Genomic DNA, 57,169 nt, shown 5'->3' with positions numbered 1-57,169 from the left:
CGCCATCAGGCGGGTGAGGTCGGAGTGGGCCAGCGTTACGCCGTACCCGCTCAGGACGGTCGCGGCCTCCGCGTCGGTGAAGGCGAGGTCGTTGACTTTCACCTCTCGCAGCTCGCCGGCGATCCGCAGTCGACGCAGCGCCGCGGGCTCACCGAACCGGGTGCTGATGATGACGTGCAGCCGCACCGGAAGGTTGGTCAGCAGTACCTCCATTCCGTGCAGGACGTCGCGTTCCCGCAGCCGTTGGACGTCGTCCAGAACCAGCCAGACGTCGCGTTCCCGGCGGTCGGTGGCCTCGCGGAGCGCGGTGACGAAACGTTCCTCCTGGCCCTGCTCCGGTGGATGGAGCGCGCGTGTGTCGTCGGCGGTGAGCGCGTCCTTCTCGAGTGCCGTGAGGACCGCCGACCACAGCACGAACGGATCGTTGTCGTGCTCGTCGATGCTGACCCACGCGGTCGCATCGCCGAGGCGCCGACGCAGTCGAACCCAGGCGGCGAGCAGCGTGGTCTTGCCGAATCCCGGCGGCGCACGGACCAACACCACTTTCGGTGGGCGTGTTTCCTCCACGTCGACGGGTCTTCTCCCCAGCGCGTCATGCAACCGGGCGCGCTCCACCCAGCCGGCCGGCAGCGGTGGTACGGCTGTTTTCGGCTCGGGCGTTGGAGCGCGGAGTCTGTCGTTTGGGTCCCCCGCCACGACTGCTGAGAGTAGACATTGTTGGTGCGGAAGTGGGCGGATCAACAACATGTTCCCCCGAATGAGTGAATGGGTTTATCATGAGCATTCACCCGGGGTGGGTGAGGTCTCTTCGTGGCCGAACTGACAATGTTCCGGCTGTGCTTCGCGACCTCGGAGACGAGGGGATCGGTCGCGAGGCCACCGCAAGCCGCAGTGCCCCCAGTCGTGCGTCCGCCGGTCCCCCCGCCGATCCGTGAGCTGTCCAGCGATGACGCCTTCCGAGCACGCCATCACGGAGCGAGAACCAGATGACCCGTCCACCGCCGTCGACTGCCGTCGACGGCCTCCCGGACGCATTGTTGCTCGACGCCGTTCGGGCGGGAGACCGCGACGCATATGGCGTGCTGTTCAGCCGCTATGTCGCATCCGCACGTGTAGTCGCCCGAAAGTGGACTTGGCAGCCCGCGGACGAGCAGGACCTGGTCGTGGAGGCGTTCACGCTGATACTGGTCGCGATTCGCAATGGCGCCGGTCCGCGCCGGAATCTCGGTCCCTATCTGATGACGACGGTGCGCCATCTGGGCATCGGGCTCCTGCGTCGTCGGAGTCGGGTCGACTTGTACGGCGCGCACCCGCAGATGATGGTGTCATTTCGAGACGGTGAGGCCGCGATCGACGAGAAGGCGCTCCGTCAGTGGGAGATCCGGCAGATCCGGTCGGCGTTCCGCACGCTTCCGTCCCGGTGGCGCATGGTGCTCTGGCACACGGAGGTGGAGAGCAGGTCACCGGCGGAGCTGGCGCCGCGGCTCGGTATCTCCCGAACGGGGTGGCTGCTCTGGCCATGCGGGCACGGGAGGGACTTCGGCAGGCGTACCTGCAGGCTCAGGTCCCGTACGCCTGCGCCATCGGATGTCTGGTGATCCGCCGACAGCTCGGGATGTGGGCCCGCGGCAGCTCGTCGGTGCGGCGAACACGGCTGATCGTGAGCCACCTCGCGTCCTGTCCGGACTGCGACACCATCGCCACCATGCTGGCCGAAGCCAACGACGAGCTGCACGCCACCGCTCGTTCGGCCGGTACCGTCACAGGGCTGGGCGCGCGGAGCTGACCTGCCCGGCGGCGGGGCCCCTGGCCTCGCCCTCGGGATGAAGCGAAACGCTTGTGTACCAAGAATGAAAGGACGGTTATGCGTTCCCCAGAACTGGCGAAGGCGTGGGAGAGCCTACCGCGCCTGGGGCGAAGCACAGGGCCAGGACATCGTGGCCTCCTCCCAGGAGGTGGCGAAGGCCTGGCGTTCGCTCGCGGAGAGCACCCGGCTGCCGTGGTGGTTGCGGGCCGCGGTGTTCTCGGCCGCGGAGGCGTTCGAGCACCAGGTGGAGGACTGGGCGGAGTTCCGGTCGGCCGCCCGCCCCGGTGGCGAGCGGCTCGACCTGGAACACGGGCGGGTCTGCGGCCGCCTCTTGGAGGATCAGGTTTTCCGTGTCCGTCGGCGGTTGAGCATCACGAGCAGCGTGCCGACGAGCAGCAGCAGAGCGCCGATGCCGGTGAGGGCGGTTGCGTCAAAGCCGGTCGTCGGCAGAGTCGGGTCGGAGCCGCCGCCGGAACCTTCGGCACATGACGGGTCGGTCGTGGGGCACACCGTCGAGGTCGGTTCCGACGGGCTCGTGCCGTCCGACGTGGTGGTGGTCGTCGACTCGGTCGTGGTCGTCGGCTCGGTCGTGGTCGTCGTGGTGGGCGGGGGTTCTTCGCCTTCACAGTCGGGGAGGTCGCCGTTGAACGGGTACGCGTGGAACTCCTGGCCTCCGCCGCCCGACGCGGGTGAGGTGTGGATCAGGGAGCCGGTGGTGTAAAACCGCCCGGCGATGCCGGGCATGGTGACCGTGGCGGTGCTGTCCTGGTCGCCGACCAGGGTGGTGCCCTGGAATTGGGCGCCCCCGGTGAGGGTCACGGTCGACGCGTCCGGGAAGTTCCACAGGAGACGGTCGCGGAGCTGGTTGAACGGGTTGGTGTCGTCGAAGCTGCCGGCATAGGTGTTGATGGTGCGCTCGGGGCCGGTCAGGTTGACCAGCACGGTGGCGCCCTCGGGGATGTTCTCGAAGACGATGCCCTGCGTGCCCCCGGCTGGCGTGGCGAGGTCGAAGTCGACGTTGAACACCTGGAGTTCCGAGGCGCCGTCACCCGTGAAGACCGTCTCGGCGCCCAGGTTGGTCGCGGTGCCGGTCGGTTCCCGCGGTTCGCCGTCAACCCGGGCGTAGCAGTCGCTCGCGCTCGTCAGTTCGTCACGCAACGACAGGTAGGGCGTGGCCGCGCCGGTGTCCTGGATCGCGGTCCCGACGATCTCCCCGGTAGCGGTGCCCGCGTGCCGGACGACGCCGCCCCCGGAGTCGCCCACCGCGTCCAGCCGTTGTCCGGGAGCGACGGTGATGTCGCCGCCGGCGGTGAGGAAGTCCGCCCCGTCCGGCGGTGGCACTCGCGAGCCGACCCCCGCGACACCGACGTTGTAGAGCGCCGATCCGCCGGCGTCCTTCGCCAGGTCGAACGACCCCAGCACGACGACGCGCCCTTCCGCCTCGGCCGCCCCTCCGCGCACGAGCATGTCGCTCCCGACGAACACGTTGATCCCGTTGTCCCGCCCGGCGAAGGGGCCGTTGTTCACCGGTGGGAACGGGTCCGGGCAGTCGCCGGGCACGCACGGCCCGAGCCCGCCGGGCAACGGGTCGGCCACCGCGGTCGACCCGAAGGCCACCGCGACCAGTAGGACGGCCGCGGCCGGGACCAGAGCGCGTCTGACCAAACTCCTACAACCAATTCGCACAACTTCCTCCCGCTGTGGATATACACCCTCCTTGGAGTAACAGAATAGGCCGAATGGCCTATTGGTCGAACGGTGACACGACCTCTCGCCGGTCCGGGCAACGAAAGACGTCGGCCCTCCGGCCGAAGTGCCATGGGTTCCGCTCCTCGTCCTCGTGCTCGGCGGTGAGTCGATCAGCCCGGGAACTGTCCGCCGTAGCGGCTGCGGCAGGGCCAGGCCGAGCACGATCTTGCCGACGCGGCAGGAGTCAGAACGCCTCGGCGAACTTCGCCCCGGGAAGCACGCGTTCCGAACGTGCCGTGGAAGCTGGCTGTCTGTCCCGGCATAGGAGTTCGAACGCGCGGTCTCGGTCGTAGCGGAAGTCGAAGAGGCCACCTCGCCCCCGCCTCCAGGGAGGAACGTGAATGCGATCCACCCGGCGTCGGGCTCGATCTCGGCTGGGCGTATGCCCGACACATGCTCGACATTCGCTGCGGTCACCGGTTCGCCCGAGGCGACCGCGTACGCACCTGGACCGTGGTGCGCCGTGTGGATGTTACCGATGCTCGACCTCACGCTGGTCCCGCGGGATATGCCCTACCCACCCGGGAGTTCGTCGCGTGTGACGACCCGGTCGCCGACGCGGCCGCGTTGCGGGACATCGCGGAGGAGTGGCCGCAGGCCGCGATCGTGCTGGCGCACGTTCTCCGCGCGGGTGTCGGGCTGGACGTGCCGGCGGCGCTCGAACTCGAGTCGTTCGCCTACTCCACGCTCCTCGGTGGCTCCGAGTTCCGTCGATGGCAGAGCCGTCGCGGGCGACGTCCGCTCTCGGCGGCCCACCCACCCGTCCTCCTGCACCGGGAAGGAAACCTGCTGCGATTGACGTAGAACCGGTCGGAACGGCGCAACGCCTACGGCCGTGAGGTTCGAGCTGGCGGCTTTCGCCGGTCGGGTCGCGGCCCGGCCCGGCGTTCCGGTTGCCCGGGTACAGATGGACTCATTCCGGTGGCACAGTCGGCATCCCGCGCCGCATCGGTCCGTGGCGGTCACTGTGGCTGGCGTTGTCCGGCCGACCACTATCCGCGCGGCACCGACGTCGCCCAACGCATCTGCCGAATCTCCGGGGACCTCATCATCCGCCAGTTCTCCCGCGACTGACCCGGCCGCTCCGCCTCGACACCAAGCACGTGTCGCCGACCACGGAGACCGGCCACCCGTTCACCGAGCGGACCAAGGCGCTGCCGCATTCACGGACAGAAGGAGGGCACGGGACGAAGGAATCCGGGCTCCTGGCTGTCGCACCAGCCTGCGTTCGCGGCCGCCGTCATCTCGCCTACGAGGTCGCGGTGGACGCCGAGTCGTTGTTTGCCCTCGTACTAGATCCAGCCGTTCGGCTTGACGTCGGTTCGAGTCCGGCGAAGGGGTTCTTCTCGTGACTGACCCCGACGATGTCGAAGTGCTTGCCTCCTCGGAAGGGACGCCGTGAGCTCACCCGCAACGGAGGACGACACGGTTCGACCCCGTCGGAAAGATGCTGACTTGATGTCCGCGCTTTCAGGAACGTGCACGGCATGCCTTACGGAAAGGACGGGGACGGCGTGACTATCTCGGATCTGGTGACCGCCTGGGAGGACGCCTACCAGAAGTACGGCGAACCGAACGAGGACTTCGTCGCCGTTACCCGTGACGTGGCGAACGCGTGGCGGGCCCTCGGGAAGGACAACGAACTGCCGTGGTGGCTGGCGGCCGCCGTCTGCACGGCCGTCGAGGCCTTCGAACACCAGGCCGAGGACTGGGAGTCACACGCGCAAGCCGCCACACGCCGGTTCACGCCACACGAGTTGCTCGTCGGCAAGCTCCGGACGGACGAGGCCGACCAGGCCCGCCCCACCCCGTGCGACACCTGCGCGGCCGTGGTCGACAACGCGTCCTGACAGGCGGATGCCACACCCCGGGTGGGTGGCCTCCGCGCGCTCAGAGCAGACCTTGCTGCCGCGCAACGAATACGGCCTCCCGCCGGTTCGAGACCCCGAGCTTGCGGTAGATGCTGCGCAGGTGCGTCTTCACCGTGTTCACCGAGACGTACATGGTGCTGGCGATCTCCTCGGTCGTGCTCAGCGACGGTAGTTCGAGCAGCAGCCGCGCCTCGCGGGGGCTGAGCTCCGCACCAGTCCCCTGGGGTGTGGCGGGCATCGCCTCCAGGACCTCGGCGGCGAACGTGTCGAGCTGGCCGAGTCGGCCCACCTGGCGAGCCAGGAGCGCCCGCAGGTCACGTCCGGTGTCGACGAACGGGCGCAGGACGTGGCCAGGCTCGGCCTTCTCCAGGCCGGCGAGCAGCTGGGTGCGCGCGGTCTGCTCGTCGCCGGCCCGTTCGGCCAGCGACGCGACCAGCACGTGGGCCTCGATCTCGGTGTTGCTCGCCACGCAGCGGGCCAGTCCGCACGTGATCTTGTCCAGCTGGGCTCGCGCGGTCGTGGTGTGGCCGTGGTAGGCGTGCACGCGGGCGCGCATGAACAGGAGCTCGCCGCTGCCGGCAATCCACATCGACGCCCGGTGGGGGACCTCGGCGGCCCAGTCCGACCTGCTGAGCCGCAATGCCAGCTTCTGCTCGGTGACGCCGACGATGGCCACCATGGACGTCTGGAGCCGCTCGCTGCGGCCCAGCGCGCCCCAGATCTCGCGCAGCCGCAGCAGGGCGTCGTACGCGTGCTCGGTCGAAGCGGCGATAGCCGCCACGGACCGCGCGCACAGCTCGACGGTCCGGTCACCGCTCGCCGGGGCGAGTGCGGCGGCCGTCCGTGCCTCCGCGCGGGCGGTCTCGTCGTCGAGCGACTGGTAGGCCGCCCACGCGGCCGCGGCGTGGGCGATGCTCGTGCTGGGGTTGGCGCCCACGCCGTGCTCGTGGGCGAACCCGATGGCCTCGTTCGCCACCCGCGCCATGGTGTCGATGTCGTTCGCGGCGCCGGCGACCGCCGACAGGTGGCTCAGGCAGTGCGCGCCCGCGTGGCTGTAGCCCCGTTCCCTCGCCAGGTCCAACGCGCGTTCCAGGTCGCCCTGGGCACGCTGGAGGTGGCCGAGCCAGAACAGCACCGTGCCGCGGTTGATGAGTGCGAGCATGCGCAGGTCCGTGTCCTCGATGTGGTCGAGGCGGGCGTCCAGTTCTTCCACCCGCGGAGACAGCCGGCCGGTCAACCGCGCGTGCTGCGTCAGCGCCACCAGCGAGAGGTCGCGGACCACCGGGTCGTCGGTGTCCCGAAAGCCCGCGGACAGCTTGGCGAGCCGTTCCTCGGCCAGGTAGCGGTCGCCGGTCGACAGCTCGGCGATCGCGAGCATGGCGCGCACGACTGGTCGTTCCACCACCGCCCGCGGCAGCTTCCTGCTCAGCCGACGCAGGGTCCGCGTCTGGCCACCGAGGACGACCGCGGGCCCGTACTGGACGACGAGGTCCGCCATCAGGTCGTGGTCGCCGACGCCGATCGCGTGCGGCAGCGCGGCGAGCGCGTCGCCCTGCCTCACGAACCAGTCCGCGGCGACGCGGTGCAGCTGGGTCACGGTCGCCAGTGAACGGGACCGCAGGGCCATGCGCAGGTAGCCCAGCAGCAGCGAGTGGTACCGAAACCATTCGCTGTGCGGCGAGCACCTGGACACCAGCGTGTTGCCGCGCTCGAGCCGTTCCAGCAGTGCGCCCGCGTCGTCCCGTCCGGTCAGCTCGACGGCGAGCTCGACGGTGACGCACTCGCAGACGCTCGTGCGGAACAGAAACTCCTGAACGTCGGCGGGGAGCTTCGAGAGCACCTCGCCCACGAGGTAGTCCGCCACCGCGCGGTCGGTTTCGACGAACGAGTCGATGGTCGCGATGTAGTCGTCCGACGCGGCCAGAGCCATCGCGGCCAACCGAACGATGGCGGGCCAGCCGTCAGTGCGCACCATCAGGCGGGCGAGGTCGGGCTGCGTCAGCGTCACACCGTGGCCGCGTAGCAGGGCAGCCGTCTCGGCCTCGGTGAAGCAGAGCTCGATTGCCCGCACCTCCCGGAGAATGCCGGCGAGGCGCAGCCGGCGCAGTGGTACGGGCTCGGCGACACGGGTGCTGATGACGACGTGGAGGCGCTTGGGCAGGTTGGCCAGCAACAGCTCCAGCCCGTTCAGGACGTCGTCCTCGTGCAGCCGTTGGACGTCGTCGAGAACCAACCACACCTCGCGTCGCTGACGGTCGATCGCCTCGCGCAACGCGGTGACGAAGCGCTCCTCCTCACCGGGTTCCGGCGGGCAGGGCTCCGGTTGTGCGCCGTCGAGGACGCCCGCGCTCTCCAGAGCGGTGAGAACGGCCGACCACAACACGAACGGGTCGTTGTCGTGCTCGTCGACGTTCACCCACGCCGTCGCGAAGCCCTCGCGGCGGCACCGGCGCACGGCCGCGGCCAACAGCGTCGTCTTACCGAACCCCGGCGGCGCGCACACCAACACCACCCTCGGCCAACGGGTTTCCTCCTCGCCGGACATGTTTGCTTGAGCACGTCAGTGAGACGGGATCTTTCCACCCGGCCGGCCGGCAACGGCGGCACGGAGGTTTTCCAACCCGGTACTGGCGCTTGATGTCTATCCCCAGCATTCCCGACCACGCTCTCCGAGGTTAGGACACGGTCGGCCCGGATAAGTGGTGGGAACCCAAATGAGTGAAGGCACACCGGTGCGCATTCACCCGCCCCGGATGAGGCGCGCGGGTTTGCGGCCTGACAATGTTCCTGCTGTGCTTCACGATCCGGGAAACCGGCGGGCGGATTCGTGAAGCCGGCCGGTGGCCGCGAGTGCCCCATCATTTTCGCGGCCGCCGGCCGCTGCCTCCGTTTCGTGCGCTGGACGTCCTCACCCGTGCGTACCCGCCGTCCACCGTGCCGCGGCCGGGTGCCAGGTCGCGACGTCGCCGGAGCCAGGTCGTCCCGTACGGGATGGAACCGCCGCCCGAGCCGGTCCGGGGAGGGCGGGACCGCGGCCATGCGGGCCCGCGAAGGTCTTCGCCCAGCGCGCCTGCGGGCACAACGCCCACCGGCCCGCGCGACGACCCGCGTGGCGGTGCGGCAAACGTCACCGCCACCTGGCGCCCTGTTCGGAATGCCCGCCAGGGTGTCTGGGCCGTCGCGAGACACGGTGAACGTCCTTGGCCACCGCACTGGGCGGGCAAGCGGAGGCCCTTTCGTCATGGACGTTTGGCATGCCGGCGGGCGAGCACGGCGAGCAGGGTGCCACTGGCGAGTAGCAGGGCGCCGAGCCCGACCAGCGGGCCGGCCCCGACGCCGGTGCTCGGCAGCCAGGTCTCGCTGTCGCCGGTGCCGACCGCGCACTCCTCCTCGTCGTCGTCGGCTGTGGTCACGCAGGAGGGAGGGCTCGGCTCCGTGCCCGTGGGCTCGGTTGGCGTCTCGCCGCCCGTGGACGGTTCGCTGGTCGTGGTCGTGGTCGTGGTGGTGGTCGTCGGTGGCTCGGTCCCGCAGGCAGGGAGGTCGCCCTCGAAGGGGTGGGCGTGGAACTCCTGGCCCCACCCCCGGGCGGCGAGGTCTGGGTGAGCGAGCCGGCGGTGAGGAACCGACCGGCGATGCCGGGCATGGTCACGGTCGTCATGCTGTCGGGGTTGCCGGTCAGGATGCTGCCCTGGAACTGGGCGCCGCCGGTGAGGGTCACGGTCTCGGCGTCGGGGAAGTTCCACAGCAGACGGGCCGCAGGGGGACCCAGCGGTCCACGTTTGGCGCGGTGTGTCCTCGCCGGGACGGCGGTTTTCGACCTGGTACCGGCGAGTGTGTCAACCGGATTCTGGCGTGCGCATCGACCGGCCGCGTACGAGGCTAGCCCATATCTGGTTCGACAACTTTCCTGTTTGTTTCGCTACTTGGAAGGGGTGGCCATCACGAAGTCCGCAGATGGCCGCGAGCGGCCCCTTTTTCGTATTCACCGGATCGACTTCTGGGGGTCGCGGTCACGGCCCATCCGTTCGGCCGAGGACTGTCAACTCACCTTCGCGCGTGCCGCGGTCCGCGCTCCAGGGCCCGATCCGAGGGGCCGACGCCGGGGATGGTGATGGCGAGCCCCGGCGTGGTGGCATCCATGTCAAGGTCGCCGGAGATGGAGCACGGCGGTGGCTGCGGGTGCCACCGCCGTGTGTTGTCGTCGAGGGCGAGCAGCAGCTCGTGAGCCAGGTCGTTCACCACGTGGACGAGCCGGGGTGACCGCCGGGCCATCACCAGGTCCCGCAGGGCCTCCAGCTTGGCGACGAGCCACCGGGAGGTCACGTCGAGCCGGTCCGATGACTTCGGGGGGTGTCGCTGGAGCAGCACGCTCAGGTGAGTGAGCTGGCGGGCGATCAGGTCGTCGTCCACCGCGGTCGAGAGCGTCTCCAACGCGGTGCGCATGGCGACCACGTCCGGGCAGTAGTGGTGGTCGAACATGGGACCGCCTTTCGTGGGGTGGGCACCGGTGTCAGTTCCTCGGCTCCTCGATGAGCCGGGCGAGGCTGTCCCGCAACCGGCCGACTGCCTTCGCGCACAGCTGGGAGACCCGTGACCTCGTCACGGCGAGGTCACGGGCGATGGAGGTCATCGACCTGTCGCGGATGAAGTGCTCGACCACGACCAGGCGCAGCCGTGGCGGCAACGCGGTGATCGCGGCGCGCAGATGGGCCACCTGCTCCTCGAGCACTACGAACTCCTCGGGTCCCGGCATCTCGTCCCACAGCAGGTTCTCGAGGGTGCCCGGCACCAGCTCCTGGAGGTGTACGACGGTGGTGCGGTACACCTCCCACGTCACGGTGGCCATCGTGGGCACCGATATGCCGACGAAGACAGACAGCTCGACCGAGGTGGGTTTGCGGCCGAGCATGGTGGTCAGCCGTGCCCTGGCCGACCTCATCCGGCGGACCTGGCGCCGCGCGGCCGGGTTCGGCCCGTCCAGTGACCGAAGCTCGTCGACCAGCGCGCCGTAGAGCCTGGCCCCGGCGTACCGGGGGAACGGAACACCACGCCACGGCTCGAAGGACCTGGCCGTGCTCACCAGCGCGAGCAGACCCGCGGAGGTGAGCTCCTCGCGGTCGACGTCGCGGGACACATGCTCGATGAAGACCTGAACCTGCTGGTGCACAAGGGGAATGTGCTCGTGAATGAGCCTCGCCCTGTCGACGGAGGTCATCTGCGACCTCCCCGCGCGGTCGGCTCGGCGGAGTGGTTGACGATCCGGGCCACGGTCGGGGAGTTGCAGATGACCTCGCGGGCGACGTCGTCGAGCCGACGACGCTGGTAGCGGGCGTACGCACGCATCGCCTCGAAGGCGCCCTCCATGTCGAGTTCGAGTCGCTCGGCCAGGATCCCCTTCGCCTGCTCGATAACGATTCGGGTCTGCAACGCGGTCTTGAGCTGACCGTTCAGCGACGTCGAGCGTGCGAGGGCCCGTCCTGCCTGCAGGTGCAGGGTCGCCAGCCCGGTGAGCGCCGCGCCCAGGAGGGCGTCGCCCGCTTCGATCGGCCCGGTCCGGCGGCGGTAGAGCGTGAGCGTGCCGAGGGTGTCGTCGCGCAGCGACAGCGGGATCGCGTGGACCGCGGAGAACCCCGCCTTGCGGGACGCGTTACCGAAGGCCTTCCAACGGTCGCCGGCGTGCAGGTCGGGCAGGCTCCTCGGCTCCCGGCGCCGATAGGACTCGATGCTCGGCCCATCCTCGCCGCGCAACTGCATCAACATCGGCACCAGCGCGTTCTCCGACGTCGCCGCCACCGCGGACAACCGCCCGTCCTCGTCGGCTATGAGGACGCCGGCATCGTCGGCTCGGAGCAGGATGACCGAATGCCGCACCAGCGCGTTCAGGTACAGCTCCTCATCCAGTGATTCCGTGTCCACATTGGACAACTCGAGGATGGCCGCCACGAGCTCCTTGCAACGCACGATGTTACCCTCCACATTGGTTCGCCCTCTGTCCTCGTGCCGTGAAGCATGTCTAGCGCCTGGTGGGTTGTGCTGGAACAGCGGCACCACACGTTCACCTGGTGAGGGTGAACCGCGCCGCGGTGGTGCGGCATGGGAGGCTCGTGAATGTTCTGCCATCGCTGGATGTACTCCCGTTCGTCAGCAGGCTCCTCGACAGCTTCGGGGTCCGGGATGCATCGCGGAGAGATGTTCGGCTTCTGCGTCAGGTTCGTCGTCCGTGGTGGTCAGTCGACGGGCTCGTGCCGCATCCGCTGCGGCTCCACCCCGACCGTCGCGGTCAGGAACACCACCAACCGGTGGACGAAGGTGGTGATCTGCTCGGCGACGTACCGCTGCGTGGCGACCGTTTGGTCCACCGGATCCGGTAGCTCGTCCGGTCCTGGCGGGATCTCCGAACCGGCTCCGCGTCGCCGACCAGCCATCCGCACGGCGGTGCGTGCACGCCGCACCGGGTCGATCGGCAGCGGACCCCGGACCGGCCGGGCGAGCAGCCGACCGAACCCCAGCAGGTAGAACGTTTTCGCCCGCATCCGGGGTGCCAGCTCGACCACCGCGTGATGGCTCTCCCGTCCCATGGTGAGGACGAGGTCCGCCTCGGCGATCGGACCCACCCCGAGCGGGCGCGCCCTGAACGCACGGGCGGCGGCACCGATGTCGTTCTCGGCGAGCGCTGTGTGGAGGTTGGGGTTCAGGGGGGCGCCGGGGACCGCACGGACGCCGGCACTCGACACCCCGAAGCTGGCGGCGGCGAGCCCGAGCCGGTCGTCGAGCAGCCTTCTGGTGAGGATCTCCGCGAGCGCGGATCGGAAGGTGTTGTGAGTGCTGACGAAGAGAATCCCGAAAGGGATGTGGAACCGCGGTGTGGCGGTCGCACACAGGTACATGCTGAGCCTCCGGCCGTGTCATCCACCTCAGACGAATGGCTGGGACCAGGCCGGACAGCGGCCACCATACACACCCGAGGCGCCGACGATCGCCAACACCACGACGATCACCGGAACGAGGGTGGCAACTGGTAGGCCGATCACTTTTCGTAGCCGCGTCGCGAGCGAGTGCCGCACCGTGGGCGGACGACCGGCAACCGTCATGATTGGGGGCACGGACGGTCGCCGGTCATCCTCCTCCCCGGGGTCCCGGAGGAGGGCCTCCCCCGCGGCGCGGCTGCCGTCGACCTGCGCCGCCCGATCATCGTGGCGCGGGCAACGGGTTCGGGGCTTCATCCAGTTCGGGTGAACAAGTGCGTCATCCGCGGGTTCGGGTGGATACCGAGAACACGCGGTGCCGGACGCGGTCGTCCCCGCACGGGCGGGCCTGATCCCCCGACGACCGCCAGCCAGTTGGCGACCAGGCTGCGGTGTAGGGCGCCAGGGGAGCGCCGCCCAGGTGATGCAGTGTGTCGCAATCGCGGCGGCACATCAGCGCGGCGCGGAACGCCAGGAACACTCCTTTTGCGCCGCCGTCGAACACCACCGTTCATCCGGTTCGGGTGACGGTCTCAATGGATGTGGTGGTTGTGGTGAGGATTGCGTTGTCGCCGGTGGAGGTGGATGAGGTGTGGCGGCGGTGCCGGTCGGGGCAGGCGGTGAAGGTGCTGGCCCGAGAGATGCGTCGTCATCCTTCGACGGTGCGTGGTCTGCTGAAACGGTGTGGTGGTGTTCGACCGGCCGGTGGGTGTGCTCTCCATCGGCGACGCCGCGATCGAACGCGATCCGCACTCCGCTCTGGCCGACATCAGCGCCGACGAGCTTCTGAAAGGGCGGGGGCCTGGTCCTCAGCCCGCCCGCGCTCGCCGGGCGCCCAGTTCCTCGAGGACGGCCAGCACGGCGCGGGGTAGTGGTGCGTGCTGGTCGCGCAGGACGGCGGCCTGGACCCGTCGCGTCGGCACGTGGTCGGCGACGGCGACGGCGACGATCTGTCGCGGGTGGATAAGCACGTTCAGGTCGTGGGCGATGGTGACGCCGCGACCCGCGGCGATGAACGCCTGTGTCTCGACGGGCTCGTCCCCGTGTCCGGCCAGCATGATCGGTGGCCGCAGGTCCGCGGTGTGGAGGACGTGGTCGACGAGCCGCGCTGCGGAGCCGTGGTGCGCGCGGACCCAGGTGTCGTGGGCGAGGTCGCGCAGCGCGATCGTCGGGGTGTCGGCCAGTGCATGGGCGGCGGGAAGCAGTAGCCGCGGCGGATCGGTGAACAGGTCGACGACCTCGATGTCCTCCGGTGGCGGGGCCGGTTCGAACTCGTGCTCGAACACGATGGCGACGTCCAGCTCACCCGCGGCTAGCCGCGAGAACGCGGCGCCGCGGTCCACCAGCTCGTCGCGGATCACCGCGTGCTCGGTGCGGAACAGCTCGGGGTGCCGCGCTTCCAGCAGCGTCGCCACCTCCGCGGACAGATGCACGAGCGCGGTGAGGAACGACCCGAGCCGGACGTGGCCCCTGCGCAGCCCGGCGAGTTCTGCCAGCTGCGCCTCGGCGAGCGCGAGCCGTCCGAGCACGGCGTCGGTGTGCTCGGCCAGCAGTCGTCCCGCCTCGGTGGGACGGACCCCCGCGCGGGAGCGGTGCACGAGTTGGGTGCCGGCCTGCCGTTCGAGCAGCGCGACCTGGCGGGACACCGCCGGCTGGGTGAGGAGCAATGCCTGCGCCGCCGCCGTGAACGAGCCGTGCGTGATGACGGCGCGGAGCGTGGCGAGCTTGTCGACGTCAAGCATGACAAAACCTTCGGCCGTCGATGCGCTATCCCAATGATTTGGCATAGATGGTAGGCGGTAGCCGGACGGCGTGTCCCTGCCCCGTCGCGCCCGTGCGGCCACCACCGTCGTCTTCCTGCTCACCGGCGCTGTCATGGCCGGCTGGGCGACCCGGCTGCCGGCCGTCCAGGAGCGGCTAGGGTTGTCAACTGCGGAGGTCGGCCTCGCGGTCACGGGGCTCGAGCTGGGTGCGGTGAGCGGGCTGCCGCTGGGCGGGCTGATGGTCTCCCGCCTCGGCAGCGCCGGTGCCACTCGGATCGGCCTCGCCGTGTACCCGGGTGCGCTGCTTGCCGCCGCCGTCGCGCAGAACCTGCCGCTGCTCGCCGGCGCACTCGCCGTGACCGCGGCCGCCAACAGCGTCGTGGACGTGGCCGTGAACGTGCAGGGACTGGAGCTGGAGCGGCGCTACGGCAGACCGGTGTTGTCGAGCCTCCACGCCGGGCACAGCGCCGGCCTGCTCACAGGTGGTCTGACGGGCACGGTCGCCGCCGCAGGCGGGGTGTCCGTCGGCACCCACTTCGCCGTCGTCGCGGTGGTCGGCACGGTGCTCGGGGTGGTCGTGCCGACGTGGTTCGTCGCGGAGCGGACAGGTGGTCGCGGTACCGCGTTCGCCCGGCCCGACCGGCGACTGCTGCTCCTCGGCCTGCTCGCGTTCTGCGCGTTCCTGCTCGACGGCGCGGCGAGCAGCTGGAGCGCCCTGCACGTGCGCACCGCCTACGACGCCACACCGGCCACCGCGGCGGCGGCGTTCACCGTCTTCGCGGTGGCGCTGACAATCGGGCGCCTGGGCGGCGACCGCGTGATCGCCCGGCTGGGGCGGGAACACACCGTGCTCGTGGCGGGGCTCACCACTGCCGCGGGCTGCGCGCTGGCGATCAGCGCACCGAACCCCGCGGGGAGCCTCGCCGGGTGGGGTGTGTTCGGCCTCGGGCTGGCCACCATCGCCCCCGCCGTCCTCGGCGCGTCCGCCGCGGCGACCCAACGCCCACCCGCCGCCGCGATCGCGGCGGTCAGCACCGTCGGCTACCTCGGCTCGTTCACCGGTCCACCCGTCGTAGGCGCCGTCGCCACGACGACAAGCCTGTCCACCGCACTGACCGTACTGGTCGCCGTGGCACTCACCAGCGCCTGCCTGGCCCGGCCGGCGCTGCGTACCACCGAGAAACCAGACGGCGGTCCGCGATGAGGCCTCAGCGGATCGTCTCCGCGCGGCAGGGCCGCGCTGGGTGGCGCGTCCGCTGACGTCGTCGACGATCGGTCGGCGTCGATGCCCTGTGTTCGCAAGAGCGAGGGGACGACGTGCTGGTGCTCGCCGCTGGGGGCGCGGCAGTTCGCAATCGTCTCGGCGAAGCGGAAAGAGCGGACTGAGTCATCGACGCCGTCGTCGTGGACGCGCAGCCCCTTCGAGTGCCCCGGAGCAGGTCGGCGACCAGGCGGATCGGTTCGATCAGGCGAGGGCGGGGCCTTGGCGGCGTCGCAGGCATCGCTGCCAGCGAGCGGTAGGCGGGACAGCCTGCCGAGCCTGGCCACCCGATCTCGCTGGCGACGACGATGTCCAGCTCTCCGCCGGTGGCGGCGGCGATCTCCGCAGCGACCGCACCCGCCACGGGGGCAGTGCCAGCACCGATGAACCTGGACATCACGGCTGTGGTCCTCTCAGCGGCCGGTCGGGTAGGTCTCGGGTTCGAGCGCGTCGACCTGGCGGGTGGGTAGCGGTCGCAGGGCGGTGGTCTCGTCCAGCCAGAGGAAGGCGTCGTAGCGTGCGCCGAGGACGGTGGGCACGTAGTTGCCCCAGTGTTCGCGTTGGGGATGGTAGACGACGCCGATGGCGCGGTGGGCCAGTTGGTCGGTGAGCAGGTCGATGCGTTCGCCGCTGGGGAAGGTGAGCACGGCCGCGGGTGGTGCGCCGCGGTGCAGGGCGTCCTCGACCGAGCCGGACCGTGCGGGCGGGACGGGTATCTCGCGCATCGGCGCGCCCCAGGCGTCGCCGGCGATGACGGTGCCGCGGTGGGTGCCGAAGCCGACCAGCACCACCTGGTCGGTCCCGAGGCGTTCCCGGGCGAGCTGGCCGAGGTTGATCTCGCCCGCGGCGGCCATGTCGGTGGCGCGGGCGTCGCCCACATGGGTGTTGTGTGCCCACACCACGACCTTGGCGGCCGGGCCGTAGTGGGTGAGGAGCCGGTCGAGGGTGTCGTCCATGTGCTGGTCGCGGACGTTCCACGACTGGCGCCCGCCGCCGATCATCGCGCGGTAGTAGTGTTCGGCACCGGCGACGATCTCGGCGTTCTGCCAGGCCTCAAAGCGGCCGGAACCGTCGGCCGCGGCCCGTTCCCGCAGCCGCACGAGCAGGTCCACGACCTCGTTCTCGCAGCTCTCTGACGCGAAGCGGGTCGCGGCCGCGTAGCGCTGGGCGTCCTCGCCGTATGGTTCGAAGCAGCGGTAGGCGGCCAGCGCGACCGGTATCTGTTTGGGGTCGTGCTCGCGCAGGTAGGTGAGGATCTCCCGCAGCGACTCCCACAGTGAGTACACGTCCAGGCCGTGGAACCCCACTCTCTCGGCCGGGTCGTGCCGCAGGTTGTGGGCGCGCAGCCAGCGGCAGAAGTCGAGGACTTCCTCGTTGGCCCACATCCACGTCGGCCACCGCTCGAACGCGGCCAAAGCCGCGCTGGGGTCGTCGGGCGCGTCCGGCAGGCAGCGCACCGCGCGGTCGATCCGGTCGCAGTCGGGCCAGTCACCCTCGACCGCGACGAACGAGAACCCCTTCTCGGCGATCAGCCGTTGGGTGAGCCGAGCCCGCCAGTGGTAGAACTCGTGCGTGCCGTGGCTGGCCTCACCCAGCATCACCACCCGTGCCTCACCCACCCGGTCCAGCAGCGCGTCGAGATCACCGGCGTCCGCCAGCGGTCGCGACAACGCGAGGACATCGTCCCGGTAGCTCACACCCCACCACCTCTCACGGCGCCCCTCAGGTCGAGCCCACCGGGTAGCCGGACTCGCCGTCGCCAACCGGCCCGTTGGCATCCGTGTGAGAAGAAGTCGCGGATGTCGCCCGCGAGGAGCGCGGGTTCGGTGAGGGCGGGGAAGTGCCCGCCGCGCGGCATGCGGGCACAGGTGCGGAGGTCGGCGTAGGCGCGCCGTGCCCAGGCCGGAGGCGCCGGGTGGTCGAACAGCGCCACGGCGGCGGGTGTGGTGATGCGTTGTCCGGGTGGGAGCGGTTTGCTGTCCACGCCGGGCGATATGTCGTCGCGGTTCGCCCATGCCTCGGGTCGTCCGCTGCTGCCCAGTGCCCAGTCGCGGTAGACGGCGAACGAGGTGCCGATGGTGCCGGTCACCCAGTAGAGCGTGATCGTGGTAAGCAGGTCGTCCATGCTGAACCGGGTGGCGAGGTCGCCGTCGCGGGCGCTCCAGTCGCGCCACTTGTCGATGATCCACGCGGCGAGGCCGGCGGGGGAGTCGTTGAGCGCGGCGGCCAGCGTGTCCGGGCGGGTGCGTTGGGCGTGGGCGTAGGCGCTGTCCGTTTCGTGGCTCATCCGGCGCTGTGCGAGGAACTCGTGTTCTTCGCAGGTCAGGGTCGCGGGATCGATGGTCGGCTCGGCGGGCATGGTGACGTGGATGCCGGCGACGTTGTCGGGGTGGTCGAGGGCGAGCCGGTTGGTGACCATGGCGCCGATGTCCCCGCCGTGTGCGCCGTAGCGTGGGTAGCCGAGCACGTCGGTCATCAGGCGGTGCCAGATTCCCGGGATCGCGGCGGCGTGCGGGACGGGAGGGGAGAACGCGAAACCGGGCAAGGACGGGATCACCAGGTCGAAGGTCATCGCCGACAGGTGCTCGACGAGTGGGAGGAACTCCCAGCACGTGCTGGGCCAGCCGTGGGTGAGTAGCAGCGGGAACGGCTTCTGCCCGCGACCCCGGACGTGCAGGAAGTGCACGACGTGCCCGTCGATCTCGGCCAGGTACTGGGGATGGCGGTTGAGGACGTTCACCTGGGATGTCCAGTCGAACCCGTTCCGCCATCGCTCGACCAGAGCGCGCAGGTAACCCTGGTCCACCCCGGCGTCCCAGCGGGGTTGCGCCCCCGGCGGCCACCTCGTCGCGTGGAGGCGCCGGTCGAGGTCCGCGAGGACGTCCGGTGACACCGCCACGGTGAACGGGATCGGATCGGCCATGGTTTGCGGTTGGCCCGGCAGCTGATCGCTCAAACTCCTCCCGCGACCGAACGAGGTAGCCGTTTCGAACGTTTCGGGCGCGACTGGTGGGGCATTCGAGACCATGGTCGACTCGCCGGGGAAGCCGAGCATGCCACCGTCCCTGCCTGACGAGTACGTCGTCCGGTTCGCCGACACGCGCCACGGCCGCGTCCGTGGCCGGGTGTTCGGGTCGTCGAGTGCCGCGCCGCCGGTGGTGACGGTGATGGGCATGGCCGTGTCGAACTATCTGACGCCTGCCCAGGCCGCGCTCGACTGGACCCAGGCCTACTTGGTGGACCTGCCCGGGTTGGCCGGCAGCGGTGATCCGCCGCACCGCCTGGACGTGCCGCGGTTCGCCGAGGCGGTGTGCGACTGGCTGGACGCTGTGGATCTGCCGCCGGTGATCATGGCGGGGCACTCCAGCGGCACGCAGGTCGCCGCGCATGTGGCGGCCGCCCGGCCGGACCTCGTCGCCGCGACGGTGCTGGCCAGCCCGACCGTTGATCCGAAGGCGAGGTCGGTGCCGCGCGCGCTGTACTACTGGCGGCGGGACTCGGCCTATCCGATGCCGGGGCTTGGCGAGAGTCACCGGCCGGAGTGGCGGCGCGCAGGTGTGCGGCAGCTCGTGCACCTGCTCCGCGCGCACCTGCGGGACCACCTCGAGGACACGGTGCCCCGCATTCGCGTGCCGCTGCTCGTGCTGCGCGGCCGCGAGGACGCTATGTGCACCGAACGGTGGGCGCGGCAGCTCACTGACCTGGTTGAGGACGGCAGGTTGGTCACCGTGCCAGGCCCGCACACGTTCCTGTGGCGGGACCCCGCGGTGTGGTCGGAGCCGCTGCGCGAACTGGCGGCCGCAGCGAGGAAGGCCGCGTCGTGAGGCCCAAGCGTGCCGTCGCGTCGTTCGACTCCGCGTCCACCTTCCACCGAGTCCTCGCCCAGCACCTCCACGGGAAGAACAGCCCGGCGCTCGGGCTCGGACCAGCCGCCCGCGCCGTGAGCCACCTGCTGCCGGTCGTGAACCGCATGCCCCGTTCCGTCCGCGAGTCGCTGTACGTCTGGTCGGGCTGGTCGGAGGCGATCCAGCCGCGACGGGCGGGGACGGTGGACACCGACGCGATCGCGGAGTGGGCCTGCTCGCAGTACCCACGCGGGCGGTACCCCGCCGTGCTCATCGGCTCCTCGTCGGGCGCGGTCGCGCACCTCGCCGCGTTGGCCGGGATTCCCTGGCTGCCGCAGACCTTCCTCGTGCCCGTACGCCACCACCGCCTCGATCCCGACGACCCGCGCGCCGCGGTGGCCGAACTCGCCGACGCCCGCGGCGCCTTCACCGACGCCAACCCCGGAGCGGCGCTACACCACATGCACGACGCCAACCAGGACCGGCTGATGATCCGCCGCATGGGCTACTTCCGGTACAAGTACCGGCAACTGCCTGACGCCTACCGGGTGTTCCTCCGCGAGCACCTGGCCCCCGGCGGTACGGTCGTGGTGGTCGACTGCACCGAGCGGTGGCCAACCACGACATTGGGACCGCGGCAGGTCTTCCAGCACGGCGCCGTCGGGGACGCCACCCCGGAGGAGTACGCGAAAGGCGGCCAACGGGTCGCCGCCTTCCTCGACGAACAGGGCGCGCGACGCCGCGCCTGGGACGCCCCGCTCGCGGACGGGGACAGCCCGGAGGCGGAGTGGGGCTTCGACCCGGCGCTGCTGCCGGATCTGGAGGACCTGTGCGGGGCCGAGGGCTGGCGGCTCGACCGGCTGGCCTTTCCCCGCGCCGACGCGCTCAGCGGGCCGGTGGCCGAACTGTACCGGTCCTGGTTCGCTGAGCAGGGCGTGCCCGCGAACCGGCTCCTCGGCAGTAGCTTCGCCGTCATCGACGTCCACATCCCGCTCGTCAACGGGCTGGTGCCGTACTGGACCCTGTTCGGGACCTGCGCCGCCCGCGACACCCTCGACCGGTATCTGCGGGACGCCGAACCGTACGACGAGATCCACCTCGGCCTGTTCTCGCACGGCACCTGCTCCATCGGCAGAGCGGGGATCGAGGACTGGGACGGTGTGCTCGCGCGCGCTCGCCGTCGCGGCGCCTACTGCGGAGTGGACACACGCGCCTACCCGCAGGACTTCGCCAGCAACGGCCGCTTCCATCGTGCCGCGGCCGCTCTGCCTCCGGCACCGGCGCGAGCGGGCGCGGCGCCGTGGGACTGGGTGCACGACCGGCTGCACTCCCAGGACCACGCCGCCGTCCACTACACAAGCGTGCGGTGACCATCGAGCCAGGGAGCCGGACCTCGCCGGAGTCGACCCGGTCGATCTGGTCGGCGCTCGCGTACAGGTTCCGCCCGAAGAAACCATGCAGCAGTTGCTCGGCGAACTGCTTTTCTACGTCAACCTGGAGTACCGGCTTGCCAGAGCCGGGTCGGGTAAGACCACAGCGATCTCGTGGTGGCCGTGAACCAACACGCGATGTGGACGCCGGTACTGTCCGGGACGCGATCTCGATGTGACCGGGAAGTCACGCGCCACCTGCTCAACGAGTTCCGCGAGCGGCGCGCGACGGTGCTCCCCGACACCGCGCGGTATGCCGCACCTCGCTCGGGCGAGGTGGAGTCCTCGGACGGCGACGACACCGCGGCGTGGCAGCGAGTTGACACGATCCGTGGCGCGCATCCCGACCGGTCCGCTCGGTCCTGGCAGCCGGGACCCGTCGACCTGCCGCCCGATCTCCGCGAGGCCCTGCTGACTTGAGAATGCCGCTCCCCACGTTGGCCGGGCGCCGCAACGGCTGATCTCGGCGGACGACGGCCGCCGCGTGGGTAAAGAACCGGGCGAGGGGTACACGTCCCGCCATGATGAAACGAGCGTTGTGGGAGGGCCTGATCGCCGGTGGGGCCGGGGTGCTGGTGATGACGGCGGGGGAGAAGGTGGAGCAGCGCCTGACCGGGCGTCCGGACTCGCATGTTCCCGCGCGGGTGTTGGAGCGGTTGGCCGGGATGCGGGAACGGCCGGGGCGGCAGCCGGTGCCGGTGAACTGGGTGATGCATTTCGGGCAGGGCATCGCGCTCGGTGTGCTGCGGTCGGTGATGGCGCATGCTGGGTTGCGCGGGCTGTGGTCGTCGGCCAAGTTCGCCGTGGTGCGGTTGACGAATGACCAGATCCTCGAGAACGCGACCGGGGTGGGTGCTCCGCCGCCCACGTGGCCTCGGCAGGAGTTGATCGTGGATCTGGCGCACAAGGCGGTATACGCCGTCGTCACCGGTGTGGTCGCCGACGTGCTGGCGGCGCGTGGCGGGCGTGGGCCGGGACAGCGGCACGCGGCCGTGCGTCCCGGTGGTCACGTGGACGTGGGGCCGCTGCCGCGCGCCATGGCGTCGATGTCCGGTGGGTTTTCGAAGTGATTACCCGCAACCCGGAATAGCGAACACAGGGTCGGGGTATTCGAGTTCTATTCCCCGCCGAAGGAGATTGTGATGACCTCTTCACGTGCATCGACGAACACTCACCCGGCACGGACGGCCGCCGTGGTGGTGGCCGCGGTCTTCCTGCTGGTCGGCATCCTAGGTTTCGTGCCCGGTGTCACGACGGACTACGACGGTATGACGTTCGCGGGACATGAGTCGACAGCGATGCTGCTCGGTGTGTTCCACGTGTCGATCCTGCACAACATCGTGCACCTGTTGTTCGGCATCGTCGGCCTCGCCCTGGCGAGGACGGCGTCCGGTGCGACCGCGTTTCTGATCGGTGGCGGTGCGGTGTACCTGGTGCTGTGGCTGTACGGCCTGGTGATCGACCACGACAGCGCGGCGAACTTCGTTCCGCTCAACACCGCCGACAACTGGTTGCACCTGTTCCTCGGCGTCGGCATGGTCGGTCTCGGTCTCGCACTGCGCCGTGGCAGCACCGCACGGGGATAGGTGGCCGGGCCCCGCAGGCGCATCGTTCACGACCAGGTGAAGCGGCGACTACGGTTGTAGTCCGGCTGGCTGGTCCTCCTGGGCCACCGCGCGAGGGCGTCCGTTTCGTCCTCGGCGTGTCCGGCGGCCTGGGCGACGCGTTCCCGCTCGGCGCCGGTACCAGGTGGCGAAGAGGGCGGCTGCGAGTGCGAGTTCCGCGAGGTCGCCGCCGTAGTACATCAGTTGGGCGGCCGCGCGGGTCGCGTCGCCGTCGGGCCCTGCGGGAGCGCGTGCGTAGAGGATCTTGGCGAGAACGGAATGGGCGGCCACGGCCAGGACGAGTACGAGGACGCGGGTGGTCATGCCGGGGCGGCGCGGCGCGGGGTCGGGGCCGGCGATCGACCAGGTGAACAGGGCACCGGCGGCCAGGTAGTGCAGGAGTAGCGCGTTGTGCGGCACCTGGCCGCTGGTGGCGTCGGCGAGCGGGGTCAGCAGGACCGCGTACAGGCCACCGACCGCGAGCAGCGCGGCGGTCGCCGGGTGGACGAGGACGTGCACCGGGCGCGCGCGCAACACGCGGCCGATCCGCCGCCCTGTCGCAGGCTCGGTGACGCGGAGCAGGAGGGTGACCGGGGCGGCCAGGACCAGCCCGAGCGGTGCGACCATGCCCAGCAGCAGGTGCCGCGCCATGTGCGCCCGCGGATCGTGACCAGCCAGCGCCGGTGACAGGGCCACCGCGGCCACGGCGCAACCGAGTAGCCACGCCGCGGTGCGCCGGCGGGGCCAGCCCCGCGGACCGGTACCGGCGCGCACGGCAGCGGCGAGGTAGGCCAGCGCCAGCACGGCGACCACCACCACGACCGGCGACCACGGTCCCGGCCCCGCCGGAAGGTGCGAGTGACCGGGCATTGGATCAGCGGACGGCACGGCGAGCCGCCCGCCACGTCACCAAGGCTCCCGCGAGCAGGAGAAGTACCGCCGCGCCGTTCCAGGCCAGGTCGTAGGGTAGGAGGTCGACGCCGTAGCGGATCTGGTGCACCCGGAGGACCTTGTGGTCGACCAGACCGTCGAACAGCTGGAAGGCCCCTGCCCCCAGCAGGAAACCGCCCCACGCCGCGAGCGGCACCAGCGCGCCGCGGCGGCGTATGTCGGCGAACCAGAAGAAGCCCCCGGCGAGCGCCACCAACTCGGCGGCGTGGAGCAGGCCGTCCGACAGCAGACCGACAGCTGGGGTGGCGCGATCATAGAAGTGGTGCCAGCCGAGGATCTGGTGGAAGACGACCTCGTCGACGGCCGCCATGGCGGCCACCCCGATGAGCCCCGCGGCCAGCACCGAGGGCCGCAGCCCGGTCCGCGTCGACGGAACACCCATCCGCTACCTCCGTCACTCGTTCGACGAGGGCAACCGACTACCCCAGGACGTCCGGGTCCATGCTCCGCCGAACCGACGAACGGGTTGAGCGGTGTCGCGTTCCTCAACGAGGAGGACAGGCCACCGGCCGGCCCCCGTACGCTTTCGACCTCCGCGAACGCCGCGGTGATTCCACCGGAGACGGGTAACCGACCGCAGCCTCGGTCGAACATCCGGACCTTGTTCACCCCGCCCAACCGCCGCATCATTCGCATCAGGGCTCGATCAAGTGCGTGAGGTCCTCGGCCTTCGCCAGTACTACCGGCTGCCGTGCGCCAGCGCCCCGACCATCAGACACGCCTTCCGCCCGACACCCCAAGCCAGCCGGCAACTCCAGTGCAATCCCACCCGGCAGCAGGAGGAACACCGGTTCGCGGAAGACCCTAGTGTTTTGTAAGCGGCGGAGCCGGTTGCCGTGGAGCCGGCAACCGCCACGCGAACACTTTCAAACACTCGCCAGCCCGGAGCGGCCCGCGGACCTGGCGGTCGGCGGGCCGCCGCGGGGTCTACGAGCAGACGAGGTCCTCCGCCGGGCGCTCGCCCGTCGTCAGATAGGTCGTGACCGCGTCGTTCAGGCACTGGTTCGCGCCGAACAGGTATGAACGGCTCGGTGACCATCGTCGACTACCCCGAGCCCGACAGCACCCCCGGTGTCTACCTCGAGTACCCCGGCGACGGTGTTGGGCGGAGAATGCAGACGACGTGCAACGCTTCACCACCATGTTCGACGACGTCACCACCAACCTCATCCACCAGCGCTGCACGTCGGTGGCACCTCGCGGTTGAAACCGCAGTCAGCCGGACAAGGTGGCTTCCTGGCTGCGGGACGCTGGATTCGAGATCGACGTCCAGTGGCTGTGCGGCCCGGACGAGCGAGTTCCGCGGGTCGAGATGAATGTCGGCCCGACTTCCCCGGCGACACCGTAGCTCGTCCGTACGTACCCGACCCGTGCCGTCGTCTTGCCTGTTCAGCACGGCTTCTCCGGGTCGGCTGACGGTCAGGTTCCGACCGGTGCTGCCTTGTTGACTGACGGCCATGCGACTTCGAAACGTAGCGGCTCTCGCTGTCACCACGGTCGCCACGGCGGCCCTGCTCACGGCCACGCCCGGTGCCACCGATGCGGCGACGACAGCGGCCTGTGGCACGTGGCAGTACCGGATCACCAAGGACGACAACGTCTACGAGTACCCAGGAGGACCGTTCAAGGCCGTGGTCTACAAGGGTGAATGGCTCAACGCCGATATCACCGGGGACAGTTGGTACCGCGGTCGCTTCTACTCGGTGGACAAGAGCGAGCTGGTCACGCGCGGCTGGATAGCACACCACAACCTGGACTACATCACCTGCTGGTGAACGCGAGCCGAGACCCGAGGTGGCCAGCGTCCTGGTCACCGGCGACCGTAGAGGGCGTTTCGAAATGATGCGAGGATCAACCATCGGACGTAGACAGGCTCTCGCCATCGGCGGTGCCGCGGCGACGGCCGGCGTGCTGTCGAACATACCCGTCGCGCGGGCGGGGGTGACGGGTGCGAGCGTCGGGCGACCGGACGGCGTATCGCGTCGCCGGGTCGAGTTCCGGGCCCCGGACGGCGTCCAGCTCGTCGGCCACCTGCGGGTGCCGCCCGGCAACGCCGGGCCCCGGCCGGCGGTGGTGGTGTCCAACGCGATGACGTCGGTGAAGGAGCAGTCGGTCAACGCCGGCTACGCCCAGCGGCTCGCCGCGGCCGGCTTCGTCACCCTGGCCTTCGACCAGTGCGGATTCGGTGAGAGCGGCGGCTTGCCCCGCCTGCACGAGGACAACCAGAGACGGCTGGACGACCTGCACATCGCGGTCAGCTACCTGACCGGTCTTCCGTCCGTCGTGGACCCTGAGCGGATCGGCGTGATCGGGGTGTCGATCGGCGGCGGCCTGGCGCTGAACCTCACCGCCTACGACCCGAGGGTGCGAGCCTTCGTCGCCATCGCGGCGGGGTTGCTCAACCCCGCGCGTGCCCGCGAGCTGATGCCGACCTACCAGGACATGCTCGCCGACCAGACCTCGTTGCTGCGGCGGTACCACCGCACCGGGGCGTTGGACTACATTCCGGTCGTCCGCACCCCGGACGTCCCGGACGACCAGCCCGTGCTGTTCGACAACCCGATCGCCACCGAGTACTACGGGACCCCGCGGGGCGCCGCGCCGAACTGGCGCAACCGCGTCAGCGCCCTGTCACTGCGCACCATCCTGGTCGACGACACCCGCACCGCCGCCGACACCATCGGCCCCGGCGCCGGGCTGCTCATTGTCGGTGACCAGGACGTCGCCACGCTGCCCGAGGACCACCAGGCCGTCCATGACCGGCTCACCGGACCCAAACGACTGGAGATCCTGCCCGGCGTGCACCACAACGACCTCTACGACCAGGCCGCCGTCGGCACCGCCGCGGACCTGGCCGCCGACTGGTTCACCACCCACCTCCGCTGACCCGCGCGGATACCCCCGGCTCACGAGCAGTCAGGGACGGCGGTCGGATGGGGCACGGCCCTCGGCACGCGACCCGCGACGGGTGCGCTCGGCCGGCCGGGCGACACCCCCCCGCGGTGTGCCGGGAGCCACGGCGGTGACCGCAAGGATCTGACACCGCGACCACGGTTCTGGAAGACCCGTGCGCTGCTTCCCCGCGACGATCACGACGATGATCGCGACCGAGGGAGAGCGAACCATGTCAGACCGGGGACCGGCCCGTCGCACCGTGGCCAAGGCCGCCGGTGGGCTCGTCGGCGAGTTCCGGCGGCGCGCCGGGTTGACGCAACAGGAGCTGGCGGACGTCGCCGGGCTGAGCGTCGCCGGGGTGCGCGATCTCGAGCAGGGCCGCGTGCTCCGGCCGAGGGCCGGCACGGTGCGACGGCTCGTCGGCGTGCTGGGGCTGTCCCGCGTGGAGGCCGAGGAACTCCTCCGGCACGGCGCGACGGGCCGGGCCGCCGGAGCCGGCGTTCGGGTGGAGGTGCTCGGCCCCCTGCGGGTCCTCGTGGACGGTGCCGAGGTGTCCGTGGGTTCGGAGACCCAGCGCCTGCTGCTAGGCCTGCTCGCCCTGTCACCGAACGTACCGGTCGGCCGGGACGTCCTGATCGAGCTCGGCTGGTCCGGGCAGCCGCCGTCGACGGTGGGCGAGCTGCTCCAGTCGCGGATGTCACGGCTCCGGCGGCGGCTGCGGCATCCGGAGGGAACCGGCGCCGCCGTCCAGCTGGCCGCCACGGCCGGCCGCGGCTACCAGCTGACCGTGCACGACGAGCACCTCGACCTGCTGGCGTTCCGGCGCGAGGTGGGTCTGGCCCGTCAGGCGCGAACGGCAGGGGACGTGGCCGGTGCGTGCGAGTACTTCGCGCGGGCCGTCTCCTTGTGGCGCGGGCGGCCACTCGCCGGGATCGGGGGCCTGGAATCGCATCCGGCGGTCGCCGCCCTCGTCCGGGACTGGCAGGTCGTGGTGGTGGAGTACGCCGAGGTGGCCGCCGAACTCGGCCGACACGAGGACGTGCTGCCCGCGCTGCGTCAGGTCGTCGAGTCGGACCCGCTCAACGAGCTGGCCCACGCGCGGCTGATCGTCGCGCTCGCGGGCAGCGGCCAGCAGGCAGCGGCGCTGACGACGTTCGAGGACATGCGCCGCCGGCTCGCGGGCGATCTGGGCACCGACCCCGGCCCGGAACTCGCCGAGGCGTTCCGGCGGGTGCTGCACCAGGACGTGCCGCGGTCCGAGGCGGCTCCGGTGTGCGCACACCAGCAGTTGCCGCTGGACGTCGCCGACTTCAGCGGGCGGGCCGACGAACTGCGGCGGATCTCCGACTACCTGGCCTCGGTGACCGACGAACGGACGGCGGTGCCGATCCTGTCGATCGAGGGCATGCCCGGCGCAGGCAAGACGCGGCTCGCCGTGCGCGTGGCCCACCGGCTGCTGGCCGAGGGACGGTACGACGAGGTGCGGCTGCACGTCGACCTGTGCGGGCGCTCCGAGCAGCCGCCGGCGGACCCGTCCGCCGTGCTCGCCTCGTTCCTGCGGCTGCTCGGCGTGCCCGGAAGCCAGATCCCGCGCGACCTGCCGAGCCGTGCCGCGCTCTACCGGGACCGCCTGCACGGGAAGCGCGCGCTCGTGCTGCTGGACAACGCCGCGAGCGAGGCGCAGATCCGCCCGCTGCTGCCGGCGAGTCCGACCAACCTCGTGTTGGTCACCAGCCGGCGCACGATCGCCGTCGACGGCGGTCACACGCTCCCCCTCGACGTGTTCACGCCGGCGGACGGGCGAGAACTGCTCAGCAGGATCATCGGCCCGGACCGGGTGGCCGGCGACCCGGAGGGCGCCCGGCGAATCGTGGACCTGTGCGGCCGGCTGCCGCTGGCGATCGCGCTCGCCGCTCACCGCCTGCGGGCGCGGCCGGCCTGGCGACTGGCCGACCTCGTGCGCCGCCTGGCGGGCACGCGTGATCGGCTCGACGAGCTGGCGGGCGGCGGGCGGCGGCTGCGTGCGGTCTTCGACGTGTCCTACCGCGCGCTCGACCCCGACGCGCGACGGGTGTTCAGGTTGACCGGCCTGCACCCGGGGCCGGACTTCACCGCGGACTCGGTCGCGGTGCTCGCGGGCACGGAGCCCGCCGAGACCGGGCGCATCCTCGATCGCCTCGTGGACGAGCGCCTCGTCACCGTGGTGACCGCTGACCGGTACCGGCTGCACGACCTGCTCGCCCACTACGCGCGGCACGTGGGCGAACTCGACGAGCCGGAGCCGAACCGGCGGGCCGCGCTCACCCGGCTGCTGTAGTACCACCTGCACGTCACCTTCCGCGCGACCGAGGTGCTTCGGCCGTCGCGCTGGAGCGTCGACCTCGTCGGTCCCCCGCCCGCGCACCTCCCGCCGCTCGCCACCCGGCAGGAGGCCGAGGTGTGGATGCACGCCGAACCGTCTGCCCGTCGGGGTTGTCGGCATCACCGGGGAGCAGCCGCCTCTGCGGGCGGTGGCGTCCAACGCAACACTGTTGGGGGGACGAGGCACAAGGACGAACGCCAGCGGGTGGCTACTTCGGTGACGGGGCTAACGAGTACTTCTTGGGCTTGTCGCTGGTGCAACGTTTTTGCCGATCGTGTTCGGGCTGGACTCGCCCCCGTTGTCGCGTAGGTAGTCCTCGACCACGCCGCGCAACGCCCCTGGTGCCAACCGTGGAGACTTCTCCCGCTGCGCCGACGCTGCGCTCGATTCCGACCGTCGGTGATCTCACTGTCGGCGGCCTCAGCGCTGCTGGCCTCGTCGATGGTGGGCTGGTCGTCCGTAGCTGCGAGGGACCAGCGGTCGGGGGGCCGGGATCCGCCGTCGGCGATCCCGGAGGTGCGGAGCGTGTCCTGGAGTGCCTGCCACGGTTTCTCTGATCGCAGCGTGCGGTTGGTGGACATGATCACCTCGCCATGGCGGTGTTGGGTGGGTGGGCGCGCCCCCACCCGAACCGGGCGCGGCCCCGGGGCACAGCCGGTCAGGTCTCGGGCCGTACGACTACGGACGCTTCCTCGGGTGCGCGACGTCAAGTGATACATCGAACAAGACAAGTGTCTCGTGTAGACACTCACCGTTCGTGTTCCGCTGTTGGCCCAAACCGGTCTAGTTCAGGCCCACCTCGCGCCCGGTCGTTGACGTGCCCGACCTAGGGCGCGCGCCACCGCGAACCGCCGCCGAGACGAGGACCACGTGCTGACCCCCGAACGCTGTGACGTCACAACGCTGTGCACGGCCGCGAGAACCGTCCAAACTCGATTCACATCGCACACCTGCCAACGTCGCTGCTGCGGAAAGCCAGCCGTGAATCCATCCCACCTCCCACTGGGAACGGCACCGCTACGACCACTCGGTCCGACGAGGTGGCGTCCGGTCCCACACCCGTGCGCATCCCCGAGGACGCCTGGGCGATGACGCTTCTCAGCGTGGACGTCCTCGGCGATGTCGGCCCGGCCACGGCCGGACAGGTGGCCATGTTCGCCGGAACCTGGCTGCCCGACCACCCGCCCGCCGACCTGCACGACGGCGACCTCGTCGTCCGCCCGTACCACCCGACCCGCAACCCGGCGGTCCCGTGAACGAGAACATCGCCGACGTGGAGATGCTGCTGGATGCCCGTGGGCCGTTGGTCCGCGCTCGACACGCCGTGACGTGCGTCCACGGCGACGCCACCGGCCCTGGCTGTCGCCGTCCTGCTCCTGTTGGCGGAACCAACTTGGTCGACTACGACCCGACAGTGCGGCTCGCTGGCGTGGAGTTGCCTTGCATCCAACTGGTTTTCGGCCCGTACCGGGCCGCAGCCAGCGCCTACGCGGTCGTGGTGACGACCGAGCGTTTGGAGTTCTGCGTGCTCGAGTGGTTCCCGGATGACCGTGCGGGCTTACCGCTCGATCGTTGTCGACATCCGCGGCTTGCTCCAGCGAGCTCCCGCGCTCTGATCCGTTAGCACGACAACGATGCTCCAGCCGGCATGCGTTCTGGTCAAGTCGCCTCTGCTGGTAACGGCGCGCTGGCCCGCGCCGACTCTCTTCCTGGCACTGCCGCCTGATTTCCGTGCGACGATGGAGGACGAGGGCATGAAGATTCAGGACCTCTTGAAGTGGAAGAGAGAGCGCGCGCAGGAGATCGAGGTGGACAAGGAGCTGACCGTCCAGGCCCAGGTGAAGTTGAGGAAGAGCCTGGAGTCGATCGAGCACGCGACGCCCGACACCGCAGAAACAATGAACCAGCGGTTCGCCGTCCTGCGCCGACAGGCGATCGTCGAAGCCGACCTCGAGGCCGACAGCCGAATGCCGGACGCTCCTCGGCCGGTGGACACCAAGCTGGCCGCAGACGCCGTGGTGCGGCAGTTCGGTGGTGATGGCGCCCGCATCGGCGGGTTGTTCGTGCGCGGCGTCGAGAGCGCGGCCGCGCTGCGCATGTACCTGGAAAGCATCCCGGAGCCGGGCCAGACCCTGGAGGCACTGAAGTCGCGCAGGTACAACCTCGAGAAGTACTCCTACATCCGTTCCGACACAACCATGCGAATCTTCGGCGGCCGCAGTTACGGGTTGCTGGTCGACCCAAACCAGGTAGCCAGGCACGTGCGGTTCGACGACGGCCGCGCCGCGATCTGGTCCGAGGACGGGGTGACCACCGGCACAAGCAAACCGACCGTCGCGGCCGATCTGGGTCGCGTCGACGATATCGGCGACCTGCTGAACGCAATGATTGGTGACATCAACGAAAAGAAGCGGGCCGACGCCACCAAGATCTCGAACTGGAACGAGGTGGAGATCCTTTCCGCGCCGCCGGAGGCCTACGTCGGCCTGTTCTATGCCTGGCCGACCAAGAAAGAAGCCTACGACCGCGTGTTCACCGCGGAGGCGAAGTCCAGCCTGGCGAAGCTGTGGCACGCCCGCACCGGGCAGGACGTCATGCGGATCTACCTCTACATCCACCGCGGCAAGCCGTCCGGCGAGGACGCGAGGGTGGCGCAGGACGCACTCGGTGCGCCCGGTGCGAGCACGCTCGCCCTGCATGAGGAAGTCCCGGTGACCTGAGCGGCCCGACCGGAGCGGGCCACCGCGACGAGTCGACACCCCTCGCACGAATCGGCACGAGCGTGAGACGATCGGGTGGGCTCGGAAACGCATGAAATCCAGTTTTCGTTCAACGTCACCCTGATCATCTGCACGCGGAAATGCTCAAGTGTGCGCGGAACCTACAGCCGCGACAGCGGCCGCCGGGCGGGTGGCTTCGACGTAGCCGTCGTCGATCTGTACCGGTTGGCCGAAGGTCAGGGCGTTGATCATCTTGTCGCCGCCGATGTAGAGGCCGACGCGGTGGAGGGTGCCGGGGGTGTCGTAGAAGAGGAGGTCACCCGGCAACAGCGGCTGCCCGGTCGGGACGCGCGGCCCGGCGTTGAGCTGGGTCTGGGCGGTGCGGGGCAGGTCACCCCGGCGGCGGCGTAGGCGGCTGTGCCAGCCCAGAGCAGTCGAACCCCGCATGGCCGCCGTCGGACCGTTGCCGCCCCACACGTAGGGCGGTCCGCGTTGCCCGCGGGCGTAGTTGATCGCGGCGAGGGTGATGGCGTTGGGGGCTTGGATGGCGTACCCGTTGACGCCGACGGTGTGGGCTAGACGCAGGCTGTGGGCGACGCCGAAGACCGGTCGTGCCGGTAGCCGAGTTCCTTGACGTCGAGGCCGTCCTCGGCGGCGAGCACAGCCGCACCGGCGCGGTGGGCTGCTACGAGGCTCCGTCCCGGGGAAGGACACGGCGACCCTGCCGGACGTCTCCGCGCACGCCGTGGCGCTGACCCGGTCGTCACGATGCCGGACAGCGGGGTGACCAGGCCGAAGAAGACCGCGCCGAAGATCGCTTCATCCCACCCGGTGCGGTCGGAGAGCGCGTCGCCCAACCCGGCCAGTCGAACGGCACCGATCACCGTGATGACGCCCGCGACGAGGAAGACCGCGACGGCCCAGCCCGGCGGCCACACAGACGCCACCACCACGGGCGCTCAAGCCGGCCCGGGCCGCGGCGGGCCGTGCTCATCACACCCGTGTGGTGGTCCATATGGAGTGGCATAGTCCGGATCGCCTGGCCCTACACCTGCGTCGTGCGATACAGCCGCACGCCGGTCCGGCTTCGAACCAGGGCCAGGCGGCAGTGTGCTCTTCCACCGCATAGGCCCCGCCGCCTGGCATGTCATGTCCTGTTCGGACGGTTGACCCACGTGGCGCCAGGTGCTGGTCCGGTGCTCCTCGGCGATCCGCTCGATCTGGTCGACCAGGTCGAGCGGCGTCGGCATGCCGAGCATCTCGGCGCGCAGCGGCGTGCGGCACGAGTACCGCGAACACGTCGGTGCCTCAGCGCTCGCCGACGTCGCCGAGCTGGCGGTGCGGGCAGCGGGCTCGCGGCACGCGGTGGTCGCGCTCGTCCTGCGCCGCGACACCACGGTGGCTTTGCGCCGGCGCCGGACGGCCATGCCCACCGACGTGGCCGTGTGACCGCCGCCAGCGCCGTGTGGCAGCGGTGGCGGTGACCGTGTCGGGCGGTACCCCTTGACATGTCGTTTGGGTCCGAACATTATTTCGGGCACCGACATCGGAGTCGGTGCACACCTCCGAGTTCGTGATCGTGAGGAGCGGGCAGATGGATGACTTGCACATCGGGCGCCGGGGGGTGTTGCGGGGTGTGGCGGCCGTTGCCGCCGGGTCGGTGGTGGCGGGAGCGTTGCCGGGGCGGGCGGGTGCGGCCAACGGCGCGGCCGAGCTGGTGCTGCACGGCGGGCAGGTGCTGGTCATGGACCGGCGGTTCACCGTCGCGGAGGCCGTGGCCATGCGGAACGGCCGGGTGGTCCACGTCGGCGACGACCGCTCGGTGCGCCGGTTCATCGGTCGGCGGACGGAAGTGATCAACCTGCGGGGCCGCACCGTCCTACCGGGAATCAACGACTCACACCTGCACGGATTGCGTACCGGGCTGTCGCTTCCGCCGTACAACGTGAACGTGGATCTCGCGTCCATCGTGGATGTCGCGGCGGTCGTCGGCGAGGCCGTGGCGCAGGCCGAACCGGGAGCGTGGGTTCGCGGGAAAGGTTGGGACGACGCGAAGTTCGCGGAGGGCAGGCCACCGACGCGAGCGGACCTGGATGCTGTCGCGCCCAACCATCCGGTGGCGTTGTTGGACTGGTCGAACCACCAGTTGTGGGTCAACAGCAAGGCCCTGGAGATCGCCGGGGTGACAGCCACGACGCCCGCGCCCCCGGGCGGGGTCATCGTGAAGGACCCCGCCGGCGAGCCGACCGGGCTTCTCCTGGAGACGGCCATGGGCTTGGTGAACGCTCACATTCCGCCGTTCACTGAGGAGGAACAGGCGGACGCGATCGAGAAGACCATCGACGTGCTGCTGAGCCTGGGAATCACCAGCTACACCGAGCCCGGCCTCGGTGAGACCGCGCGACGGCTCTACGCGGACAAGGCCGGGAACGGGTCGCTGCGGGTCCGGGTCACCGCGCTGGCGAACCGGGCGGACGACACGTACCCGGTATCGGTCGACCAGGTGCGGGAGATCCTGGCGGCGCCGCCAGTGAGGACCGATCCGCGCTGGTTCGCCATGACCGGGGTGAAGCTCCGGGCCGACGGGGTGCCCATAGCCAGTCGGACGGCGTGGATGCGCGAACCGTACATCGGTGGCGGCAGGGGGAGCCTGGTGACGGCCGGGGACACCGACGAGGAGAGGGCCGCCGAGCTGACCGCCATGATCCGGTTGGTTCACCAGGCAGGGCTGCAGGTGGGCACGCACGCCACGGGCGACGCCGCGATCGACGCCGTGGCCGCCGCGTACGCGCGATGCCGAACCCGGCACGACAGGCACCGTAGCAGGCACTACGTCATCCACGGTGACTTCGCGTGGCCGGAGACCCTGCGCCTGCTGGCCTGGAACGGGTGCGGGGTGAGCCTCAACCCGAACATCAAGCACCTGATCGCCGACTCCCAACCCGCGGTGGTCGGTGCCGAGCGGGCCGCCTACCAGACGCCGTACCGGTCGGCGCTGCGTGCGGGTGTGACGGTGACGAGCGCGTCGGACGCGCCGAACGTGTCCCCGGACTGGCGGCAGGGCTTGGAAACCGCGCTGCTGCGGGAAGGCGGTTCCGGCGCGGTGTCCGGTCCGGACGAACGGATCGGACTACGCGACGCGCTGCGGACCTACACGACCGCCGCGGCCTGGCAGGACAACGCGGAGAACTGGAAGGGCACGCTGCGGCCCGGGATGGCGGCGGACGTCTGCGTTCTGGACCACCGTCTCCTCGACGACCGGGGCCGGCTCGCGATGGATCCGCACGACATCTCGGCCGTCCCGGTCGCCTGGACCGTGGTCGGCGGCACGGTCGCCTACGACGCTTCGGACGCCGCACCGGCGGCGACCGTGGCGGCGGGCGCCCGGCCGGAGCACATGTGCGCGCACTGCTGAAGGAGAGTCGACATGAGTCATGAAGTGGGCCGTCGGACGCTGCTGCGGGGAACGGCCGCCGTCGCGGGTGCCGCGGCCGCGAGTTCACTGACCGGAACGTCCGCGCAGGCGAGCCGAGGCGGCTTCGGTGCGGACCTGGTCGTCCGCGGCGGCCGGGTCCTGGTCCTCGACCGTCGGTTCCGCGTGGCGGAGGCGCTCGCGGTGCGAGGCGGCCGGGTGGTCGCCGTCGGCCGGGACCGCGAGGTGTGCCGGCTCATCGGCAAACGCACGCGGGTGCTCGACGCCGGTGGCGGGACGGTGCTGCCCGGTATCAACGACTCCCACGTCCACCTCAACGCCCTCGGACTGAACCTGCCGCCGTTCTCCTACGACGTGGACACGGCGACGATCGAGGACCTGGTGGCCGTGGTGCGCACGGCGGTCGGGGAGGCGCCCTCGCCGGACAGCTGGATCCGCGGCACGGGCTGGAACGACAACCGGCTGCCGCGCCCGCCGCGGCGCACCGACCTCGACCCGGTCACCGGCGACCACCCGGTCATCCTCACCGACTTCTCGGGCCACGCGGTGGCCGTCAACTCCGTCGCGCTGCGGCTGGCCGGCATCACCAGGGACACCGTGCCGCCCACCGGCGGTGTGATCGAGAAGGACGCCGCGGGGGAGCCCACCGGTGTGCTGCGCGAGACCGCCGCCGGCCTGGTCCGCGCGCTGGTGCCGCCGTTCACCCGGGAGGAGGTGGCGCAGAGCATCGACACCGGCATCGGGATGCTGCTCGAGCAGGGCATCACGAGCATCACCGAGCCCGGTATCGACCTGGACACGCTGGCGATCTACGCGGAGAAGGCACGCGCCGGCGCGCTCGGCGTGCGCGTCAACGCCCTGTTGCGCGGCGGCACCGCACCACAGCAACTGCGCGACGTCCTGGCCGCGTACCGCCCGCCGCGGGGTGTCGACCCGCGGGTGCTGCGGGTCGCCGGGGTCAAGTTGTTCGCCGACGGCATCCCGACCGCGGCGAAGACGGCGTGGCTTTCCGAGCCGTACCTGGACGGCACCAACGGCAGCCTGGTCATCGACGGCGCGACCGTCGCCGAGCAGGTCGCCAACCTGCACGAGCTGATCCGCATCGCCGCGCGCGCCGGCATGCAGGTCGGCACGCACGCCACCGGCGACGCGACGATCGACGCGGTCGTCGCGGGGTACCTCAAGGCCGGGCGTCGTGGGGATCCGCGCCACTACGTGATCCACGGCGACCTCACTCCGCGGACGACGCTGCGGACGATGGCGCGGCACGACATCGGCGTGAACATGAACGCGACCATCAAGTACCTGCTCGGCCGCACGCTCGACCCGGTGCTCGGACCGGAGCGCACGGACTACCAGTGGCCGTACCGCAGCGCGCTCGACCTGGGTGTGCGGGTGTCCAGTTCCTCGGACGCGCCGGTGACCTCGCCGAGTTGGTTGCAGGGGGTGATGTCCGCCGTGCTGCGCGAGGGCATGTTCGGCGGCGTCGCCGGCGAGGCCGAGCGCATCACGCTGCCCGAGGCGCTCGCGACCTACACCCGGACGCCCGCGTGGCAGGACCACGCGACCGCCTGGAAGGGCACGCTCGCCGAGGGCATGGTCGCGGACGTCTGCGTCGTCGGCGGCGACGTGCTGGCCGTCGACCCGCACGAACTGGTCGACCTGCCCGTCACGGCGACCGTGGTGGGCGGGCGGGTGGTTCACGAAGGTGCCCCGACCGCCCGGCCCGTCGCCGTCAGTCCCGAGCGCGGGCTGGCCCACCTCCAGAACGGCACGTGCTGCTGCCGGCTGGCCGAGATGACTCATCGACACTGAAGGACTTTCCATGGTCACTGATCAGCCCGCTGGTGGGCTCAAGCGGGATGCGATCTCCGCGGCCGGCATCGTGTTCCTCGTCCTCGCGGCGGCCAGTCCGCTGGTCGGCCTTACCGGTGCGGTCCCGAGCGCGATGGTCGTCGGCAACGGGCTCGGCGTGTCACTGGGTTATGTCGCCGTCGGACTGGTGTTGCTGGTGTTCTGCGTCGGCTTCGTCGCGATGTCGCGGCGGGTCACCAACGCAGGCGCGCTCTACGCCTACGTCGGTCGCGGGCTCGGCCTGCGCACCGGCCTGGGCGCGGCTGGCGTGGCGGTCTGGTCGTACACCGCGATCCAGGCGGCCGTCTACGGCTTCTTCGGCGTCGTCGGCGGTGCCGCGCTCGAGTCGTGGACCGGGCTGCGGCTGCCCTGGTGGGCGGTGACGCTCGGGCTGGTCGTGCTGGTGCAGGTGTTCGGCTACCTGCGGATCGAGCTCGGCGCGCGGGTGCTGGGGGTCCTGATGGCGCTGGAGTGGGGCATCATGCTGGTGCTCGGCCTGGTGATCCTGGTGCGGGGCGGCGCCGGCGAGGGCCTCGGGGTCTCCCAGGTGTTCTCGCTCGAGGGTGCGCTGAGCGGTGCGCCGGGGGTGGCGCTGGTGTTCGGCTTCGCGTCGATGTTCGGCTTCGAGTCCAGTGCGATCTACGGGGAGGAGGCCCGCAGTCCGAAGCGGACGGTGGCGCGGGCGACCTACCTGTCGGTCCTGCTCATCACCGGGTTCTTCCTGTTCATGTCCTGGACCCTGATCGTCGGGTACGGCCCGTCGGGTGCGGTGGCCTCGGCCGGCGCCGCGGTGGAGTCCGGTGACCCGGCGGCCTTCGTCTTCGGCGCGGGCGGCACCTACCTCGGCGCGTGGGCGCCACACGCGATGAGCGCCTTCGTGATCACGTCGATGTTCGCCGCGACACTCGCCTTCCACAACGGCATATCCCGCTACCTGTTCACGGTGGGCCGCGACGGGGTGCTCCCACGGCGACTGTCCGCGGTGCACCCGAGGACGAAGGCGCCCTACGTGGCGTCGATGACGCAGACCGTGTCGATCGTTGTGCTCATGGCGCCGTTCATGCTGGCCGGGGCGGACCCGGTCGCCACGCTGTTCTTCTGGGGGTCCGGTGTCGGCGTGATCGGCATCCTCGGCCTCTACGCGCTGAGCTCGGTGGCGGCGTTCTGGTACTTCCGCGCCAACCCCGAACAGGACGGCCGAGCCTGGCACACCCGGGTGGCGCCGCTGCTCTCGGTGGTCACGATGGTCGCCGCGTTGGTCCTGGTGCTGGCCAACTTCGACACCCTGGCCGGCGGCACCGGCGTCACGGCGGTGGTCCTGATGCTCACCGTGCCGGTGGCGTTCGTGCTGGGTTTCCTCGCCTACGGCGCGGTCCGTGGCCGGCTCAGCCCCACCGCGACGAAGGACCTGACCGCGGAGCTCAGCTGAGCCTCAGCCGAACACCGACACCCGGCGCATCACGTCGGCGCAGAAGGCGCCGACGGCGTCGGGGTCGTCGGTGAACTGGGACGGCTTGACGCAGAAGGTGGTGAAGCCCTCGGCCTGCTGGGCGGGGATGGTGTCCAGGGCACGGCCGAGGTCGGCGGGGGAGTGGTCGTCGGGGAAGACCGCTCGGGTGCCGCCGACCAGCTCCAGCTCGTCGATGCTCCGACCGGCCGCGGTCAGGCCGTCCGTGAGCCGCCGAAGGTCCTGCGGGCTCGGGCGGCCGAGCGGGTTGAAGCCCTTGCCGTACCGGACCAGCCGGGCCAGCAGGCGGTCGTGCACGGTCGCGCCGCCGAACCACAGTGGCGGCCCGCCGGGCCGGTGGGGTTTGGGTTCGCAGTACACGTCGGCGAAACGGTAGTGGGCGCCCTCGTACGAGGCGGGAGACGGCCCCCACGCCTGCTGCCACACCTCGAGGTGCTCGTCGAGGAGTCGCCCCCGCTTCCCGAACGGCACGCCGAGCGCGGCGTACTCGTCCCGGCTCCAGCTCACGCTCGGCAGCACCACGAGCCTGCCCTCGCTCAGCAGGTCGAGGGTGGCCAGTTCCTTGGCCAGTAGCAGGGGATGGCGCAGGGGCGCCAGTACCGCGCCGGCGACCAGTCGAACGCGCCGGGTCGCGGCCGCGATGGCCGACAGCAGCGGCAGCGAGCTGGGCCAGGGCGTGGCCGGGTCCTGGTTGCCGGGCAGCGCGTAGTCGCGGGGGTTGGCCATGACGCCGTGCTCGGCGGCGTCGGGGCCGAGCACGACGTGTTCGCTGACCATGACGGCGTCGAAGCCGGCGTCCTCGGCCTCCTGTGCCCAGCGGACCAGCCGGGGCAGGTCCCGGCCGGACGTCATGGTCCAGTTCTCGCTCAGGACGATCAACATCCGAGGTGTCATGCGAGCGTCACCTCGACCGGCAGCTCCTTGATGCCGTTGACGAAGTTGGACCGGACCCGCCGCACCTCGCCCGCCAGCCGGATGTCGGCGAGCCTGGGCAGCAGTTCCTCGAAGATGACCCGGATCTCCAGGCGGGCGAGCGTGTTGCCGAGGCAGAAGTGCGGGCTGCCCTTGCCGAACGTGACGTGGTCGTTGTTCCGCCGGCCGACGTCGAAGGTGTAGGGATCGTCGAACACGTCCTCGTCCCGGTTGCCGGAGGCGAACCACAGCACGACCTTGTCACCTTCCCGGATCCGCGTCCCGCCGAGTTCGACGTCGCGGGTCGCGGTGCGGCGAAAGTGGTAGACCGGCGAGGCCCAGCGCAGGAACTCCTCCACCGCGGTGGGCATGAGGGCGGGCTCCTCCCGCAGGCGGGCGAGTTGGTCCGGGTGCTGTAGCAGCGCCAGCATCGAGTGCGAGATGGCGTGCCGGGTGGTCTCGTTCCCGGCGACCACGAGCAGCAGGAAGTAGTTGTCGAAGTCGTTGTCCGACAACGGGGTCCCGTCGGCGGGGAGCTGGTTGGCGAGCTTGCTGACCAGGTCCGTGCCCGTGCCGCCCCGGCGTTCGGCGGCCAGCGCCCTGCCGTAGGCGAAGACCTCGAGCGCGGCCGGGCTGCGGAACGGCAGGTTCCGGTAGCGCTCGCTCTCCTCGCTGTGCAGCAACACGTCGGCGTAGTCGGGGTCGGTGTTGCCGATGATGCGGTTGCCCCACTCGATGAGCTTGCGTGTGTCGCCGTCGGGAACGTCGAGCATCCTGGCGAGCACGTTGATCGGGAAGTCGGCGGCGATGTCGGCGACGAAGTCGAACCGGCCCTTGGCGAGCGCCGCGTCGAGCGTGTGGGCCGTCAGCCCGCGCAGGAACACCTCGTACTGGGCCACCGCGCGGTGCGAGAAGTCCCGCTGCAGCAGCCGGCGCAGCGTGTGGTGGCGGGGGCCGTCGGTCTCCAGCATGGAACGGCGGATCTCCATGAGGTCGTCGTCGACCTCCTCCAGGTTGACGAACCGGGTCGAGGTGAACGTGTCCGGGTCCCGGTCCACCCGAACGATGTCCGCGTGCCTCGTCACCGCCCAGAAACCGCTGTTGGGCGCCGGCTCCGGCTGCCAGTGCACGGGATCGTGCCGGCGGAGGGCGTCGAACATCCGCCACGGCGTCACACCGTCGAGAAAGCGGTCGTTGTCGGTGAGATCCACCTCGGACAGTGACATGGTGTCGCTCAAGGCCAGTCTCCTCACAGGTGGTACGCGTACTCACCGAACTCCCAGTCGGTGACGTGCCGGCGGAACCGCTCGAGCTCGTCGCGCTTGTAGCTGACGAACGCGGTGACGAAACCCTTGCCCAGCACCTCGGTCAGCGCGGTGTCGGCGGCCAGCGCGTCCAGCGAGCCGGACAGCGTCATCGGCAGCACGGCGGCGCGAGCGCGGTCGTAGCCGTAACCCTGCAGCGGCGCGGGCGGTGCCGCCTTCGCGCGGATACCGAGCAGCACGGCCGCCACGACTCCGGCGACGGCGAGGTACGGGTTGGCGGAGGCGTCGCCGAGCCTCAGCTCAAGGCGGGTGCCGACGCCGCGCTCGGGTGGCACGCGCAGCATCGCGCTGCGGTTGTCCAAGCCCCAGTCGATCAGCCACGGCGCCAGCGTGTCCGGGCCGAACCGCTTGTAGGAGTTGACGGTCGGGTTGAGCAGCGCCGCCAGCGCCGGGGCGTGTTCCAGCAGGCCCGCGATCGCGTGCCGTGCGGTGTCGGACAGTCCGTGGGCGCCGGAGGGATCCGCGAACGCGTTGTGCCCCTCGGTGTCCACGCAGGACACGTGGACGTGGAAGCCGGAGCCGCCGGTGTCGTTGAACGGCTTGGCCATGAACGTGGCCAGCCGCCCCTCGGCGTGCGCGATCTCCTTGATCGCGGTCTTGAACCGCCACGCGCGGTCCGCGGCGTCGAGCGCGGCCGAGTGGCTGAGGTTGATCTCGAACTGGCCGCCGTCGAACTCCCGGTTGCCGCTGATCGCGCCGATGCCGAGCGCGTCCAGCGCGCGCAGGGTCGCGGGCAGGTGTCCGGCCGGATCGCCCTTGCGGCCGACCGTGTACACCTGGCCGGTGACATCGGCGTAGCGCCGCCACCCGGCGGGTGCGGTCTCGTCGCGGTCCAGCAGGAAGTACTCCAGCTCCGGCCCGACCACCGCGGCGAGTCCCTCGGCGGCCAGGTCGGCCACGACCCGCCGCAGGAGGTCGCGCGGCGACTCGGGGCATGGCAGGCCGGTGGCCGGATCGACCGGCTCGCCGAGGCACCACGCCACGCCCGGCTCCCACGGCACCGGGACGAGGGTGTCCAGGTCGGGCCGCACGCAGATGTCCGGCAGTCCGGTGTCGAGACCACCCGCCACGTCCACGACGTCGCCGCGGGGTGAGGTGTGGTAGACGGCGCGGCAGAAGGACAGGCCGTGCGCGCAGGCCGCCGGCAGGTGGTGGGTGAGGATGTCCCGACCGCGGTCCACCCCGATGAGGTCCGGATAGGACAGCCGAACCAGTTCGATCCGCTGCTCGACGAGGGTGGCGACCACGTCCTCGGGGTCTGGCGTACTCAAGGGCCCCTCCGTCCGGTCGGTTCGTTTGGATACAAACAATATGGTGTGCCGGCGACCTCGACAAGGGGGAGCGGGCCGCATATCGTACGGGGTCAAACGAGTCAGGAGGACGTCGTGCGCGGATTCTTCCCGCCGAGGACCGGCACCGGTAGGTCGGCGCTCATCCCGCCGCCGCCCTGGTACTACTCCGGTGACCTGCTGACGATCGAGTACCGGACCGATCCGGACCGGGTCGCGGCTCTGCTGCCCGAGCCGTTGCGGCTCGCCGACACCGACCCGGCCGCGGTCGCGCTGATCTGGGCGGACTGGCAGTCGTGCTCGGAGTCCCGGGAGGAGTTGCTGGATCCGGTGCGGTCGCAGTACAAGGAGTGCTTCGCGGTGGTCCGCTGCTCCTACCGGGGCCGGGTGTACTCCCGCTGCGTGTACATCTGGGTGGACAAGGACTTCGCCGTGGCGCGGGGGATCCACCAGGGATACCCGAAGAAGCTGGGGTCGGTCCACCTCACCCGGCCGCACCCGTACGGACCCGCGCCCCGGATCGAGGCGGGCGCGCGGTTCGGGGCCACGCTGGCGGCCGGGGACCGCCGGCTCGCCGAGGCGGTGGTGACCCTGCGTGAGCCCGCGGACGACAACGGCTTCGTGAACGCGCACCCGATGGCCCACCACCGCTGGCTGCCGTCGATCGAACCGGGCAGGGGACCGGCACTCGACGAACTGGTGTCCTCGGGCGCGGCGTCGTTCGAGGGCGGCACGCCGTGGGCGGCGGACGCGGAGCTGCGGCTGTTCGACGCGCCGACCGAGGAACTGGCCGATCTGCCGGTGGGCGAGCTGATCGGGGCCTACTACCGGCAGGTCGGGGTGTGCTGGAACGGCGGGACCGTACTGGACCGCGGGACGTCGGCCGCGGACTGACGTTCGGTTCTGAACGGTACGCTCGTCCGGTGACCGGTCACCGTTCCATCACCGAGACGGAGAAGGCCGTCCAGGCCAAGCTCGGCGACGTGCCGCTGCGGCGCGAGTCGATGGCGGCCGTCGCCAACATCTACCGGGCGGCCGCCGGAATCCGCCAGCACGTGGAGAACTCCGTGCTGCGTGAGGCCGAGCTGACCTGGACGGGTTTCGTTGTGCTGTGGGTGGTGTGGATCTTCGGTGAGATGGAGACCCGTCACGTCGCCGAGGAGGCCGGCATCTCCAAGGGCACGTTGACCGGTGTCGCACGCACCCTCGAGTCCCGCGGACTCGTGGTCCGCACCCCCCATCCGTCCGACGGCCGGATGGCGATGCTCGCGATGACCGATGCGGGCGAGGACCTGATGGGCACGCTGTTCCCCGCGTTCAACGCCGAGGAGGCGTTCGTGACCGACCGGCTCAGCAGCACGGAGTGCGAACAGCTGGCCGGGTTGCTGCGCCGGGTCGTCGCACAGCTGGAGGACAACGGCGAGCAGCGCAGGCTGGACCTCCTCGAGGGCGCGGCTCCGGCCCCGCGCCGCAGCGGCCGCAAGCGCAAGGACTAGCGAGCGGCGGAGACGAACGCGTCGAACAGCCACTGGTCCGGGTTGTCCTCGGGGTGCCACTGGACCGCGACGAACCAGCCGGGCGCCGTGCGTTCCACTGCCTCGACGGTGCCGTCGACCGCCCACGCCACCGGTCTCAGGCCCTCCGCGAGGCGGTCGACGCACTGGTGGTGGAAGCACGACGCCTCGACCTTGTCCGCCCGCCTGATCGCGGCCAGCGCCGAGTCGGGGTGCAGCGCCACCGGGTGCACGACGTGCTGGTGCGGGCTCGTCATGTCCTGGTGGAGGCTACCGCCCAGCGCCACGTTCACCACGTGCAGGCCGCGGCAGATCGCGAGGGTGGGAAGCCCGGCCTCGAGGGCGTACCTGGCGGCGGCCAGGTCGAAGGCGTCCTGCTCCTCGTCGACGTCGTAGACGGACGCGTGCACGTCCCCGGCGGTGTACGTGTGCGGCGCGAGGTCCCCGCCGCCGGGCAGCAGCAGGCCGTCGCAGCGGGCCAGCCGGTCGTCCACGTCGGTCGTGTCCGGGTGCAGCACCCACGGTTCACCACCGGCCAGGAACACCGCTTCGACGAGAGCGCGGGCGGCGACCTCGGCGCGGAACCGCAGGGCGGAGGCGCTGGCGGAGAACCGGGCGGGGATCGCTACCAACGGCCGCGTCACAACTGGATCCAGGTCGTCTTGAGGTCGGTGTACTTGTCCAGCGCGTGTACCGACTTGTCCCGCCCGTGGCCGGACTGCTTGACGCCGCCGAAGGGCACCGTCAGGTCGCCCTCCTCGTAGCAGTTGACCCACACGGTTCCCGCCCGCATGGCCCGCGCGATCCGGTGCGCCGTGGTCAGGTCGGCGGTCCACAGACCCGCCGCCAGGCCGTAGTCGGTACCGTTCGCCAGGCGCACGGCCTCCTCGACGGTGTCGAAGGTCAGCACCGACAGCACCGGCCCGAAGATCTCCTCGCGGGCGAGCCGCATGCCGGGGTCGACCCGGTCGAACACGGTCGGCTGGAGGTAGGTCCCGGTCGTGCCGTGCCGCTCCCCGCCGGTCCGCAGCCGGGCGCCTTCGGCCCGACCGGTCTCGACGTGGTCGAGCACCTTCGCGAGATGGGTTTCGCCGACGAGCGCGCCCATCGCGGTGGCCGGGTCGAGCGGATCGCCGATGCGCAGGGCCTCGGCCCGGGCCACGACCGCGTCGGTCACCCGCTCGGCGATCGAGCTGTGCACGAGGAGGCGCGAGGGTGCCGTGCACATCTCGCCCTGGTTGAAGAAGATCCCCCAGGCCGCGGTCGCGGCCGCCCGGTCGAGGTCCGGCGCGTCGGGCAGCACGATGTTGGGCGACTTGCCACCGAGCTCCAGCCACACACGCTTGAGGTTGGAGTCCGCCGCGTAGCGCAGAAACTGCCGGCCGACCGCGGTCGAACCGGTGAACGCCAGCACGTCGACGTCCGCGTGCAGGCCGAGCGCCCGGCCGGTGGTCGGTCCGTCGCCCGCCACGACGTTCAGCACACCCGGGGGCAGCTCCGCCTCGATGGCGAGTCGGCCGAGCAGCAACGCCGACAGCGGGGACAGCTCGGACGGCTTGAGCACGACCGTGCACCCCGCGGCCAGCGCCGGTGCGACCTTCCAGGACGCCAGGGTGAGCGGGAAGTTCCACGGCACCACGGCGGCCACCACGCCCACCGGTTCCCTGGTGACGAGAGCCAGCGAGTCGGGCCCGGTGTGCGGGGACTCGTCGGCCAGTTTGTCGGCGAGCTGGCCGTACCAGCGGAACGTGCCGGCCGCGGCGCGCAGCTCGATGTCGTACGCCTCGGCTATCGGCTTGCCCGTCTCCAGGCTGATCGTCGCGGCCAGCACGGCACGGTCCCGCTCGATCAGGTCGGCGAGGCGGATCAGCGCCCGGCCCCGGTCGGCGGGCGACCAGCGCGGCCACGGCCCCGCGTCGAACGCGCGGCGGGCGGCGGCCACCGCGAGGTCGACCTCCTGCTGCCCACCGTCGGCGACCTCGGCCAGCGCCGAGCCGTCGCGTGGCGAGACGACGGTGAACGTGCCGCCCCCGCCGGGCTCGTCGGTGCCGTCGACGACATGACCGGCCGGCAGGCGAAGGGTGGTCGCCAGTCGGACCCAGTCCTGGTGCGTGCCGTCGACCATCGTCAACTCCTCTCGTTTGAGCCCAAACATTATCTTGACCCGTGTTCGCCGGTCCACCTAATCTTATTTGGGATCAAACGAAATGGAGTCGGTATGAGTGTCCCGATTCGTGCGGCCGCGCACACCGCGACCGTGGCGAGTGTGCCGGTGGACACCCGCCACTGGATCGGCGGTGCCCGCGTCGCGTCCGGCGGGTGGTTCGCCGACCACTCGCCTGTCGACGGGAGCCTGCTCGCCGAGGTGGCGCGCGGCGGAGCGCTGGAAGCGGAGGCGGCCGTGGCCGCCGCCGGTGCCGCTTTCCCCGGCTGGGCCGCCACGAGCCGCGACGAGCGCGCCGCGGTCCTGCACCGCGTCGCCGACGGTGTCGAGCGGCGGCTCGCCGAGCTGGCGAACGTCGAGACCTGGGACAACGGGGCGCTGCTGCGCTCGCACCTGCGCGGCGTCATGCCCCGCGTCGTCCACAACTTCCGGTTCTTCGCCGACCGGCTCACCGAGCTGGCCCACGCGGACTTCGACACCCGCGAACACACCAACCACGTCAGCTGGGACCCGGCCGGCCCGTGTGTCCTGATCACGCCATGGAACGCGCCGCTGATGCTCGCGACGTGGAAGGTCGCGCCCGCGCTCGCCGCCGGCAACACGGTGATCCTCAAACCCGCCGAGTGGTCACCGCTCACCGCGTCCCTGCTCGCCGACATCGCCGCCGAGGCCGGTCTCCCTCCCGGGGTGCTCAACGTGGTCCAGGGGTACGGCGAGGAGATCGGCGCCGCGCTCGTCGCCCACCCCGGGGTGCGACGGATCAGCTTCACCGGCTCCGTCCCGACCGCGCGGCGCATCGCGGCGGCGGCCTCGACCAACCTGGTGCCCACCAGTTTCGAGTTGGGTGGGAAGTCACCGCTGCTGGTGTTCGCCGATGCCGACCTCGACCTCGCCGTCGACCTCGCGGTCGAGCAGTACGACAACGCGGGGCAGGTGTGCCTGGCCGGCACCCGGCTGCTCGTCGAGTCGTCGGTGGCGGCCGAGTTCACGGACCGGTTCGTCGCGCGCGCGAGCACGCTACGGCAGGGAGACCCGCGCGACGCGGCAACCGACGTCGGACCGAGCATCCACCCCGACCACGTGGCCCGCGTGGACGGCTTCGTCCGCAGGGCCATCGCCGACGGCGCCGAGGCGGTCCTCGGCGGCGGGCCGAACACCGACCTCGGCGGCCTGTACTACCGGCCAACGCTGCTGACCGGTCTCCGGCCCGGTGCCGAGGCGCTCACCGAGGAGATCTTCGGCCCGGTCCTCACCCTCCAGACCTTCGACTCGGAGGACGAGGCCGTCGACCTGGCCAACAGCACCCGTTTCGGTCTGGCCGCCGTGGTGGCGACGGGGGACCGGCGGCGTGCCGACCGGGTGACCGGGCGTCTCGTCGCGGGGACGGTGTGGGTCAACTGCTTCTTCGTCCGCGACCTGCGCGCTCCGTTCGGTGGCTCCCGGCAGTCCGGCATCGGCCGCGAGGGCGGCGACTGGAGCTTCGACTTCTACTGCGACCTGAAGAACACGGTCACGGCACCGAAAGGGTGGCGAACGCATGGGTGAGATCGTCGGTGCGGGGTTGCTGTCCCACGTGCCCACCATCGTCCTGCCCGAGGAGCAACGGCGGGAACTCAACGAGGGCAAGGAATCCAGTCTCGTGCCCGGCCTGCGACGGCTTCGCTCGGAGGTGTTCGAGACCCTCGACTACGACACGGTCGTGGTGCTGGACTCGCACTGGGCCACGACCGTCGAGTTCGTGATCACCTCCCATGCCCGCCGCGCCGGGCTGTTCACCTCCGAGGAACTGCCGCGCGGGATGTGCCGCATGCCCTACGACTTCCCCGGCGACCCCGAGCTGGCGCACGCGGTCGCCGCGCAGGCGGGCGACCACGGCACGTGGATCACCCCGATCGACGACCAGTACCTGCCGATCTTCTACGCCACCACCAACCTCTGGACCTACCTCGGCGTACCCGACAAGCGGTGGGTGTCGATCGGGGTGTGCCAGACCGCCGACACCGAGGACTCCCTGCGGCTGGGCCGCGCCCTCGCCGCCGGAATCGCCGCCATCGACCGCAAGGTGGTGCTCATCGCGTCCGGCGCGCTCTCCCACACCTTCTGGCCGCTGCGCGAGCTGCGCGACCACGAGGCCGCCGATCCCAGGCACATCTTCAGCGCAGCGGCACGGGAAGCCGACCACCAGCGCCTGGCCTGGTTCGCCGAAGGCCGGCACGACCTCGTCCTCAAGACCATGCCGGAGTTCCTCGCCGTCAAACCGGAGGCCAGATTCGGCCACTACCTGATGATGATCGGTGCGCTCGGGGAGGAGCGCTGCACCGCGCCTGGCCGCGGGTTCAGCGAGTACGAGAACTCGGTCGGCACGGGCCAGGTGCACGTGTGGTTCGACCGCCCAGAGGACGGGTGGCACTGATGCCCGAGCTACGCAGGATCCTGCTCGACGGCGCGACGGTGGAGGTCGTGCGTGACGGTGCGGAACTGGTCGCGGGGGATGGTCGCCGGGTCGGGGCCGACGACGCCGTGCACCTGCCGCCCGTCGTCCCCTCCAAGATCATCGCGGTGCACCTCAACCATCACAGCCGGGTAGCGGAGTTCATGGTGTCGCTTCCCCCGGCGCCGACCTACTTCCACAAACCCACTTCGGCGCTGAACGCCCACCGGGGCGCGGTGGTGCGGCCGCCGGGCTGCCGGTACCTCAACTACGAGGGCGAGGTGGCGATCGTCATCGGTCGCACCTGTCGCGGCGTCGCACCCGCCGACGCGGGGAAGTACGTCGCCGGCTACACCATCGCCAACGACTACGGCCTGCACGACTTCCGCGACACCGACGCCGGATCCATGCTGCGGGTCAAGGGCTCGGACACCCTGTGCCCGCTCGGCCCCGGTCTGGTCACCGACTGGGACTTCCACGGCAAGCGGATGCGCACCTACGTCAACGGAGAGGTGGTTCAGGACGGCTCGACCGACGAGATGACCTGGGACATGCACTACCTCGTCGCCGACATCGCCCGCACCATCACCCTCCACCCGGGCGACGTGCTGCTGTCCGGCACGCCGGCGAACTCCCGCCCCGTACAGCCGGGCGACGTCGTCGAGGTCGAGGTCGACGGGCTCGGCCGTCTCACCAACCACATCGTCACCGGTGAACTTCCCGTCCGCGACGACTGCGGCGCCCAGCCGACCGAGTCGGAGGAGGTCGTCTCGACCGCCTTCGGCGGCGACTGGGAGTTCCGCGGCATCCGCCCACCGAAACGGGGTCAGCCATGAGGGTCGTCGTCGACCTCGAGACGTGCCAGGACCACGGCCAGTGCGTGTTCGCCGCGCCGGAGGTCTTCCACCTCGACGAGAACGGCAAGCTCGGCTACGTGCCCGAGCCGGACGAGTCCCTGCGCGACGCCGTGGAGGAAGCCGCGGACGTCTGTCCGCTGCAGGCGATCCGGGTCGAGGACTGACGTGCCAGCCCGCATCGTCGTGGTGGGCGCCTCCCTGGGTGGCCTGCGCGCCGCCGAGCAACTGCGCGCCGCCGGCTGGACCGCCGAGATCGTCGTCGTCGGTGCCGAGCCACACATGCCGTACAACCGGCCCCCACTGTCCAAGGAGGTACTGGCGGGCACGGCCCTGGCCGGCTCGGTGATGTTGCGGCAACGGCCCAGCGTCGCCGACGCCGTCTGGCTGCTCGGCAGCCCCGCATCCACTGTGGACCTCGATGCCCGCGCGGTGACGCTCGCGGACGGCACGACGCTCGACTTCGACGGCCTCGTGGTGGCGACGGGCCTGCGCCCCCGCCGCCTCACCGACGACGGCCACGTGCTCCGCACCCTCGACGACGCGATCCGGCTCCACACCGCCCTCACCGCGCGCCCCGGCACGCGGCTGGTCGTCGTCGGCGCCGGGTTCGTCGGTTGTGAGGTGGCGGCGACCGCACGTCGGCTCGGTGCCGACGTCGCGGTCGTGGACCCGCTGCCCCTGCCGATGGTCGGCCCCCTCGGGGAGCAACTCGCCGCCGCACTGCTGACTCGCCACGAGGAGCGGGGAGCCCGGTTCCACCTGGGACGCACGGTCACCCGGTTCGAGCGCCACCAGGTCGTGCTCGACGACGGCACCGTGTTACCCGCCGACGTCGTCGTCGAGGCGGTCGGTTCCCGACCCAACACCGAATGGCTGAACGGCAACGGCCTCGACCTGTCCGACGGTGTGCTCTGCGACGAGCACCTCCGGGTCGAAGGACTGCCGTTCGCCGTGGCGGTGGGCGACGTCGCGCGCTTCCCCAACGCCCGCTACGACAGCACGCCGCGCCGCGTCGAACACTGGAGCATCCCCGGCGACACCGCCAAACACGCCGCCCGCACCCTCGTCGCCAGCCTCACCGGCGCAGCGGTCGACCAGCCGGCGTTCGCGCCACTGCCCACCTTCTGGAGCGACCAGTACGGCCAACGCCTCCAAGCCATAGGCGCACCCCAACTCGGCACCGACGACATCCGGATACTGGAAGGCGACCTCCACGGCGACGTCATCGTCGGCTACCACCGCGACAGCCGGCTCGTCGGTGTCGTCGGCCTCGGCCGGGCCCGCGCAACCGCCGCCACAGCACGTTACCGAATGGTCCTGTCCGAGACCGGGAAGCGGATCGCGACCGACGCCGGCAGTCGCCTGGGTCATCACACCCGGTTGGGGCAGTAGCCATCCCAGTGGTCCAGCGACCAGTCAGCCGGCAACGCCCGCACCGTCGCCGCCAGCCGATCTCCCGGCTCACCACCGCGGCGTGGCAGGTGGCGCCCCCGCGTGCACGGTCGGATGACGTCGGCGAGCGCGGACGGCGCGACCGAGGACTTCCGAGCTGGCCGCGTCGCGGGACATCCCGCCGGAGTGCCGTTCGGGGCACGCGTCAGGGGTTGGGCAGTAGCTCCGGGCAGCCGTCGGCGACGTGGCTGGCGGCGTGCTCGAAGTGCCAGTACTCGTTCTCGTAGCGCCGGCACCATCCCAGCGCGCGCCCGTTGCGTTCCACCCAGGCCGCGGCGGCGTGCGGCTGCACGTCCACCGCGGTTCCGGTGACGTGCATCGACCGCTCGGGTGGCAGGACGTACTTCCTCGCCAGTTCCCTGGTGCCGAACCGGCGCACGGCGTCGGTGAACTCCCGCCGTTGCTGGGCCGCGCTCCGCTTGCCGTCGTTCAGGCACAGCCACACCCGCTTCTTCGCGGCCTCGGCCCGCAGCCGGTGCCATGCCGCCAGCGCGTCCTCGCGCAGGCCGTCGGGCCGCTCGTCGACGTAGCGCCGGTCGACCGGGCACGGCGGCCCGGACTCCGGGCCCGGCACGTCCTCGACAACCGCCGTCGCCCGCCCGGCGACCCGGTCGGTGGCGGTCAGGGGCATGGTGACCGCCGCCGCGAGCAGCAGTGCCAGCAGGCCGCCGAGCACCGTGCGCCCGGTCCGCCCCCGGACCGTCACGTGAACGTGTACGGGGTCAGGTACTCGGGCAACAGCACCCGGGTGCGCGGTGCCGCCGCGCGCACGGCGTCGACGAACGCGTCGAGCCGGTCCCGGTCCTGGGGCGTGAGCCGCGGCGGGTTGTGCAGTTCGACCTCGAAGTTGTCCCAGTGCACGGGGACCACGGTCGCCGGCCGGTCCAGCGCGGCCAGCAGGCGCGGCACGTACTCGTGGACGACGTCGGTGTTCGGCACGGCGATCATGGCGACGTCGGGAGCGAGACCGCTGAGGTCGCGTTCGGCGAAGTCGCTGGCGCCCATGAAGAACACCGACGGTCCACCTCGGACGGACACCTGGTAGGTGAGCGTGTCGCCTTCCGGAAGTTCCGCGACGGTCCGCGGCCGGGCCGGGACGGTCGGGTGAACACCGGGGAAGGCGAACGAGTACGAGGGGTTCCGGCTGTGCAGCGACGCCACCACCTCCACGGTGTAGTCGGCGAAGTCGAGCACCTCACCGCCCTTGACCGGGCTGAGCTGCGCGCTCGGCAGCCCGTAGGCGAGTCCGAGGTGGTAGGCGGTGAGCGTGCCGAACACCCGCGCGCCGGACCGGGCGGCGATGTACGGCACGTCGTTGAAGTGGTCCCAGTGGGTGTGGGTCACCAGGATGGTCTCCGGCTCGCCCGGGTGGTCGGCGATCCGCGTGGTGTCCACCTTCAGGTCGGTCTCCGGGTTGAACGGCGGGTCGAACAGCCCGGTCCGGAACCGGCTCAGGTACGGGTCGACCAGGAGGGTCCGGTCGCCGACGTCGATCCGCCAGCCGGCGGTGCCCAGCCAGCGGAACGTGGCGGTGGGGCCGCCGCGCCCCTGGCGGCGGGGGGCGGCGGCCGCGGCGGCGGTGCTCGCGGCGGCGGTGGTGGCCAGGGCGGCGCCGGCGGCGGTACCGAGGAAACGGCGGCGGGCCAGTGGTGTGTCGGTCACGTGGTCTCCTTCAGCGCGGGGTGTGCAGGACGGCGATGGCGGCCTTCGCGGCCCTGGCGATCAGGGCGTCGTCGTGGTCGGCGTCCTGTTCGTGGCGGTCGGACAGGATCGCGAGCACGACGGGGTCGCGGTCGGGCGGCCACAGGACGGCGATGTCGTTGCGGGTGCCGTGGCTGGCGGTTCCGGTCCGGTCGCCGACCACCCAGCCGGCCGGGACGGCGGCTCGGATGAGGTCGTCGCCGGTGGTGTTGCCGCGCAGCAGGTCGGTGAGCAGGTTCCGGTCGGCGGTGGGGAGCGCGGTGCCGAGTACGTACTCGCGGAGGTCGGTGCCGAGTGCGCGGGGGGTACTGGTGTCGCGCGGGTCGCCGGGGGCGGTGTCGTTCAGTTCCGGTTCGTCCCGGTCGGTCCGGGTGACCCGGTCACCGAGGCGGCGCAGGTCGCGTTCGAGCCCCGCCGGGCCACCCAGCTCGGCGATGATCAGGTTGGCCGCAGTGTTGTCGCTGTACCGCACGGCGGCGTCGATGGCCTGGCGGAGCGTCATTCCCTGGTCGAGGTGCTGTTCGGCGACGGGCGAGTGGGCGACGAGGTCGGCGGCGGTGTAGGTGACCGTCCGGTCGAGGTCCGCGGGCGCGGTCCGGGCGAGTAGTGCCCCGGCGGCCAGCGCCTTGATCGTCGAGGCGTGGGCGAACCGCTCGTCGGCGCGGTACTCGACCGTGCGGCCGGATCCGGTGTCGAGGGCGTAGACCCCCAGACGCGCGTCGAACCGGGTCTCGAGCCGGTCGAACTCGCCGGTGGCCGCCGGCGCGGTGCGTGTCGGGGACGGGCTGGACGTGGTGGTCCGGGTGGGCGTCTCGGTCGCCTGGCAGGAGACGAGCGCGAGCACGGTCGCGACCGCCAGGGCGGCGCGCCGGGTGGCGGAAAGGGTGGGACTGAGCATCACGAGCAGGAGCGTCGCACCGGCGGCCGATGCTGTCCAAGACACCAGTGACGTGATCAATGTCGAAATGGCATAGACTGCGGTGCCGTGGATGTGGTCGGAGCCTGCAAGGCGTTCGTGGCCGTCAGCGGGTACGGCAGCTTCACCGGGGGCGCCGCGGCGGCGCGGATCCCGCAGTCGGTCGCCAGCCGGCGCGTCGCGGCGCTCGAGCGGCACCTGGGCGCCCGGCTGTTCGACCGGTCGTCCAGGACCGTCGTGCTGACACCGTTCGGCCGGGAGATGCTGCCGTCGGCCAGGCGCCTGGTCGAGCTGGCCGACGCGATGGAGGACGACGCCGAACGGGCCAGGTCGCGGCCCTTCCGAATGGCGGTGCCCTCGGTCTGCGGGCCGCGGCCGCTGGCACGGCTCGTCAGCGACGCCCGCCGGCACGACCTGAACCTCGACCCGCGCCCGGCCGGCCCGGACGAGCGCGCGGAGCTGGCTCGCACGCTGGAGGTGCGGGCCGCCCTCGTCGCGGTGCCCGCCACGGAGGGAACCTGGCGGGTGCCGCTCGGGCTCGCCGGGCGGACCGACCCCGACACGCCGGCGATCCACCTGGACACCCTGCGCGCGAGCCGCGTCGACCGGAACGCCCGCCCGCGACGCGTCTGGATCCAGCCGGAGGACGACGTGCCGCACATCCGCGACCGCCTCACCAGGTTGCGGGACGCCGTCGCGCTGCGGCCCGGCCAGGTCACCGTGGCGGACTCGCTCGTCACCGCCACCGCCGAGGTCCTCGGCTCGGCCGACCTCCTGCTCTGCTCGCCCGACCAGGCCGGCGAGCTCGGCCTGCACTGGCGCCCGATCGGCGGGGTCGAGCTCGCCCGCGGCTACGCCGTCACGGCCGGGCAGCGTGCGGACGCCCAGCGGGTCCGTGGCCTTCCGGCCGAGCTGGTCGGACGCTGCCTCGGCGGTGCGTCGTGGGAATGATCAAGGCGCTGCGTGCGGCGCGGGAGGCACTGCACGACGGCGGGCTGCGCGGCTCGTTCCTCGTGCGTGACCTCGACACCGGCGACGAGCTCGGGGTCGACGCCGAGCTGGAGTTTCCGATCGCGTCGCTGGTGAAGGTCCCGCTCGCCATCGCCACCCTGGAGCGAGCCGCTCGGGGCGAGCTCGACCTCGCCACGCCGATCGAGGTGCGGCCGGGCGGCGCGGTGCCGCACCCGACCGGGCTGGGCAGGTTCCGCCACCCGGCCACCGTCGCCCTCGACGACCTGCTCCACCTGAGCATCGCGATCAGCGACGGCGTCGCCGCAGACGCCGTGTTCGCGCTGACCCCGCCCACCGCCGTCACCGCGGAGCTGCGCCGGCTCGGTCACGACGGCATCGTCGTACGCCACCTGATGCGGGACCTCGTCGACACCCCGGCCGAACGCTTCGCCCCGGCGGAGGCCCACCTCGCCCATGCCCTCGCGATCGCGGCGGCGACCGAGGGCAAGGGGCACCCGGTCGCCCAGCTCGACGTCAGCCGGGCGAACGCCGGCTCGGCCAGGGCCTTCGTGGACCTGCTCGAGGGCCTGTGGCGACCCACGACGATCCGCCAGGAGGTGGCGGCCCGGGTCCGTGAGCTGATGGGGGACAACGTGCTGCGGCAGCGGCTGGCACCGGACTTCGGCTCCGACGCGTCCCGCTGGTCGTCCAAGACCGGAACCCTGCTCAACCTCCGGCACGAGGTCGGCGTGGTCGAACACGCCGACGGGCAGGCGTACGCCGTCGCCGCGCTCACCGAGTCCCGCGTGCCGGCAGCCGTCCAGCCGGCGGCGGAAGCCCTGATGGCGCACGTCGCGCGCACCCTGCACGACCAGCTGCGGACGGGCTGAGCGCGGCCAGGGGGTCGGGGCGGTGATCAGGTAATGGAGGGCCTGCTCGCGTCGGGCGGCGAGGTGTACCTGATCGTGTTCAACACCGCCGATCTGCGTGCCATCATCGGCAGTGCCCTCGAGCGCCGGTCGGGACGCCGGAGGTGAGGGCACGTGCGCGGGACGCCGCCATCGCCTGTCTGCTGGAAATCGCGCCGGATATGTCTGCCGTGCGACTCCCGCTCGTACCAGGAGTCCGCGGAACAGGCACTGGGTGACCGGCTGGAACGAGAAGTGGTCCGCTGACGAGCGCGGGCCACCCGTGCTCAGTCACGACGACCTCCGACTCATTCGACCGCCGACGTGCCCGTCAGTCGTTCCCGGATCTCGGCTTTGAGGATCTTGCCGACCTTCGATCGGGGGAGGTCGGACCAGATCTCCACCTGTTTGGGGGTCTTCACGCTGCCGAGGCGTTCCTTGACAAACGCGGTCAGCTCCGCGGGTTCAGCGTGTCCGACGGTGCGGAGCTGGACGACCGCCGTGACGCGCTCGCCCCACTTGTCGTCCGGGAGGCCGACCACGGCGCTGTCCTGGACGGCGGGATGGGCCTGCAGCGCCTGTTCGACCTCGGCCGAGTACACGTTGAAGCCACCGGTGATGATCATGTCTTTGGCCCGGTCGACGATGTAGAGGTAGTTGTCCTCGTCGAGGTAGCCGATGTCGCCGGTGTGGTGCCAGCCGTGCTTGCTCACTTCCGCTGTGGCTTCGGGGTTGTCGTGGTAGCCGGCCATGACCAGTGGGCCGCGGACCACGATCTCGCCGCGGTGACCCGGCGGCAACAGCGCTCCGTTCCGGTCCATGATGGCGACCTGGGTGAGCGGGGTCGGCCTGCCCGCCGAGGACAACCTGGCGGTGGCGATCGAGCCGTCGGGCAGGAAGTGGTCAGCGGGCGCCAGGGTGGCGATCATGTTCGGCGCTTCGGTCTGTCCGAACAGCTGACCCATCACCGGCCCGATCCGGTGCAGTGCCTCGGTGAGGCGGGTCCGGGACATCGGTGCCGCGCCGTACCAGAGGCAGCGCAGCGAAGACAGGTCCGTCGAGTCAAGCGCGGGGTGGTCGAGCAACCCGTAGATGACCGTCGGCGGCAGGAACGCGTGCGTGATCCGGTGCCGTTCGATCAGCCGGAGGAACTCGCCGAGGTCCGGGGCCGGCATGATCACGGTCTCGCCGCCGGTCGCCATGATCGGGAAGGTGAGCACACCGGCGGAGTGCGTGAGCGGGGCGAGCGCCAGGTACCGCGGCCGGTGACCGACCGGGTAGCTCATCAGGGTCAGCGCGGTGGCCGTCTCCAGGTTGTGGCCGGTCAGCCGCACGCCTTTCGGCCGCCCGGTCGTGCCGCCGGTGCCTGCCAGCACACAGAGGTCGTCGTCGGCGACCGTGACCGGTGCCGGCTCGCGGCCGTGCCGGTCGAGCCAGTCGGCGAAGGTGACCGCACCGTCCACCTCGCCGTCCAGGCACACCAGGATGGTCAGTTCCGGCAGGTCACCGCGGATGCGCTCGACGAGCGTGGCGAACTTCTCCTGGAAGAACAGGCACCGGCAGCCAAACAGGTCGAGCAGTTCGCGGTTCTCGGCCGCCTCGTTGCGCGGGTTGACCGGACACCACACCGCGCCCGCGCGGGAGATGCCGAACACGCAGATGAGCGCGAGCGGGTCGTTCGCGGACAACACCGCGACGCGGTCGCCCCGCGCGATCCCGCTCTCCTGCAGTGCTCCCGCGATCAGCAGTGACCGCTGCCGCACCTCGGCGTAGCTGGTGGTCACGTCGTCGATCGTCAGGCATGGCGCTTCACCACCCAGTGACGCGCCCTTGTCCAGGTAGTCGCATAGCCGCACGAACGCCTCCGGGCCGGGACGGGAGAAAAGGGACGGCGCCGGCCGCGGGTCTGGGCGGCCGGCGCCTGGCCTGGATCAGCGATGGACCTCGAGGATCGGATCGAGCACCAGGCCGAACGACCGCAGTGTGCCGAGCAGTCCGCGGTGTCCGAAGGCCTGGCAGGCGGACGCGAACCCGACCTTCCTCGGCACGTCCTGCAGCAGGTGCGCGGCGGCGTGGACGTTCAGCAACGCGGTCTGCTTGTAGTTGCAATTGCCGTGGATGACGCAGTGCGCGCGACCGAGCGGACCGGAGGCGTAGACCGAGTCGAGCGAGATGTTGATCCTCGGGTTCTCCCTCGGCGGCATCTCACTGCGCACCATCGCCGACTGTTCGTCGATGATCCGGTACTTCTCCTCGTCCGACTTGCCCGCCATCTTCTCGATCGCCGCGGCGACGATCTGCGGCACGCCGAGCATCAGCGGACGGTTGAACACCCCGCCGAGCGCGCGCACGGACGCCACCCGTGGGTCCTTCTTGAACCACACCGGGTGTGCCGTACCGCCCCATGGCAGTGCGAGCCCCAGCTCGTGCTGCCCGGGTACGGCCAGTTCGTACAACCCGGCCTCCGGCGGCCATTCGACGTACTCGTTGTGCTCCAGGTAGTACGCCTTGGCGAACGCCGCGTTGGTCAGAATGGTGTTGGTCGACGCGACCGTGGGATAGCCCTTCCAGAACACCTGGATGTCGAGCGTGTCCATGCCGGGCGTCTCGAGGCAGATCTGCGCGGCGATCTCACCGACCGTGTACATCTGCGCGATTCCCGGCGAGAGCAGCAGGCCCTGCTCGGCGAACTGGCTGCCGTACCGCGCTTCGGCGTCGATCATCCAGTCCTGTTCACCGTTGGTGTCGGTGTAGTGCGCGCCGATGTTCAG

54 protein-coding genes and 1 pseudogene (2 of these 55 only partly in view) are annotated in these 57,169 nt (G+C 71.0%); 28 read left to right on the top strand and 27 right to left on the bottom strand.

The window, feature by feature from the left end; all coding sequences use genetic code 11:
* Window positions 1-747 carry the 5' end (the start) of a winged helix-turn-helix domain-containing protein gene (locus JT362_RS15940; RefSeq protein ID WP_260191984.1) on the bottom strand. It extends 1,950 nt beyond the left edge of the window, so 747 of the gene's 2,697 nt are visible here — the first part of the coding sequence; its start codon is at window positions 745-747; its stop codon lies beyond the left edge, outside the window.
* A 239-nt stretch (window positions 748-986) separates the two neighbouring features.
* Here JT362_RS15940 and JT362_RS15935 point away from each other — a divergent pair, with 239 nt between their 5' ends.
* Together JT362_RS15935 and JT362_RS15930 are read left to right on the top strand one after the other, a co-directional pair.
* Window positions 987-1,598: an RNA polymerase sigma factor gene (locus JT362_RS15935; RefSeq protein ID WP_260191983.1), complete on the top strand. Its 612-nt coding sequence runs from the start codon at window positions 987-989 to the stop codon at window positions 1,596-1,598.
* Entirely contained in the window at window positions 1,595-1,786 is a 192-nt protein-coding gene (locus JT362_RS15930) for a hypothetical protein (protein ID WP_260191982.1), read from the top strand. Before JT362_RS15935 ends, JT362_RS15930 begins: the two co-directional genes overlap by 4 nt.
* A gap of 360 nt (window positions 1,787-2,146) precedes the next feature.
* On the opposite strand, the gene JT362_RS15925 is transcribed toward JT362_RS15930, so the two are convergent.
* Window positions 2,147-3,472 (bottom strand): choice-of-anchor A family protein, encoded by a 1,326-nt coding sequence (locus JT362_RS15925; RefSeq protein WP_260191981.1) that lies wholly within the window; start codon window positions 3,470-3,472, stop codon window positions 2,147-2,149.
* Between the two features lie 477 nt (window positions 3,473-3,949).
* Between JT362_RS15925 and JT362_RS15920 the strand changes: the two genes are divergently transcribed.
* Window positions 3,950-4,360, top strand: a complete 411-nt coding sequence (locus JT362_RS15920) for a hypothetical protein (protein WP_260191980.1) — start codon at window positions 3,950-3,952, stop codon at window positions 4,358-4,360.
* Window positions 4,361-5,070: 710 nt separating this feature from the next.
* Window positions 5,071-5,406, top strand: coding sequence for a hypothetical protein (locus JT362_RS15915; protein ID WP_260191979.1), 336 nt, complete (start codon window positions 5,071-5,073; stop codon window positions 5,404-5,406).
* 40 nt (window positions 5,407-5,446) lie between these two features.
* Here the strand turns inward: JT362_RS15915 and JT362_RS15910 are convergent, their stop codons facing one another.
* The 8 genes from JT362_RS15910 to JT362_RS15875 form a co-directional block, all read right to left on the bottom strand.
* The gene (locus JT362_RS15910) at window positions 5,447-7,972 is read right to left on the bottom strand and encodes a winged helix-turn-helix domain-containing protein (RefSeq protein ID WP_260191978.1); all 2,526 of its coding nucleotides are present in this window, start codon (window positions 7,970-7,972) and stop codon (window positions 5,447-5,449) included.
* A 694-nt stretch (window positions 7,973-8,666) separates the two neighbouring features.
* The gene (locus JT362_RS15905) at window positions 8,667-8,840 is read right to left on the bottom strand and encodes a hypothetical protein (RefSeq protein WP_260191977.1); all 174 of its coding nucleotides are present in this window, start codon (window positions 8,838-8,840) and stop codon (window positions 8,667-8,669) included.
* Entirely contained in the window at window positions 8,837-9,196 is a 360-nt protein-coding gene (locus tag JT362_RS15900; RefSeq protein WP_375546509.1) for a choice-of-anchor A family protein, read from the bottom strand. The genes JT362_RS15905 and JT362_RS15900 overlap by 4 nt, the downstream gene beginning before the upstream one ends.
* Before the next feature lie 275 nt (window positions 9,197-9,471).
* A complete protein-coding gene (locus JT362_RS15895) occupies window positions 9,472-9,906 on the bottom strand; it encodes a hypothetical protein (protein ID WP_260191975.1) in 435 nt (144 codons plus the stop codon).
* A 31-nt stretch (window positions 9,907-9,937) separates the two neighbouring features.
* A complete protein-coding gene (locus tag JT362_RS15890; RefSeq protein WP_260191974.1) occupies window positions 9,938-10,642 on the bottom strand; it encodes a sigma-70 family RNA polymerase sigma factor in 705 nt (234 codons plus the stop codon).
* On the bottom strand, window positions 10,639-11,478 hold the full coding sequence (locus JT362_RS15885; RefSeq protein ID WP_260191973.1) for a GAF and ANTAR domain-containing protein: 840 nt from the start codon (window positions 11,476-11,478) through the stop codon (window positions 10,639-10,641). The genes JT362_RS15890 and JT362_RS15885 overlap by 4 nt, the downstream gene beginning before the upstream one ends.
* 176 nt (window positions 11,479-11,654) lie before the next feature.
* Window positions 11,655-12,314, bottom strand: a complete 660-nt coding sequence (locus JT362_RS15880) for an arsenate reductase/protein-tyrosine-phosphatase family protein (protein ID WP_260191972.1) — start codon at window positions 12,312-12,314, stop codon at window positions 11,655-11,657.
* A gap of 887 nt (window positions 12,315-13,201) precedes the next feature.
* A complete protein-coding gene (locus JT362_RS15875) occupies window positions 13,202-14,134 on the bottom strand; it encodes a LysR family transcriptional regulator (protein WP_260191971.1) in 933 nt (310 codons plus the stop codon).
* A gap of 70 nt (window positions 14,135-14,204) precedes the next feature.
* Between JT362_RS15875 and JT362_RS15870 the strand changes: the two genes are divergently transcribed.
* Window positions 14,205-15,359, top strand: a complete 1,155-nt coding sequence (locus JT362_RS15870) for an MFS transporter (protein WP_260191970.1) — start codon at window positions 14,205-14,207, stop codon at window positions 15,357-15,359.
* A 470-nt stretch (window positions 15,360-15,829) separates the two neighbouring features.
* On the opposite strand, the gene JT362_RS15865 is transcribed toward JT362_RS15870, so the two are convergent.
* Complete coding sequence (locus JT362_RS15865; protein ID WP_260191969.1) at window positions 15,830-17,113, bottom strand: erythromycin esterase family protein; 1,284 nt, start codon at window positions 17,111-17,113, stop codon at window positions 15,830-15,832.
* The gene (locus JT362_RS15860; protein WP_260191968.1) at window positions 17,110-18,339 is read right to left on the bottom strand and encodes an epoxide hydrolase family protein; all 1,230 of its coding nucleotides are present in this window, start codon (window positions 18,337-18,339) and stop codon (window positions 17,110-17,112) included. The genes JT362_RS15865 and JT362_RS15860 overlap by 4 nt, the downstream gene beginning before the upstream one ends.
* A gap of 130 nt (window positions 18,340-18,469) precedes the next feature.
* Between JT362_RS15860 and JT362_RS15855 the strand changes: the two genes are divergently transcribed.
* From JT362_RS15855 to JT362_RS15835, 5 genes are all read left to right on the top strand, one after another.
* On the top strand, window positions 18,470-19,240 hold the full coding sequence (locus JT362_RS15855; RefSeq protein ID WP_311202714.1) for an alpha/beta fold hydrolase: 771 nt from the start codon (window positions 18,470-18,472) through the stop codon (window positions 19,238-19,240).
* Window positions 19,237-20,631, top strand: coding sequence for a hypothetical protein (locus JT362_RS15850; RefSeq protein ID WP_260191967.1), 1,395 nt, complete (start codon window positions 19,237-19,239; stop codon window positions 20,629-20,631). Before JT362_RS15855 ends, JT362_RS15850 begins: the two co-directional genes overlap by 4 nt.
* Window positions 20,632-20,814: 183 nt before the next feature.
* Window positions 20,815-21,111, top strand: a complete 297-nt coding sequence (locus JT362_RS15845) for a hypothetical protein (protein WP_260191966.1) — start codon at window positions 20,815-20,817, stop codon at window positions 21,109-21,111.
* 101 nt (window positions 21,112-21,212) lie between these two features.
* Entirely contained in the window at window positions 21,213-21,761 is a 549-nt protein-coding gene (locus JT362_RS15840) for a hypothetical protein (RefSeq protein ID WP_260191965.1), read from the top strand.
* Between the two features lie 72 nt (window positions 21,762-21,833).
* Complete coding sequence (locus JT362_RS15835) at window positions 21,834-22,277, top strand: DUF4383 domain-containing protein (protein WP_260191964.1); 444 nt, start codon at window positions 21,834-21,836, stop codon at window positions 22,275-22,277.
* 48 nt (window positions 22,278-22,325) lie between these two features.
* On the opposite strand, the gene JT362_RS15830 is transcribed toward JT362_RS15835, so the two are convergent.
* From JT362_RS15830 to JT362_RS15820, 3 genes are all read right to left on the bottom strand, one after another.
* Window positions 22,326-23,165, bottom strand: coding sequence for a cytochrome c oxidase assembly protein (locus tag JT362_RS15830; RefSeq protein ID WP_260191963.1), 840 nt, complete (start codon window positions 23,163-23,165; stop codon window positions 22,326-22,328).
* Between the two features lie 4 nt (window positions 23,166-23,169).
* Window positions 23,170-23,628, bottom strand: coding sequence for a DUF2243 domain-containing protein (locus tag JT362_RS15825; protein WP_260191962.1), 459 nt, complete (start codon window positions 23,626-23,628; stop codon window positions 23,170-23,172).
* Between the two features lie 545 nt (window positions 23,629-24,173).
* Complete coding sequence (locus tag JT362_RS15820) at window positions 24,174-24,389, bottom strand: alpha/beta hydrolase (RefSeq protein WP_260192058.1); 216 nt, start codon at window positions 24,387-24,389, stop codon at window positions 24,174-24,176.
* A 314-nt stretch (window positions 24,390-24,703) separates the two neighbouring features.
* Here JT362_RS15820 and JT362_RS15815 point away from each other — a divergent pair, with 314 nt between their 5' ends.
* From JT362_RS15815 to JT362_RS15795, 5 genes are all read left to right on the top strand, one after another.
* Window positions 24,704-25,021, top strand: coding sequence for a hypothetical protein (locus JT362_RS15815; protein WP_260191961.1), 318 nt, complete (start codon window positions 24,704-24,706; stop codon window positions 25,019-25,021).
* A 133-nt stretch (window positions 25,022-25,154) separates the two neighbouring features.
* Entirely contained in the window at window positions 25,155-26,132 is a 978-nt protein-coding gene (locus JT362_RS15810; protein WP_260191960.1) for an alpha/beta hydrolase, read from the top strand.
* 238 nt (window positions 26,133-26,370) lie between these two features.
* Window positions 26,371-28,458, top strand: coding sequence for a BTAD domain-containing putative transcriptional regulator (locus tag JT362_RS15805; protein ID WP_260191959.1), 2,088 nt, complete (start codon window positions 26,371-26,373; stop codon window positions 28,456-28,458).
* A gap of 1,133 nt (window positions 28,459-29,591) precedes the next feature.
* Entirely contained in the window at window positions 29,592-29,759 is a 168-nt protein-coding gene (locus tag JT362_RS15800) for a hypothetical protein (RefSeq protein ID WP_260191958.1), read from the top strand.
* Window positions 29,760-30,137: 378 nt separating this feature from the next.
* Window positions 30,138-31,223, top strand: coding sequence for a hypothetical protein (locus JT362_RS15795; protein ID WP_260191957.1), 1,086 nt, complete (start codon window positions 30,138-30,140; stop codon window positions 31,221-31,223).
* Window positions 31,224-31,367: 144 nt separating this feature from the next.
* Here the strand turns inward: JT362_RS15795 and JT362_RS15790 are convergent, their stop codons facing one another.
* Window positions 31,368-31,670 (bottom strand): C40 family peptidase, encoded by a 303-nt coding sequence (locus tag JT362_RS15790; RefSeq protein WP_260192057.1) that lies wholly within the window; start codon window positions 31,668-31,670, stop codon window positions 31,368-31,370.
* A 111-nt stretch (window positions 31,671-31,781) separates the two neighbouring features.
* Window positions 31,782-31,897, bottom strand: a pseudogene (locus JT362_RS35770) (replication-relaxation family protein); the annotation flags it as partial.
* 511 nt (window positions 31,898-32,408) lie between these two features.
* Between JT362_RS35770 and JT362_RS15780 the strand changes: the two are divergent.
* The 4 genes from JT362_RS15780 (at window position 32,409) to JT362_RS15765 (ending at window position 37,939) form a co-directional block, all read left to right on the top strand.
* Window positions 32,409-32,672 (top strand): hypothetical protein, encoded by a 264-nt coding sequence (locus JT362_RS15780; RefSeq protein WP_260191956.1) that lies wholly within the window; start codon window positions 32,409-32,411, stop codon window positions 32,670-32,672.
* Window positions 32,673-32,817: 145 nt separating this feature from the next.
* Window positions 32,818-34,638 (top strand): amidohydrolase, encoded by a 1,821-nt coding sequence (locus JT362_RS15775; RefSeq protein ID WP_260191955.1) that lies wholly within the window; start codon window positions 32,818-32,820, stop codon window positions 34,636-34,638.
* A gap of 12 nt (window positions 34,639-34,650) precedes the next feature.
* The gene (locus JT362_RS15770; protein WP_260191954.1) at window positions 34,651-36,471 is read left to right on the top strand and encodes an amidohydrolase; all 1,821 of its coding nucleotides are present in this window, start codon (window positions 34,651-34,653) and stop codon (window positions 36,469-36,471) included.
* A 10-nt stretch (window positions 36,472-36,481) separates the two neighbouring features.
* A complete protein-coding gene (locus tag JT362_RS15765) occupies window positions 36,482-37,939 on the top strand; it encodes an APC family permease (RefSeq protein WP_260191953.1) in 1,458 nt (485 codons plus the stop codon).
* Window positions 37,940-37,942: 3 nt separating this feature from the next.
* Here JT362_RS15765 and JT362_RS15760 read toward each other — a convergent pair whose 3' ends face one another.
* From JT362_RS15760 to JT362_RS15750, 3 genes are read right to left on the bottom strand one after another with little or no spacing between them, the layout of a single operon-like run.
* Complete coding sequence (locus JT362_RS15760; protein ID WP_260191952.1) at window positions 37,943-38,872, bottom strand: TIGR03619 family F420-dependent LLM class oxidoreductase; 930 nt, start codon at window positions 38,870-38,872, stop codon at window positions 37,943-37,945.
* Window positions 38,869-40,128 (bottom strand): cytochrome P450, encoded by a 1,260-nt coding sequence (locus tag JT362_RS15755; protein WP_260191951.1) that lies wholly within the window; start codon window positions 40,126-40,128, stop codon window positions 38,869-38,871. The genes JT362_RS15760 and JT362_RS15755 overlap by 4 nt, the downstream gene beginning before the upstream one ends.
* 11 nt (window positions 40,129-40,139) lie before the next feature.
* Window positions 40,140-41,486, bottom strand: coding sequence for a glutamine synthetase family protein (locus JT362_RS15750; RefSeq protein ID WP_260191950.1), 1,347 nt, complete (start codon window positions 41,484-41,486; stop codon window positions 40,140-40,142).
* A 114-nt stretch (window positions 41,487-41,600) separates the two neighbouring features.
* Between JT362_RS15750 and JT362_RS15745 the strand changes: the two genes are divergently transcribed.
* Together JT362_RS15745 and JT362_RS15740 are read left to right on the top strand one after the other, a co-directional pair.
* The gene (locus JT362_RS15745; RefSeq protein WP_260191949.1) at window positions 41,601-42,398 is read left to right on the top strand and encodes an acetoacetate decarboxylase family protein; all 798 of its coding nucleotides are present in this window, start codon (window positions 41,601-41,603) and stop codon (window positions 42,396-42,398) included.
* A 29-nt stretch (window positions 42,399-42,427) separates the two neighbouring features.
* Window positions 42,428-43,000, top strand: a complete 573-nt coding sequence (locus JT362_RS15740) for a MarR family winged helix-turn-helix transcriptional regulator (protein WP_260191948.1) — start codon at window positions 42,428-42,430, stop codon at window positions 42,998-43,000.
* On the opposite strand, the gene JT362_RS15735 is transcribed toward JT362_RS15740, so the two are convergent.
* Together JT362_RS15735 and JT362_RS15730 are read right to left on the bottom strand one after the other, a co-directional pair.
* On the bottom strand, window positions 42,997-43,662 hold the full coding sequence (locus JT362_RS15735; RefSeq protein WP_260191947.1) for a gamma-glutamyl-gamma-aminobutyrate hydrolase family protein: 666 nt from the start codon (window positions 43,660-43,662) through the stop codon (window positions 42,997-42,999). The genes JT362_RS15740 and JT362_RS15735 overlap by 4 nt on opposite strands.
* Window positions 43,659-45,143, bottom strand: coding sequence for an aldehyde dehydrogenase (locus tag JT362_RS15730; RefSeq protein ID WP_260191946.1), 1,485 nt, complete (start codon window positions 45,141-45,143; stop codon window positions 43,659-43,661). The genes JT362_RS15735 and JT362_RS15730 overlap by 4 nt, the downstream gene beginning before the upstream one ends.
* 93 nt (window positions 45,144-45,236) lie before the next feature.
* Between JT362_RS15730 and JT362_RS15725 the strand changes: the two genes are divergently transcribed.
* From JT362_RS15725 to JT362_RS15705, 5 genes are read left to right on the top strand one after another with little or no spacing between them, the layout of a single operon-like run.
* Window positions 45,237-46,727 (top strand): aldehyde dehydrogenase, encoded by a 1,491-nt coding sequence (locus tag JT362_RS15725; RefSeq protein ID WP_260191945.1) that lies wholly within the window; start codon window positions 45,237-45,239, stop codon window positions 46,725-46,727.
* Complete coding sequence (locus tag JT362_RS15720; protein WP_260191944.1) at window positions 46,720-47,595, top strand: 3,4-dihydroxyphenylacetate 2,3-dioxygenase; 876 nt, start codon at window positions 46,720-46,722, stop codon at window positions 47,593-47,595. The genes JT362_RS15725 and JT362_RS15720 overlap by 8 nt, the downstream gene beginning before the upstream one ends.
* The gene (locus JT362_RS15715) at window positions 47,595-48,449 is read left to right on the top strand and encodes a fumarylacetoacetate hydrolase family protein (RefSeq protein WP_260191943.1); all 855 of its coding nucleotides are present in this window, start codon (window positions 47,595-47,597) and stop codon (window positions 48,447-48,449) included. Before JT362_RS15720 ends, JT362_RS15715 begins: the two co-directional genes overlap by 1 nt.
* A complete protein-coding gene (locus JT362_RS15710) occupies window positions 48,446-48,634 on the top strand; it encodes a ferredoxin (RefSeq protein ID WP_260191942.1) in 189 nt (62 codons plus the stop codon). Before JT362_RS15715 ends, JT362_RS15710 begins: the two co-directional genes overlap by 4 nt.
* A gap of 1 nt (window position 48,635) precedes the next feature.
* Window positions 48,636-49,862, top strand: a complete 1,227-nt coding sequence (locus JT362_RS15705; RefSeq protein ID WP_260191941.1) for an NAD(P)/FAD-dependent oxidoreductase — start codon at window positions 48,636-48,638, stop codon at window positions 49,860-49,862.
* A gap of 205 nt (window positions 49,863-50,067) precedes the next feature.
* Here the strand turns inward: JT362_RS15705 and JT362_RS15700 are convergent, their stop codons facing one another.
* From JT362_RS15700 to bla, 3 genes are read right to left on the bottom strand one after another with little or no spacing between them, the layout of a single operon-like run.
* The gene (locus tag JT362_RS15700; protein WP_260191940.1) at window positions 50,068-50,628 is read right to left on the bottom strand and encodes a D-alanyl-D-alanine carboxypeptidase family protein; all 561 of its coding nucleotides are present in this window, start codon (window positions 50,626-50,628) and stop codon (window positions 50,068-50,070) included.
* Complete coding sequence (locus JT362_RS15695; RefSeq protein ID WP_260191939.1) at window positions 50,625-51,584, bottom strand: MBL fold metallo-hydrolase; 960 nt, start codon at window positions 51,582-51,584, stop codon at window positions 50,625-50,627. Before JT362_RS15695 ends, JT362_RS15700 begins: the two co-directional genes overlap by 4 nt.
* A 10-nt stretch (window positions 51,585-51,594) precedes the next feature.
* Window positions 51,595-52,521, bottom strand: coding sequence for a class A beta-lactamase (bla, locus tag JT362_RS15690; protein WP_260192056.1), 927 nt, complete (start codon window positions 52,519-52,521; stop codon window positions 51,595-51,597).
* 87 nt (window positions 52,522-52,608) lie between these two features.
* Between bla and JT362_RS15685 the strand changes: the two genes are divergently transcribed.
* Both JT362_RS15685 and JT362_RS15680 read left to right on the top strand, forming a co-directional pair.
* Window positions 52,609-53,490 carry a LysR family transcriptional regulator gene (locus JT362_RS15685; RefSeq protein WP_260191938.1) on the top strand — a complete coding sequence of 294 codons (882 nt, stop codon included), beginning with the start codon at window positions 52,609-52,611 and terminating at the stop codon, window positions 53,488-53,490.
* Complete coding sequence (locus JT362_RS15680) at window positions 53,487-54,380, top strand: serine hydrolase (RefSeq protein ID WP_260192055.1); 894 nt, start codon at window positions 53,487-53,489, stop codon at window positions 54,378-54,380. The genes JT362_RS15685 and JT362_RS15680 overlap by 4 nt, the downstream gene beginning before the upstream one ends.
* A 326-nt stretch (window positions 54,381-54,706) precedes the next feature.
* Here the strand turns inward: JT362_RS15680 and JT362_RS15675 are convergent, their stop codons facing one another.
* Entirely contained in the window at window positions 54,707-56,254 is a 1,548-nt protein-coding gene (locus JT362_RS15675) for an acyl-CoA synthetase (protein WP_260191937.1), read from the bottom strand.
* A gap of 75 nt (window positions 56,255-56,329) precedes the next feature.
* On the bottom strand, window positions 56,330-57,169 hold the 3' portion of the coding sequence (locus tag JT362_RS15670) for a DUF5938 domain-containing protein (protein WP_260191936.1). The gene runs 288 nt beyond the window's last position; 840 of the gene's 1,128 nt are visible here — the last part of the coding sequence; the start codon falls outside the window, past its right edge; it ends in the stop codon at window positions 56,330-56,332.

It is taken from the genome of Actinophytocola gossypii, from assembly GCF_025165815.1.
Lineage (GTDB): Bacteria > Actinomycetota > Actinomycetes > Mycobacteriales > Pseudonocardiaceae > Actinophytocola > Actinophytocola gossypii.
The sequence above is the reverse complement of the archived record's forward strand: the minus strand, read 5'-3'. Positions and strand labels throughout refer to the sequence as shown.

Coding starts and splice junctions, on each gene's coding strand:
- JT362_RS15825 (WP_260191962.1), bottom strand. CDS start 23,628: ATGGGTGTTCCGTCGACGCGGACCGGGCTGCGGCCCTCGGTGCTGGCC.
- JT362_RS15895 (WP_260191975.1), bottom strand. CDS start 9,906: ATGTTCGACCACCACTACTGCCCGGACGTGGTCGCCATGCGCACCGCG.
- JT362_RS15725 (WP_260191945.1), top strand. CDS start 45,237: ATGAGTGTCCCGATTCGTGCGGCCGCGCACACCGCGACCGTGGCGAGT.
- JT362_RS15720 (WP_260191944.1), top strand. CDS start 46,720: ATGGGTGAGATCGTCGGTGCGGGGTTGCTGTCCCACGTGCCCACCATC.
- JT362_RS15875 (WP_260191971.1), bottom strand. CDS start 14,134: ATGCTTGACGTCGACAAGCTCGCCACGCTCCGCGCCGTCATCACGCAC.
- JT362_RS15840 (WP_260191965.1), top strand. CDS start 21,213: ATGATGAAACGAGCGTTGTGGGAGGGCCTGATCGCCGGTGGGGCCGGG.
- JT362_RS15795 (WP_260191957.1), top strand. CDS start 30,138: ATGCTCCAGCCGGCATGCGTTCTGGTCAAGTCGCCTCTGCTGGTAACG.
- JT362_RS15890 (WP_260191974.1), bottom strand. CDS start 10,642: ATGACCTCCGTCGACAGGGCGAGGCTCATTCACGAGCACATTCCCCTT.
- JT362_RS15770 (WP_260191954.1), top strand. CDS start 34,651: ATGAGTCATGAAGTGGGCCGTCGGACGCTGCTGCGGGGAACGGCCGCC.
- JT362_RS15775 (WP_260191955.1), top strand. CDS start 32,818: ATGGATGACTTGCACATCGGGCGCCGGGGGGTGTTGCGGGGTGTGGCG.
- JT362_RS15860 (WP_260191968.1), bottom strand. CDS start 18,339: ATGGCCGATCCGATCCCGTTCACCGTGGCGGTGTCACCGGACGTCCTC.
- JT362_RS15680 (WP_260192055.1), top strand. CDS start 53,487: ATGATCAAGGCGCTGCGTGCGGCGCGGGAGGCACTGCACGACGGCGGG.
- JT362_RS15765 (WP_260191953.1), top strand. CDS start 36,482: ATGGTCACTGATCAGCCCGCTGGTGGGCTCAAGCGGGATGCGATCTCC.
- JT362_RS15935 (WP_260191983.1), top strand. CDS start 987: ATGACCCGTCCACCGCCGTCGACTGCCGTCGACGGCCTCCCGGACGCA.
- JT362_RS15815 (WP_260191961.1), top strand. CDS start 24,704: ATGCGACTTCGAAACGTAGCGGCTCTCGCTGTCACCACGGTCGCCACG.
- JT362_RS15835 (WP_260191964.1), top strand. CDS start 21,834: ATGACCTCTTCACGTGCATCGACGAACACTCACCCGGCACGGACGGCC.
- JT362_RS15730 (WP_260191946.1), bottom strand. CDS start 45,143: ATGGTCGACGGCACGCACCAGGACTGGGTCCGACTGGCGACCACCCTT.
- JT362_RS15760 (WP_260191952.1), bottom strand. CDS start 38,872: ATGACACCTCGGATGTTGATCGTCCTGAGCGAGAACTGGACCATGACG.
- JT362_RS15715 (WP_260191943.1), top strand. CDS start 47,595: ATGCCCGAGCTACGCAGGATCCTGCTCGACGGCGCGACGGTGGAGGTC.
- JT362_RS15820 (WP_260192058.1), bottom strand. CDS start 24,389: ATGGTGGTGAAGCGTTGCACGTCGTCTGCATTCTCCGCCCAACACCGT.
- JT362_RS15830 (WP_260191963.1), bottom strand. CDS start 23,165: ATGCCCGGTCACTCGCACCTTCCGGCGGGGCCGGGACCGTGGTCGCCG.
- JT362_RS15920 (WP_260191980.1), top strand. CDS start 3,950: ATGCTCGACATTCGCTGCGGTCACCGGTTCGCCCGAGGCGACCGCGTA.
- JT362_RS15855 (WP_311202714.1), top strand. CDS start 18,470: ATGCCACCGTCCCTGCCTGACGAGTACGTCGTCCGGTTCGCCGACACG.
- JT362_RS15910 (WP_260191978.1), bottom strand. CDS start 7,972: ATGTCCGGCGAGGAGGAAACCCGTTGGCCGAGGGTGGTGTTGGTGTGC.
- JT362_RS15790 (WP_260192057.1), bottom strand. CDS start 31,670: ATGCGGGGTTCGACTGCTCTGGGCTGGCACAGCCGCCTACGCCGCCGC.
- JT362_RS15800 (WP_260191958.1), top strand. CDS start 29,592: ATGACGCTTCTCAGCGTGGACGTCCTCGGCGATGTCGGCCCGGCCACG.
- bla (WP_260192056.1), bottom strand. CDS start 52,521: ATGCTCAGTCCCACCCTTTCCGCCACCCGGCGCGCCGCCCTGGCGGTC.
- JT362_RS15710 (WP_260191942.1), top strand. CDS start 48,446: ATGAGGGTCGTCGTCGACCTCGAGACGTGCCAGGACCACGGCCAGTGC.
- JT362_RS15805 (WP_260191959.1), top strand. CDS start 26,371: ATGTCAGACCGGGGACCGGCCCGTCGCACCGTGGCCAAGGCCGCCGGT.
- JT362_RS15880 (WP_260191972.1), bottom strand. CDS start 12,314: ATGTACCTGTGTGCGACCGCCACACCGCGGTTCCACATCCCTTTCGGG.